Raw genomic sequence first — 57275 nt, 5'->3', positions numbered from 1 at the left:
TGCCTGTTTGGCCGACCGCTGCGGCAGCGATGGCGATAGATTGAGGAGAAACAAGTTTCGCCATGACACCGCCCGCCGTATTTGCGGCTAACAGCAAGTCTGAACCCGCACCGATCTGCGCTCCGGTGACAACCTGCAAATGGCCAAACAAAGCGTTATTGCTGACAACAGAACCTGTGATAAACACGCCAATCCAGCCGAGAACAGGACTGACAAACGGGAACAGGTCTCCTGTTTTCGCCAATGCTAACCCAATTGAAGAGCTGAGCCCTGCGAAGTTGGCCAGATTGGCAAAACCCATCACGAAGCAGATCGTCATAATCGGCACCCACAGCTCTTTTCCTGTCTCCTTCAGGGAAGCAAAGGCATCCCGGGAGGAGAACTTTTTGCTGAACAGCCCTGTCACGATGACCGCCGCTAAAATCGCTGTACCAGTCGCTGACAGCAGATCAACTTTAAAGACTGCATCTAACGGCATGGCAGATGGCGCGATCGGCGGCATTTTCATAATTTGCTGATGCAGAAAAGGCATTTTGAACAGGAGCGTTGATTGATATAACAGTCCGCCTTCTTGGAAAAGCGCTTTGAAGGCAGGAAGGCTCCAGATGGTGATCGCCGCAGTTAAAATGTAGAAAGGAGACCATGCTTTCGCAATATCAGCGGCACGGTATGCCTTTTTCTCACCAGCATCGCCGGCCCCTTCCTCGCGGTAAATCTCTTTCGGCTGCCATTTGCGGAGGAAGAGGGCAAGCCCGCCCATGCTGAATAAGGCCGCCAAAATGTTTGCTAATTCCGGCCCGAGCACCGCCATTGTCAGTGTCTGAACCGCTGTATACCCACCGCTCACAACCAGAAGAGCGGGCCATGTCTGTTTGATTCCTTTCATTCGGTCTAATAAGAATACAAGCAGGAATGGTATTAAAAATGAGATCATCGGCAGTGTCCACATTAATGTCCGTGACAGCTCAAGAGCAGACAAATCACCAATCTGCGCCCCTGTGATGACAGGAATCCCGATCGCCCCAAAGGCTCCGGAGGCGGCGTTTGCAATCAAGCAGAGCGCTGCCGCTTTTAACGGTTTAAAACCAAGTTCGACGAGCAGCGCCGCACTAATCGCAATCGGAACACCAAAACCGGCCGCGCCTTCTAAAAACGCGTTAAAACAAAAACCAATTAATAATAGCTGTAATCGTTGGTCAGGCGAAATGCCGGCAATGCTGGACCGAATAATGGTAAATTTCCCGGTTTTCACTGCGATTTTATACAGCCACACCGCCATCAGGACGATGTAGCCAATGGGCCACAGCCCGCTCCCGATTCCTAACAAAACAGAAGAAATCGCTTTTTCAACCGGCATATGAAATGCCAAAACGGAGACGAAGAAACTGACGGCTAGGGTAAGAAATGCCGCAAGAATTCCTTTCATTTTCAAAACAGTTAAAGCCAAAAGAAAAAAGAGAATCGGAGTGAGCGCCACAAGTGCGCTCACATACTCGTTTCCAAACGGATCATACAACTGCTCCCACATTGACAATCAGCCCTTTACTCTAAAGTTGCGGTTAGTTGACTTTTTGTTCTGCAAAATGAGGTTTTAAAATGTTTTTAAGGACACCGGCGCTGTGAAGGAACTGTTCTTTTTCTTTCTCATTTAAGTTCAGCTCAGTGATACCTGCGATCCCTCCGCGGTTCACGACAGCCGGCACACCGATGTACACGTCATCTGCACCGTATTGCCCGTCCAAATATGTGCTGACAGTTAATATGCTGTTTTCATTATGAAGAATGGCTTTTGTAATGCGAGCAAGACTCATCGCAACTCCATAATAAGTCGCGCCTTTTTTCTCAATGATATGGTAAGCTGCGTTTTTCACATCATCTACAATTTGGTCCAGCTCCTCTTGTTTGTACGCATCGTTTTTCTCAACGAGTTCACTGACCGGCACACCGCCGACATTCGCGCGGCTCCAAACAGGAAGCTCTGTGTCGCCGTGCTCTCCGATAATATGCGCGTGCACGTTTTGAGGCGCTGCGCCAAAGTATTCGCTCAGCATGAAACGGAATCTCGCAGAATCTAGTGTTGTGCCGCTTCCGATCACCCGCTCTTTTGGCAGGCCGCTGAATTTCCATGTTGCGTAAGTCAGGATATCAACCGGATTTGTCGCGATTAAGAAAATGCCGTCAAATCCGCTCGCCATGACCTCACTGACGATGCCTTTGAAAATCTTCAAGTTCTTTTCTACTAATTCAAGGCGTGTCTCACCAGGTTTTTGGTTTGCTCCGGCGCAAATGCAGACAATATCAGCATCCTTGCAGTCTTCATATGTTCCGTAAGATGTTTTGACCGGTTGTGGCGCAAACGCCTTTCCGTGGTTTAAATCCATCACATCGCCCATTGCTTTTTCTTTATTTACATCAATGACCACAAGCTCATCTGTGATCCCTTGGTTAATTAACGCAAATGCATAACTGCTTCCAACAAAACCCGCTCCGATTAAAGCTACTTTATTTACTTGTTTGTTCATCATTAATCATCCTTCCAGGGTATGTTTCTCTTTGATGTCTTTTATTTGTGAAGTATTTCACATTTATATTGTGCAACATTTCACAAACTTTTGCAAGAGAAAAGTTTTGTCTGATTTATGAACAAAAAAGAAACCATCATTGATGGTTTCTTTCGGTAAGTCCCGTCTAGCATTGCCCTCAATGAGGAAGAGAACCGCTTAAGCCCGAGTCATTATATAAACCATTTTGCACATAATCAAAGCCAGGCTGATTCTGACCGGGCACTTGGGCGCTGCCATTATTAAAAATCACTTTGGCGTTGGTTGTATCCGTGTCCGCGGGCAGCGTCAGCGTGTAAATTCCATCTGCATTTTTAGTCATTGGTTTTCCAGGCCAAGATCCGGTCAATTCAATTGCCCGGCCCCCATCATGTTTATAGATATAAGCATTTACTTGGCTCCAATGATTCGGATTTTGATAGCCGATGGTTTTGGCCGAAGCTGGATCTCTTTTAACAAAGCTGTATTCCTCGGTCTTCGTTACCCCATCACTGTTCGTTCCTTTTAACATGATGGTGTATGTTTTGCCAAATGGATCTCCTTTTCCGATTGTGAATTGATCTCCATCCTTAAACGCTGTCTCTGGTCCATTATTGATTTGATAAACGGCTTTTGTTGTATTTGCATCTGCACGCAAGGTAATCGTCAGTTGATCATTGAAAGAATGTGTTACACCTGTTTTGTAATTCTCAAGGAAAACATGAGGCGCTTTTGCAATATCATCAGGATAAAGCACAGCCACAGATCTGGCATTGATCGTGCCTGTCAGTTTACCATCGTTCACTTGAAATGAACCCGCCCCAGCTTTATTATCATATCTGCCATTAGGCAATTTTGTTGGTGTATTGATAGAAACAGAGGAAGAACCTGCATTTGCCAGCACAACGCCATGTGAGCCGCGCTGATTCATAAATATCTGGTTGTTTCCATTCGGGTTCGAGAGTTCCTCAGGCTGTCCAGCCATCACATTGTGAAATCTATTGACCGCAGTGATAGCCTGATCTTCAAATAAAGCACTCCCGCGATCGCCTATTTGGCTTTTCCCCGGGAATCTCACACCATTTCCGCCTCCCTCAGGTCTGGAAAAGAAAAGAGGCGTACTGCCTGAACGAGAAGCTATCACCGCCCAGCCTAAACGGATATCATCATCGCTCATCCATGTCGACTCTTCATCATCATTGGCATACGTATCATGCGATTCTACCCATGTCACTAGCTTGTCCGCAGACACATCAGATGCATAGTGGGAGATATTCGACACGCCCAGATTACGATTCTTTAAAGCGGACCTTATGGAATGCCCATAGTTAGACGCTGTCACATTCATATAATTCGCATAGGCAGCATCTCTTGAAGCACTATCCTGCAGGATTTCTCCGTATTGGAACTCTGCAGATGTATTTGTGATATTCGGCCAAAATTGACTGCCGTAACTCCCATCATCCGGAAGCTCTATATGTTTGGCAGCATCAAATCGAAAACCGTCTGCTCCATCATTCAATGCTCTTTCTAAGAACCGTTTCAGATAGGACTGTACTTGTGTATTTTGTGTATTCCAGTCATACAGCCCGAGCAATGAATTCTGCGTGACATCCCATCGATCAGACCAGTTTTTAATTTGTGTGTTTCCATGTGTCCAGTTTGGAATACTCTTAATCTCATTGGAAATCGCGGCATAGTCACTGGTGGTATGATTGATGACCGCGTCAACAATGACCTTTATGCCATATTCTTCAGCGGCTGCACACATTTCTTTAAATTCTTGTTCAGTTCCTAAGTAACGGTTGCCAATTTGGTACGATGTCGGCTGATAGAGCCAGTACCAGTTCGACATGCTTTTATTTCCTTGGTTCCCTTCCTTTACTTGGTTAATCGGAGACGTCTGAATGGCTGTATATCCTGCATCATGAATATCCTTCATATTGTGTTTTAACGTATTAAACGACCAATTCCAAGCATGAAGAATGGTTCCGCTTTTGATCGACGGCGCTGTAAGCTCATTTGATTTGTTAGCCGTTTCAGCATTCGCAGCCGTTGGTCCTGCCAGAACCAAATGAAACAGCAATAAAAATCCAGCGAATAACGGCAGTAAAGAGGTTTTGAATCGTTTTGCAAACATTCTTGACACTCCTTATTTGATTTTTGAAGACTTACTTCGGAGTCAAAAATCCCTCTTACTTCATTCTTCCGCTTCCTCCTTTCAAACTGATGTGAAGACTGGAGAATTTTGTTAACGCTTACATTTTAAATTATCACAATCACTCTATCAAAACAACTTGGCAGAGTGAATACAAATCAATGTTCCTATAAAAAAAGCAGCCCGAAACTGTGAACGCTTCCCTCGCTTTCCAAACAAAAAAAGAAACCATCTATTTTTCAAGATGGTTTCTTTTTTATTTCTTCTTTTACCGCTCTTCTGTAAGCCAGCTTCACAATCACATACCGAAGCAGAAACAGAACGCCTCCGCAGACGATAAAAAGAAGAATCATTTTCAGCCAAGCGAAGAATGTATGGGGAATCCCCCTGTCGTACATCGTAAGCACCACTACCGCAAAGGCGACCGCAATTGATTCTATTCGCTGCTGCTTCACCCGTTTTTGCAGTTCTTCTTTGGTGTCTATTCTCGGCATGAGCATTCCGGATGCCGCAGCCCTGATGCAGTAATATAAGATAATGATGAACAAAAACACAAGGCTTGCAGCCCATTCTTTAAACGGAAATTCAAACATAATGCCGCGGATGATCACATCAAGCAGCGCAAATGCTCCCGCTATCATCCCAATCTCCGACCAGATTTTTTGTTCTTTTTCTTTTACTCTCTTATTTTTCCCATTCACGCCTGAAAGTCTATTACGCAGATTATTCATGACCTTCCTCCCGCACTTTTACGAATGGCTTATGGCTTACATGTTACAATAACAGCCTGCGCTTCTGCAATGAATAACTCAAAAGCCCGCCGTACAAGCCGGCGGGCAGCAATCGTTAAAACGGCCCCCAATTGATCATGACGCCGATCACGATAAAGACAAGCCCGATCAAGAACCAAATCAGAGCAAGCGGCACCATAAACCGCAGCCACTTGACATACGGAATACCGCTGGCGGCAAGCACTGCCATGAGAACGCCGGATGTCGGGTTCACACAGTTGACGACCCCTTCTCCAAGCATAACTGCCTCCACTGCAACCTGTCTCGTGATTCCCATCAAATCAGCGAGCGGCGCCAGGATTGGAATAAATACAACGGCTTCGCCAGACCCTGAAGAGATGAGAAAATGAAGCAGCGCACTGGCGATATACATGCCGATTGCCCCGGCAATCGGGCTGAATCCGTCCAAAAGTGAAGCCAAAGCATTGACGACAGTATCGAGGAGCTTTCCATTTTCAAGGATAACGGAAATGCTTCGTGCCATCCCGACAATCAGCGCCCCGTATACAAGGCTTTGGCAGCCCGTAATGAAGGTTTTGGCAATATCGTTCGCCGCAAGCCCGCCTATTAAACCGGCAAGGACAGAAATAAAAATAAATGTCGCAGCCATTTGGGAATCTGACCAGCCAAGCTTCAAAGCGCCGTATAAAAATCCGACAAGTGAGAGTCCCGCCACAGCCAAAATCAGCTTATGGCGAACGGTAAACGGCACTGACTGATCTTCTTCTTTACCGGCTTCGCCCATTCCTGCCGCAGGGAACCAATCTGTTCCTAACACGCTGGCATCTTTTGATTTTTTTAATTTTCTCGTATACAAATAGATATAAATAATAGAAGACAGCAAAAAGCATATGTATATCACAACTCGCAGGCCGATTCCAGAAAAAAGAGGGAGCTCCGCGATTGATTGTGATAAACCGAGCGGTGACGGTGACAATATGGTGGAGTTAAATCCAGCGTAGCAGCCGATGTAAATAACAGCGGCTCCCGCGACTGCGTCCCATTTTAAGGATCGTGCCACAATGAGGCCGATGGGGATAAAACCGATAACTGAATTCACGACAATCCCGGTGGTTCCGAGAATGGAGAACAACGCGCCGACAATACAAATAAATAATAATTGCTTTGTGCGGAATTTGCTGATGACATTGTAAATCAGGCCATTGATGGCACCCGTTTTTTCTAGAATAGCAATGGTGCCGCCTGTGAATAAGATCAGAAAGATGATGGGTGCTGATCCAACCATTCCATCCTGTAGAGAAGTAAAAAAGCTGATCAAGCTGACCGGAGACTGTTCAATTGAATGATAGCTTCCTGGAACAGCGGTCGTGACATCCCCCTTTGTCACGCGGTCAAATTCACCTGCCGGCACAATATATGAAGCGATTGCGCAAATGAAAGCAATCATAAATAAGAGGACATAAGCGTCAGGCATTTTAAATGTCATACGTTTTTTCTTAGGCTGTGTTTCGGCTGCTGGCATACTCATATTTCGATCCATCCCCTCTGTTTGAAAATATTAATTATTCTGAAAAGTATCAATATGTGCTATATTATATACAGCCTATCTTCCTGTTTCAATATAAATAAAGTAAAGAAGGTAAAAATTCATTCTGATAGAAGGAGGTATTTCTTACCATGCAAAAGCTTTCAGAAGACATGAAACAAACCATTATGGATATCTTCGAGCATCTGCACGCGAACCCTGAAGTCAGCTGGAAGGAATATGAAACAACTTCATTTTTGAAACAAAAGCTGGAGGATTTAGGGTGCCGGACGCGCACGTTTTCAGACTGCACCGGGGTTGTCGGCGAAATCGGCTCAGGCTCACCTGTTGTAGCGGTACGCGCTGATATTGACGCGCTGTGGCAGGAGGTTAACGGCACATTTCGCGCCAACCATTCCTGCGGACACGATTCACATATGACAATGGCATTGGGCACGTTAATTCTGCTCAAAAAACAACCTGAGCTTTCGAAGGGCACAATCCGTTTTATCTTTCAGCCGGCAGAAGAAAAAGGCGGCGGCGCCTTGAAAATGATAGAAGAAGGCGTGCTTGATGATGTCGACTATTTGTACGGCGTTCACGTCCGTCCGATTCAGGAAACACAGAACGGCCGCTGCGCTCCGTCTATTCTGCACGGATCAAGCCAGCACATTGAGGGAACGATCATCGGGGAAGAGGCTCATGGCGCCCGTCCGCACCTCGGGAAAAACAGCATTGAAATTGCGGCATTTCTTGTACATAAGCTCGGACTCATTCATATTGACCCGCAAATCCCGCATACCGTCAAAATGACAAAACTTCAAGCCGGCGGTGAAAGCTCTAACATCATTCCAGGAAAAGCATCGTTCAGCCTTGATTTGCGCGCACAGACCAATGAAGCCATGGAGGCGTTAATCGCCGAAACAGAAAGAGCCTGTGAAGCGGCCGCCGCTGCATTCGGCGCAAAAATCGAGCTGCAAAAAGAACACAGCCTTCCTGCAGCAACACAAAACAAAGAAGCTGAAGCGATCATGGCAGAAGCCATTACAGATATCATCGGGGCTGAGCGGCTTGATGACCCGCTTGTCACCACCGGCGGCGAGGATTTTCATTTTTACGCCGTGAAGGTGCCGAATCTGAAAACAACGATGCTCGGACTAGGCTGCGGGCTCCAGCCGGGGCTCCATCATCCGCACATGACCTTTGACAGAAATGCGATGTTCAACGGCATTCACATTTTAGCGAATGCCGTATTAAAAACTTTTCAAAAGGCTGATTCACCCGCTGCCGCTTACGTAAAATAACGCAAAAAAAGCAGCCTGACACAGGCTGCTTTTTTGATTACTTCTTCAAATCTTCAATTGAGTTGACATTTTTCATATATTGAGGAACAACAAGCCCCATCTTCACACCAGTCATACTGGTGCCAATATCATCATATTTGCCTTTATATTTAGCGGCGTATGCTTTATGGGTATTCGGCAGCCATGCGGAAAGGGATGCATCCGCACTTCCCGTCGCAATTGCAGTCCACATCGGCCCAGCCTCTACCTGAGTAAGTGTTACCTCATAGCCCAAGTCTTCTAAGACTTTGCCTATGACGTTTGTACTTGCAATCTCACTGTCCCACGCAACATAGGCAAGGTTGATTTTGTCTCCCTTCACCTTTTGAACGCCTTTTGTCCATTCGGCAATCTGATCCTTGTGTTTATTGACGTACTCAGCAGCAACTTTGGAAGGTTTCTCGCCTTCTTCCACCTTGATCATGATTTCGCCCATTTCGTCTTGCGTCCATTTAAACTGGCTCAGAAGCTTTGCGGCATTCGGCTGTTCTTTGCTGAAGCCTTTGCGTGTGATCGTATGGATTTCCTCTGCGCTGCCATAAGATTGTTTCGGATCATCGAGATATTTCAGCTTATATCTGGAGAACATCCAGTGCGGTGTCCATCCTGTAATGATAATCGGTTTCTTACGGTCGTATGACTTTTTAAGTGTAGCGGTCATCGCAGCACTTGACGCTGAAATCAATGTCCAGTCATTCAGGTCATAATCCTTCATCGCTTTGTCAGTCAGGGACATAATCCCTGAACCGGGGTCAATCCCGATGATGGTCTTATTCACCTGTTCTGCTGCGGATGCATTTTCATCGTTTTCTGAACCGCAGGCCGCAAGTGAGAGCGCCAGCATGGCGGAAACGCCGATGCCGATGATTTTTTTAAGCATCAGGCATTCCCCCTGCTTTTCTTCTTCACTTTAATATTTTGAGTAATACGGTCCAGGGTAATGGCAACGATAACGATGGCGATACCGGCCTCTACTCCGACCCCGGTTTTCAGCTGTGTAACGGCACTGTATACTTCAGAACCAAGTCCCGGTGCACCGACCATTGCGGCGATAACAACCATTGATAACGCAAGCATGATGCTTTGGTTAATTCCGGCCAAAATGGTTTTTGTCGCAAGCGGCAGCTGAACTTTAAACAAACGCTGAGCTGTTGTAGAACCGAATGCCTCAGTCGCTTCAATCAGATCCGCCGGCACTTGTTTAATACCGAGAACAGTCATGCGGATTGTCGGCGGCATCGCGAAGATAACAGATGCAACAACACCCGGCACAACACCGATGTTAAAGAAGAAAATCGCCGGCAATAGATATACGAAAGCAGGCATTGTCTGCATTAAATCAAGAATTGGCGTTACAATACGGCGAACCGTTTCTTTCTGGGACGCCCAAATTCCGATCGGAACTCCGACCACAATCGAAATAATCACAGATGTCAAAACAAGCGCCAATGTTTGCAGCATTGGGTCCCAATATCCTAAATAATCGATCAGGAGGAATCCAATCAATGTAAATAACGCAATTCCCCTTGTACTGATCCACCACGCAAGTGCGGCGAAAATAATCGTTAACAAAATAGATGGAATAAATCCAAGACCAGTGACAATTCCATTTACAAAAGCGGCCAATCCGTTTGCAATTCCGTCGAAGAATCCGCCAAACGTCATCGTAATCCAGTCAACAAAACGGTCAATGATATCTGCTAAAGGTATTCTAGGCAGTCTATCCATCTTACTTCACCTCCTGTGCAGAAGGATCTTGAGTTTGTCCGTCAGTGCCTTCAGCATTGATATACTCGTTATTGCCGGCAAGTGCGCCAATCAGCGCGCCTCTTACGACAATCCCTTTCATTCTTTGCTTCTCATCTACAACCGCAATTGGAATATTCGCGTCAGACACAACGTCAAAAATCTCTGTCAGATACGTATTCTCTGGTACAGTCGTAAATTCTGTATTCAAGATGTCTTGAAGTGACAAATCAGACTCAGCCGCTTTTTTCGCATCAGACGCATAGATAACACCTAACAATTTCTTTTGTTTATCCACTGCGTAAATCGAAGAAATTCCAAGGTTTTTCATCAGCGTCAATGCTACGCGAGGCCCTTTATCAATCCGCACTGTTTCAGCGCGTTTCATAATGTGGCCTGCTGTGAGGACTTTAGACAAATCAACATCCTCGACGAATTTTGCAACATATTCGTTAGATGGATTCATCAAGATTTCTTCAGGCGTGCCAATCTGAACGATGTTACCGTCCTTCATTAGGACAATTCTGTCGCCGATCCGCAACGCTTCATCCAAGTCGTGCGTAATAAAGATAATTGTTTTTCCAACATTATCGTGAAGATCAAGGAGCTCATCCTGCATATCTTTACGAATCAATGGATCAAGCGCACTGAACGCTTCGTCCATCAGAAGGATGTCAGGATCATTCGTCAACGCGCGGGCAAGGCCGACACGCTGCTGCATCCCGCCGGAGAGCTGGTCTGGATATTGATGTTCAAATCCTTCGAGCCCGACGAGCTTAAGAGACTCAAGCGCTTTTTGCTCCCGCTCTTGTTTGTCTACGCCTTGAAGCTCCAGTCCGTATTCTGTGTTTTCAAGTATCGTTCTGTGCGGGAACAGAGCGAACTTTTGGAAGACCATGCTGATTTTTTTCCGGCGGACTTCCCGGAGCTGGTCTTTTGACATATTTGTTATCATGTCACCATCAATGTAAATACTTCCGGCAGTCGGTTCAATAAGCCGGTTTAACATCCGTACTAAAGTTGATTTACCGCTCCCTGATAGACCCATGATGACAAATATCTCACCATCATATACTTCAAAATCTGCCTGATTAACCCCAACGGTTGATCCGGTTGCTTTCAGGATCTCTTTTTTTGTCTTTCCGTTGGCAAGCATTTGAACTGCCTTCTTTGTTTGTTTTCCAAAAATCTTAGAGACTTTCTCGACTTTTATCTTAATTGGTTTCTCATCTACACTCATATTTTCCCTCCATATTAAGCAATCTTTATTACCGTAACATTTATGTAACTCCCCGCACAAACAGCATATTCTCTTTTATTCTGTACCATTTCTTTATAAACATCCATGTGACCACATAATCTTATTTATGCTTCTAAATGCTCTGTAATCCTCCTATATGATTGTATTTTACGGGTGATTTTTCGCCTATCTTTAGTTGAAAACGCTTTTATTGGAATTGAATTCCTCCTTCCTCTTATGACTTCCTGCTCCTTTACTGGAAAAATAAGTTGCTTTTTCAACACCCATTATGTATTATAGTTTCATGACTATGAAACAATCAGATGATCAAATCAGAGCGCAAATTTTCAAAGCACTGTCTGATGAATCAAGGCTTGCCATTATTCGTACGCTTTATGTCAGCGGAAAAGAACTCAGCTGCGGTGAAGTAGGTGAAAAGTGCAATATTGTCAAAACCACGGCATCTTATCATTTTAAAACGCTGCGTGAAGCGGGATTGACGGCAACTCGGAAAGATTCGCGGACAAAATACGTCAGTCTGCGTGAAGACACATTTCAAACTTACCTGCCTGGCTTTTTGGAAACCCTCTAACAAAGGGTTTTCTCTATACATATCTGTTTCATAGTTTCAAAGTTATAAAACAATAGGAGTGATAAAATTTGAATCGCATTTGGCTTTTCTTCAGTGTCATGTTTGTCATTGGCACGGATACCTTTTTGCTTTCGCCGCTTCTCCCCCTTTTACAGGATCAGTTTCATGTTTCTACTGATTTGTCAGGCTGGATGGTCAGTGCTTATGCACTCGGTTATGCGCTCTTCGCTTTCATTGCAGGCCCAATCTCAGACCGGCTGAACAGGAAAACAGTCATGCTGTGGGGACTTGCAGGCTTTATCGTATCCACGTTTTTATGCGGTATCGCTCATTCTTTTGCCGCCATGTGCCTGTTCCGTTTTGCCGCAGGCGTTAGCGCTGCGTTTGTGACGCCTCAAATTTGGGCGTCCATCCCAGTCATTGTCCACCCTTCTCAGATCATAAAAGGCATGGGGATTGCGACAGCAGGTTTGGCCGCTTCACAAATGCTCGGACTTCCTATTGGAGGGTTTCTCGCTTCCTTTACATGGCATACGCCATTTTTCGTTTTGTCAGCGTGCTCGCTCATTCTTCTATTGCTCCTGGCGGCGGTCATGCCTGATATCCGGCCTTCTGAACAATTGATACGCCCATCAATTGTAAACCCCTATCGGGAGCTTTTTTCATTGCCGAAAACATCGGTTATTCTGCTTGCCTATTTTCTGTTTCAAACCGGAAACTTCGCTTCGTTCAGCTTTCTGGGTACTTGGCTTTCCGCAGATTATCATTTAACCGTGTCACAAATTGGCGCAGCTATGCTTGTACTCGGACTGGGAAATATGCTCGGGAGCCTTATCGGCAGCCGGGTTTCAGAAAAGCTGGGCATGTTTAAAACACTGATCAGCGGGATGCTGCTAATGTGCGCTCTCTATTTCGCTCTTCCGTTCTTTCCAAACTTGTTTTTAGTAGAAGCCGGCTTTTTTCTCACGTTCTTTACAGCTGGCATCATCTTTCCGTTAATGATGGGTGTCTTTCAATCCATTGCACCAAATGCGCGAGGAACCATCGCTTCCCTTTCCAATGCCGCTATGTATGCCGGAACCACTGTCGGTACAAGTATTGCAGGTTTTTTATATCAAAGCACACAGCATTTCGGAGCTGTCACAGGATTTACTGCCATTCTGTTCATACTTTCTATGACGCTCTACCAGACAATCAGTAAAACCGGGAAACGCCAATCCGCAGCCCGGGCGCAATTGTAAAAAAAGCACCTCATTCAAGAGGTGCCTCAGATTGTTGACAAAATCCTAAAATGGTTTTCATTTTAGGATTTTGTCATCTTTTCAGCGTGATTGAAAACCCTTGAAGTCTAGGAAGGACGAGCATAGGAGCGGACATTCACAGGATGTGATGACGACGGCGTTTAGGCAGGACGCCTGAGAATTTAGCCGTTGATCCACTTCGCATTGAGCACCGAAGCGCAGTCCTGACACCGAATGCGAGGGTTTGTCGACACGCTGAAAGCACCTCTTTCAAGAGGTGCTTTTCCTATTCCAGCTCAGTTTGTTTCGTTTCTTTCCCCATAATCAAAATACAAGCAACCGCGAGTAAGATTGCAATGCAAAAGATTGAAAAGATGATCGAAAACGAAATATGACGGGCTGCCAGGGTTCCGACGAGCAAAGGCCCGAAGATGCCGCCGATTCTTCCAAACGCTGCTGTCGTTCCTGAACCTGTTGCTCGAATCGCAGTCGGGTATTGCTCCGGGGTATAAGCATACAGCACGCCCCACGCACCGAGATTAAAAAACGATAACAGCATTCCAGCCGTAAGCAGAAGACTTAAGGAATCCGCCGTTCCGAAGAAATAGGCGCTTCCTGCTGTACCAATCAAGTAAATGACGAGTATCCACTTCCGGCCTGCTTTTTCAATCAGCCAGGCGGCAGAGAAATAGCCCGGTAGCTGAGCAAGCGTCATCAGCAGGACATATTCAAAGCTTTGAATCATGCTGAAGCCTTTCAGCAGCATGACACTCGGCAGCCATAAGAACATGCCGTAATAAGAAAACACCACACAGAACCAAACGATCGACAGCATTACGGTCGGCCGTATATACTGTCTTGCCCAGACGCTTTTTACATTCTCCCACACCGACCTCTTTTTGGCAGAAAGCGATTCATATTTCGGCGAATCAGGCAGACTCGTCCGCAGGTACAGCGCATAAAAAGCAGTCAGCGCAGTTAACAGCAGGGCAGCCTGCCAGCCGAAACTTGGTATCACAAAGTAAGAAATCAAGGCCGCTGCGAGCCAGCCCACGGCCCAAAAGCTTTCCAAAAGCACAATCACTCTGCCCCGCTTTTCAGGCACAACCGCTTCCGAAACGAGTGTTGAAGCGACTGGAAGCTCGCCGCCAAGTCCCATACCAATCACGAAACGAAGGATTAGAAATGCCGATAAGCTCGTCACAAAAGCAGAAATGCCGCTTCCGATGGAAAAGCATAAAAGGGTAATGATAAACACTTTTTTGCGGCCAATTCGATCAGCAAGCAAACCAAACAAAAACGCACCCGCAGCCATGCCGATGGAATTGACGCTTCCAATCCATTTCATTTCCTCGGGCGACAGATTCCACTCTACATGGAGCGCGGCGATAATAAACGATAATATTCCGACATCCATTGCATCAAACAGCCACCCCAAACCGGCGACGCCCAGCAGTTTACGCTGGGATATAGGCTGTTGTTTTCCCATTGCCAACACCTCTGATATGCAAAATGATTACCGTTTAAGTTTACACCTGTCTTTACACATTGTCATTAACTAAATGATGTAATTGAAAAACCCCGCTTATGTTCCACAAGCGGGGTTTTTATTATTGCTGCAATGCTGCTTTTTTAATATTATCCTGAAGCTGTGCAATTCGTCTCGCGCCGTCTTCGCGGAGGCGTTTGTTTTCTTCCTCGATTTGTTTTGTTTCCTGCATGCCGCTGACAATCGTGTTCCAAGACGATTCGATCGTTTCAATATCTATGCTCGGTCTGCCGGCCATTCTGGCAATTTCAACACTTTGGCTCGAGATGTTTTCAGCATTTCGTTTCAGCATCTCGTTTGTCCGGCGGTCAAGCTCGCTCATGGAATCAGCCACAAGCTTTTGCCGCTTTACCGTAACAGCCTGAATAATGCCGTTTTTGAAAATCGGAATGGTAATGATAAACGCGGAGTTGATTTTCCCGATCAGCTTTGCATTTCCTCGCTGCAGGAGACGGATTTGAGGTGCGGTTTGAAGCGCCACCATCCGTGCCATGTCCAGATCATACACCCGTTCCTCAAGCGCCTGAATGCCGTTGCGCAACGTATCGAGCTGCATTTGCGCCAGCTGGTTCCCGCTTGCCGCTTTTTCCTCATATGAAGGAAGGATCGACTGCATCTCTTCCAGTTTCATCTGCCCGGCAACGACGTATTTTTCAAGCTCCATATAGTATTTGATATTGTTTTCATACATTTCATCGAGCGTGTAGTTCGTCTTCGTCATCTCATCTTTGTATTTTGAAATCTCAACGTGGATTTTTTCAATCTCTCCGCCAAGTGTCTGATACTTTTTAAAGATTTTTTCAATCATGCTGCCGCCGCGTTTGAAAATTTTCGCCATTAATCCCTTTGGCTCATCAAAATCATTTTTGTCGAAGCGGTCCATGATTTTCCCAAGCTGAGTCAGCATTGTGCCGGAGTCTGTCACGCTTGTTGTTTTCATCATCCCCAAGATGCGGTCAGAGAACTTGGATATTTCAACGGCCGGCTCCTTGCCATACTCAAGCAGCTCCATTTGGTTTTTGACGTCAATTTGTTGAGCAAGCCGCTTTACTTCTGGTTCCTGACGGAGCTGAAGACGAATATCGTCAGCTTTTTGCTGGGAAATCTCTTCATTTTTATCGAGAACAAGCGGATTTTGATTTTCTGTTGTCATGCTTTTCTTCTCTCCTTATTTTTGGGTAATGGTTCTGAAGAGCCTTTTTACAAGCGAAGGCTCTTTGTAGTCCTGCTGAAACACCATGTCGTCCAGCCAGTGGATATCATACTGGTCCTCTTCAATAAACTGCTCAATATCTTGGTGTCCGGGCGGATTATAAGTGATGATATCGATTCCGATTTCATTCAGGAACAGCAGGGCGGCAGCATCCGATCGCGTGAGTCCGCCGCTCATTTCCGTATGATATAAAACGAGTTTCGGAACGGTTTGCGCATAGTCGAACATTTGAATCAATTTCAGCAGATTAGCAGGCAGGTTTGTTGTTTGTTTAAACAAATAGATTTGAACATCCTTGACTTGTTCCTGATGCAAAGCCTTAAGCCGCGGGTGCCTGCACATTCTCGAAATCGTTTTGGCAATGGCAGTCTGAACGCCCGCCGGCAGCTGTTTGTACTGCCACACATTGCTTGCCATCAGCTTGTCCGGATCAATGTTCCCTTCTTGATCAAGTGCGTGGCTGTAGTGAAATTGATAGTTCGACTTTATTTCTTCTGTAAATGGAAAGCTTCTTACCATTTCTGTTTCCTGATAATCCGCTAGAGTATGAAGCCTGTTCCAATATTCCTTATTGTCTTTCGACACGCCCATAATTTTGGCGAATACATTCGGAATCTCAATTGAATGTTTATCTGCTTTGAAATTCGGCCGAATAAAGGCGCGTTCTTTCGTGATTAAAAACAATTCATCATAGGTCGTTTTCAGCGTAACGGACACCGGTGTGTGATCTCTGAACTGCCACGGCTTATACAGCAAAGATTCCTCGTGATTCAGCACATGTTCAATTTCCTTTGTTGAGCGGTAAGCCACTGTTGATTTCCGGTCTGGTTTTTCTTTCGGAAACGGCTGAAGCTCCGAAACATCCGGGAGCTTTTCCGTAAAACCGAGCTCCTGCTTCGGGTCGACAAGCGCCAGCTGATCCGTTCCCGCCGGATGGAACAGTAGTACATCACAGCCGACTAGCATCAGATAATATAAGAAATAGAGCTGGCTTTTCGTCGCATCTCCATACCAAACAACCTTCGGCATCTCCCGCTCTATATCGGTTTTTTCCAGCCAAGGATTCAGGTGGTTTAAGGAAAACTTCGAGACATCAAGCAGCACTCTGCGAAAATCAGGATGATTCAACCCCTTTTCATGACTGTCCGCAAAGGTATGTAAAAGCGTCATCAGCGCTTTTCTTAAATGGCGGTGCATCAAGGGATTTGAGTGCTTCGCAATCAGCTTTTCCCCGTCCAGAAAGGCAACAAAGCGGCTGACTGACAGCCCTTTTTCTTTCTGATTGATGGAATGAATATGCTGAAGCTTTTGAAATGTTTCCGGTTCGATTGTTTTATCAAGCGTTTCACTCAAAATCGTTATGCGGTCGTTTACAGACAGCTCATACAGCTCGTTATAGTAGTCCGTCTCATCAATAGGCGTGCCCAATATCTGACCGGCAAGACGAGAAAAAGAAAGGCCTTGTGCAGTTTCATAGTGATCCCGCTCCGGCAATGGCTGAAACAGCAGGCTTTTCCAATCGCCATCAGCCGGAAGTGCTTTATGAATGGTTAGTTCTTCTTGTCTCATCATATCCTCCTTTCCGGTTTGTCATTGAACGATATTTCGGTAACAAAAAAGGAAGGACATTGAACCTCCCTCCTTGTTTTGTTTTATTCTTCTTTTGAAGCGGCTGTTTGTTCGCGCACCTGCTTTTGTTTATTGATGTAGTGAATAATCAATGTTACCGCAAATGCAGCGATAATGATGATGAAGAATACGGAGTGCGGCATTTCGTAATGGAAAGCGCTCCCCGCCATTTTCAGCGCGATAATGCCGATTAAGACGAATGCTGTGTTTTCCAGCTCAGGAATTTTATCAATCAGCACAAGGAACACTTTTGCCACTGTACGCATCATTAAAATACCAAGCATACCGCCGATCAGAAGCACCCATACTTTTTCAGATACTGCAAACGCGGCCAGGATGCTGTCCACAGAGAAGGCAAGATCCATTAATTCTACTGAAATGACAGTCGCCCAGAAGATCCCGAACGTGCGGACCATCCAAGAGTTTTTCTTCATGCCGTCCGCTTCCTCTTCTTTTTCGCCTATCCAGAAGTGCTTAATGACGAGCCAAGCCAGGTAAAGCGCGCCAAGCACCTTGATCCACCAGAATTTAATGAGAAGCATACCGAGCCCGATGAAAATAAACCTGAAAATATAAGCTCCAAACAAACCATATGTTAACGCTTTTTTCCGCTGTTTTTCCGGCAGGTGTTTAACCATGACCGCAAGAACAAGCGCGTTATCGGCCGATAAAAGGCCTTCCAGAACAACAAGGGAACCGATTAAACCCCAGGAAACAGGATCAGTCAGAACTTCCCCCCACATTTTCCAATCGAAAAATGAAGCATACGTAGACAAAATATGATGTAAAAAGTCCAAGTTTTTTCCTCCTATTAATTTGAAACGGTGACTTCTCTATTTGTCACTCGCTTACACTTGCAAACCGTAATTCCGGCACAATGCAGCCAGCCCGCCGGAAAATCCGCTGCCGATCGCATTGAATTTCCACTCGCCGCCGTGTCTGTAAAGCTCACAAACGACAACAGCTGTTTCAATGGAGAAGTCTTCTCCCAAATCGAAGCGAAGAAGCTCATTCTGCGTTTCTTCATCCACAACGCGGACAAATGCATTGGAAACTTGTCCAAAGTTTTGGCTGCGTGCTTCAGCGTCGTGAATGGTCACTGTGATGCCGATTTTCTCAATGTGAGCAGGGATTTTTGAGAAATCAACGATAATCTGCTCATCATCTCCGTCGCCCTCACCCGTGCGGTTGTCACCCGTATGGATGACACCGCCGCTCGGATGTTCAAGGTTATTATAGAAGACGAAATCGAGATCATTTACGCAGTTATCATGCGCATCAACTAAAAAGGCCGAAGCATCCAGGTCAAAATCGTGTCCGCCGGAGTACTTGTTTGTATCCCAGCCTAAGCCGATCACCGCTTTTGTCAGTCCCGGATTTGTTTTTGTTAAATCAATGCGCTGTCCTTTTGATAATTGAATGGCCATACTGCCTCTCTCCTTTCTGCTCTTCGTATTTGTCTTAACCGACTTGCAAACCGTAGTCTGTTGCAATGCGGGCAAGGCCGCCTTGGTAGCCTGAGCCGATTGCGGAGAATTTCCACTCGCCGTTATGTCTGTAAAGCTCCCCTGCAATGATTGCCGTTTCAATAGAGAAATCTTCTGCAAGATCGTAACGGATGAGCTCTTCATTTGTTTCTTCATTTACGATGCGGACAAACGCGTTTGATACTTGTCCAAAGTTTTGGCTGCGCGCTTCTGCATCGTGAATGGTAATAACAAATGAGATTTTATCAATGTTTGCCGGTACAGCGCTGAGATTTACTTTTACATTCTCATCGTCGCCTTCGCCAGCACCAGTCAGGTTGTCGCCTGAATGAACGACTGAACCGTTGCCGCCTTCAAGCTGGTTGTAGAAAATAAAGTCGTTTGGAGATGCGCATTTGCCTGCAGCGTCTAACAGAAACACACTTGAGTCAAGATCAAAGTCGTGCCCGCCGTCATACTTGTTCGTATCCCAGCCTAAACCGACAACAACCTTTGAAAGACCCGGATTTGTTTTTGTTAAATCTACTTTTTGTCCTTTTGCCAATGAAATTGTCATGTTTCATCCACTCCTTTTCTTTTATACGTATCTGCTGATAATATCTTCTAATCTCGTATCGTTTGTGCCCTCACCGATCGCCGCAAACTTCCACTCACTGCCGCTGCGGTAGATTTCTGCTGTAATCAGGCTTGTTCTGCCGGCATAATTGTCTCTCAAATTGTACTTGAGCATTTCTTCATGATGAGATTGATCAACTACGCGGATAAACGCATTTTGAATCATGCCGAAATCTTGTTTTCTTCTGACACAATCGTAAATGTTTACTACAAATACAAGCTTATCGATGTTTGCAGGCACTTTATCTAAATCTATCATAATTTGCTCGTCATCGCCCGCACCGTCACCCGTCAGGTTGTCGCCTGTATGCTGTACACCGCCGCAGCGGCTTTTCAGGTTGCCGAAATAAATCAGGTTTTTCTTATCGGTAAATTTTCCGTTTTCCAGCATCAGCACTGAAGCGTCACAGTCGATATTCGGACCGCCTCCGCCAAGCAGTTTGCTGAAGAATCCTCCGCCTGAGGACACTGGGTCCCAGCCGAGACCGACCATCAATTTTGACAGACCGGCTTTTCCTTTTGTTAAATCAATTCGTTGACCTTTTTCTAAAGAAATTGCCACACGATTCACTCCTACTCATCGAAATGTGAAGATAGTCACATTTATTTTTACGCTCACAAGGAAAATAAGCCGTAAATTACTAATATATACGTTTGTTATTATATCAAAGTTTCGTAAAAGTTAAGAATAATTGACGAAAAACCTCGAAAAAAAACTTCCATATTTGATATATGATTTGCAAATGCTATAAAGTGCGCTTCTTAAACAAACCATTTGACGCGGGCAAGTCATTTTGCCTATTCTGGTGTCACCATCTAAAAACAGACAGAAAGGAAGCGGCCTTTTGATTCATTTAAGCATACTTGATCAGGCACCTGTTTCTAAAGGAGAAAGCCCTGTGACAACTCTTCAGCATTCGGTTGAGCTTGCTCAATTAAGCGAAGAGTGGGGCTATAAGCGTTATTGGTTTGCCGAGCATCACAGCACGAAAGGACTGGCAAGCACAGCGCCTGAAATCATGATCGCCCGCATCGCAGCACAGACAAACACAATTCGTGTCGGATCAGGCGGCGTGCTTCTGCCCCAATACAGCCCATTTAAAGTGGCTGAAACCTTTCGCCAGCTTGAGGCCCTGTATCCAAACCGGATTGACCTCGGCGTCGGTCGTTCTCCCGGCGGCACGACAAAAACCAGGCTTGCATTAACGGACGGGGTGAAAAAAAGCTTAACCGAATTTAACAGACAGCTGCAGGATGTCTCTTATTTTCTAACAGATTCCCTTCCTCCCGACCATCCGTATGCCGGAATCAAAGCGGCGCCCCTTATTGGCACGGCACCCGAGCTATGGGTGCTCGGTCTTGGTGAAAACAGCGCAAGACGCGCGGCGCAACAGGGGATTGGATATGTATTTGGGCATTTCATTAATCCCGAGCGAGGAGAAAATGCATTCCGCATCTACCGGGAAAGCTTTCGGCCCTCAGCCCATTTTTCGAATCCATCCGCACTGTTTACGATTTTTGTCATTTGCGCAAAAACAGATGAAGAGGCAGAAGAACTCGCATTAAGCCAGGATTTGTGGCTTCTTCGCGTCGGAAAAGGCTTGGACAGCCGCGTGCCAAGCATCGAGGAAGCGAAAGCCCATCTCTACACAGCGTCCGATAAAAAACTCATAGAAGAAAACAGAAAGCGGATGGTGATCGGTTCTCCAACCACTGTCAAACAACAGCTGTTAGACCTCACAGACCGCTATGAAACAAATGAAATCATGGTTCTGTGCAATGTATTTGATTTTGAGGCGAAAAAAGAATCGTATGAGCGCCTTGCCGGATTGTTTCTATAAAAAAAGCAGTTTTCCCTGGGGAAAACTGTTTTTCATGTTATCGGCGCCTTTTTTTGCGCTGAGCTTCTTTTTTGATAAACGTCCAAACTCCCTGAACTGCAAATCCGATTAATAGCAAAACGATCAATAGCAGGGTAATAGACGGACCTGGCGGCGTCCCGAGCTGATAGGATGATGTCAGTCCCGTAAATACGCTGAATAACGAAATGAGTATGGCTGTAATGAAAACCATGTTAAAGCCTTTTGCAATTCTGATGGCGAATGCTGCCGGCAATACGAGCAGGGCCGAGACAAGAAGGACCCCGATGATCGGAATAATGACTGAAATCGCAAGGCCTGTGACAATACTGAATGACAATGAAAGAACGTTTGTATTGATTCCCGATGTTTTGGCTGTTGCTTCATCAAACGTCAGCAGGTAGAGCGGCCTTCTCAGTACGATAAAATAAAGCAGGATCAGCAGTGTGATAATACTGATAATATAGACCTGCTGCTGGTTTACTGTCACAAGCGATCCAAATAGGTATTGATCGATGCTCATATTGGCTGTGCCTTTGGAAAGGCTGATTAAAAACATCGCGAAGGACAAACCAGCTGCCATCAAGATCGCAATGGACACTTCTGAATAAGTCCGATACGCCCGCCGCATGTATTCAATTCCGATCGCGCCGATGGTCACGACGACTATGCTTGCTGCGGTTATATTGGTGCTGAGAAAAAAGCCGATGGCAACACCTGACAATGAGATATGTGAAAGTGTGTCAGCCATTAAGGCCTGTCTTCTGAGAACGAGATACACTCCTAGTATCGGAGCCATGACGGCGATCATGCCGCCTGCTAGAAAAGCTCGTCGCATGAATTCCAAGTCAAACATTTCCATCCGCCTTTTTCTCCTCTCTCTAATCGAATCACTTTATCTAAAAATTGCTGTACTTCGTTTTGTTCGTGAGTAACCATCACAACTGTGCGGTTGTGATTTTTCACTAGGTGATGCATAAATTCGTAAAATCCTTTTCTGCTGTCGTAATCAACAGCTGTCGTCGGTTCGTCCAGCATCAGCAGATCCGGGTTGCTGGCAAGCATTCTGGCGATACAGATTTTCTGTTTCTGTCCGCCTGATAAATCACCGATTTTACGATGGCGGAGCTCCCACATTTCCACCATTTTCAGTGCTTTTTCTACTTCAAGATGATCTTCTTCATTTAAACGTTTAAACCATTTCCCTTTTGTGTAGCGGCCTGATTGAACAAGCTCCAGCACCGTGCTCGGAAAGCCGGCATTAAATGAAGAAATTTGCTGCGGGACGTACCCTATGGTCAGGCGTTTCCCTTCTGTATTCCTTTTACTGATCGTCACTGTGCCTTCCCACGGTTTCAGCATGCCGAGCATTACCTTTATGAGCGTCGATTTAGAGGCGCCGTTTGGTCCAGTGATGCCGACGAACTCACCGCTTTCAATATCAAGTGATACTTTATCTAAAACAGGCGTATGGGAATAGCCGAAAACGATATCTTTCAATGAGACGAGATTCATGTTAATCTTCCTTTCTCACAAAGAAATAGTGTGCACCCTCCGGCGCACACTATCTTATGATTTAACCAATAGTGAATCTTTCAGGGCATCGAGGTTTTGTTTCATAATGTCGATATACCCTAAACCTTTATCCTGTTCTTCTTTGCTCAAGCCTTCCAGTGTATTCAGCACTTCTGTCTTCGCGCCGATTTCACTGGCGAGCGTATCTGCGACCTTTGAGGATGCAATTTCTTCAAAGTAAATGACTTTTACATTATGTTCTTTGGCATATGTTTTCAGCTTTGCCAAGCTGGCTGCGCTCGGTTCTTGGTCAGGTGAAAGCCCTGCAATCGGAACCTGCTTCAAGCCGTATTCTTTTGCCAGATAGCCAAAAGCTGTATGCTGCGTGATAAATTCTTTTTTCTCCGCTTTTTTTGCGGTTGTACGATATAGTTTATCAAGATCCTGCAGTTTTGCAATATATTCTTTACTATTTTTCTCATAGTATTCTTTGTTATCCGGGTCCTGCTTCACGATTTGCGCCGTAATATTTTTAACTTCCTTCTGTGCCAGAACAGGGCTGAGCCATACGTGAGGGTCCATTGCATGACTGTGCTCATGCTCCCCATGATCATGCTCTTCGTGTTCTTCTTCAGAGCCTTCCATTAAATCAATGCCTTTGCTTGCATTAACGAAAACGGCATGGCCTTGGCCCATGCTTTTTTCAGCTGACGGAACCCATGTCTCCATGTATTCACTATTATAAACGAACAAATCAGCATCCTGAATGTTGGCAATGTCTTTCGGCGTCGGTTCCCAATCATGCGGTTCAACGGAAGATGGGATTAACAGATCCACATCGCCTTTGTCTTTTACAATTTGTTTTGTGAATTCATACATCGGGTAGAACGTTGTGACAACGTGCAGTTTATCACCCTTTGGATCCGCCGACCCTTTTGTTGATGAGTTGCCGCATGCTGCAACTAATAAAAAGCACGCTGCAATCACAAACAAACCGCTCCATTTTTTAAACATATCGTATATCCCCTCTTTTTCAGTAACTTTAAATCAAAATGATAACGATTTTGTAATCCTATATCATAATAAACCGAAGTCATTACGTTTTGCAAGAATAAATTTCATTTTCATTTATTCTTCCCGCCTGCAGAGCGAATATATGTACTAAAAAAACCCGGCTAAGAATGCCGGGCTACTTCAATCATTAGTTTGTTTTGTCCAGAAGATAGACCCTGCTCTCATAAGGCCGGAACACCATTTCGTCAGCAAGATCATCGTTGTTATAATTGCTGAGAAGCAGAGAGGCCTGAGCTTTGCCGCAGTTCTTAGGCCACTGAAAAACAGCCTGCTCTTTTGAAAAATTATTGACCGACAAAAGCTGCTGTTTACTGTTTTCTCTCATGTATACAAACAACTGCGGATCGTCCGGAAGCAAAAGATCAAAGCTCCCTTTCATGAGGTCAGCGTACTGCTTTCTCAGGCTGATCAGCTTTTTGTAATAGATTAAGACCGAATTAGGATCTCCTTGCGCTTCCTCCACATTGATTGCGGTGAAGTTCGGATTGACCTTCAGCCAAGGCGTGCCGTCAGTAAATCCGGCATTTTTGCCGCTGTTCCACTGCATCGGGGTCCGGGCGTGATCCCGGCTTTTGGCTAAGATCGATCTCATCACATCATTTGGATCATAGCCTTTTTCAAACACCCGTTTATGATACATATTGATCGTTTGGATATCTTTGTAGTCTTCAATCCGGGTAAACGGCGCATTTGTCATCCCGATTTCTTCTCCCTGATAAATATACGGCGTGCCCTTCATAAAATAAAGTACGGTTGCCAGCATTTTCGCTGATGTTTTACGGTATTCCCCATCGTCTCCGAATCTGGACACAATCCGGGGCTGGTCGTGGTTGCACCAAAACAATGTATTCCAGCCTTGATGTTCAAGCTTCTTTTGCCATTTTGTCAAAACCGATTTTAAATCAGAAAGCTCAAGGGGCTTCAAATCCCAATGTTCTTTTCCGGGCTGCTGATCAAGCTCCATATGCTGAAAGTGAAAAATCATATTCAGCTCATGCTTATCTGTTCCCGTATATTTCAGGCCTTCTTCCGGTGTGACACTGCCGACCTCTCCGACAGACAAGACATCATATTGAGAAAACACTTCATCTGTCATTTCTTTTAAATAGTCATGGATTCTTTCGCCATTTGGCTGAAAGGGCCTCGGCTCTGCCTGCTGATTGATATAGTCCTCATACGAAGGAAGATATTCTTTCTTAGAAATGAGATGAAGCTGATCAATTCGCAAACCGTCGACCCCTTTATCGAGCCAAAATTTCATCATGTCATACACCGCCTGGCGAACTTCGGGATTTTCCCAGTTTAAATCAGCTTGTTTGACGGCATTCATATGGAGATAGTATTCTCCGGTGTGCTCCTCGTATTGCCAGACCGGGCATCCATAGTCTGAGAGCCAGTCCGTCGGCGGACCTTTCTTTGTGCCGGGACGCCAATAATAATAGCTGCGGTATTTACTGTTTTTGTCCAGCTCCGCTTCTTTAAACCACGGATGCTCGACCGAGGTGTGATTTAACACAAAGTCCATCACCAGCTTTAATCCCCGCTGATGAACCTGGTCCAGCAGCTCGTGAAAATCGTCCATTGTTCCGTAAGAATCCATAATCGCCTTATGGTTTGTCACATCATAGCCGTAATCAACATTCGGAGAAGGATAGATCGGGCAAATCCAAATCACATCTGCCCCGAGCTCCTTTATGTAGTCAAGACGGGAAATAATCCCCCGCAAATCCCCAATTCCGTCTCCATTGCTGTCCTGAAAGCTTCTCGGGTAAATTTGGTACACCACTGCATCCTTCCACCAGTCTGTTTTCATCCCGCAATCCCCCTGTTTTGTCTTCTATTCAAGCTGAGATGGATAAAGTGTCATTCCGCCGTCGACGAAAAGTGTTGTGCCGGTCACATAGCTTGCTTCCTCAGATACGAGCCAAGCTGCTGCTGCCGCCACTTCTTCAGGCTTTCCGAAGGCTTTCATCGGAATTTTTTTCAATTGTTTTTGCCTGCTCTCTTCCTTTTTCGTATCAACATTTGATTCTGTGGCAATGGTGCCGGGCGCTATCGCATTGACGCGGATTCCTTTATCCGCATAATTGAGCGCCAGCGTTTCCGTCATCATCTTGATGCCGCCTTTGGATGTGGAATACTGAACGTTGACTGGGCGCGGAATCTGCTGATGAACACTTGAGATATTCAGCACATTGCCCTTGATATTGTTTTTCATCATGTGGTTAAGTGCTGCTTTTGCTCCCAGAAAGGTTCCGGTAACATTGACATCAATCACTCTCTGCCAATCTTCAAGACTCATCTCATGCGGCATCGCCTCAACTCCGTTAAAACCGGAGTTGTTTACCATCACATCGAGCGTGCCGAAATGCTCTAAAGCTGTGTCCAAGAGCGCCTGAATCCCCTCTTCTTTTGACACGTCCGCCTCAACTGCGACGGCTTTCCCTCCGTTCTGCTTAATGATTTCCAGAGTTTCATCGGCTCCAGACGGGTCGCTGTGGTAGTTTACAACAACATTCATTTTCTCCTGTCCGAACCGTTCCGCAATGGCTTTCCCGATTCCTTTTGAAGACCCTGTCACAATCGCTGTTTTTCCGGTTAAATCTTTGTACATACTTGATATCCTCCTCTGATTTCTCACTATGCAGTGGAAAATACCCTGTTTTTCCGAGTTGAAAACAGCACAAAAAAAGCAGAGAACCTGTAGTTCTCTGCCATTTCCTATTGAAAACGCTGCTCGGCAAGCTTCTTTTTAATATTCATCAGCCTGCGGTAAAAGAAAGCGGCGGACTCGTAATGTTCCAGCTGATTGAAACGTTCCGCTGTATCATGCAGCAGATCTTCGGCGTCGGCAAGAAGCTGCCTGGATTCCAGCAGGTCAAAGCATTCTGTAAGCACGTTCAGGTCGCCGCTTCCAAGATACAGCTCATGAATGAGGCGGAATTTCGTCAAGTACATGTCATCCTCCCATTCATCCGCGCTCTTTATCCCGCGGTCATACGCCTCTACTGCCTTGTCGTATTTTCCCTCTTTACAGTAGATATGGGTCAGTGAAAATACAGCTTGAACAGCTTGCTGAAAGTTGTGCTCCTCAAAAATGGCGGCGGCTGTTTTGAAATAGCCCTCCGCTTCTTTGTAATCACCCAGACTGTACTTACAGTGTCCGACATTATAATAGGCAGCGGCGATCATGTATGCTTCTTCAAGCTGCCTGGCATGATCTAAAGCGCTGCACAAGTGGGTCAGTGCTTTTTCATGATGATACACATCGGTCAAATTTCCGGCGATGATAAATTCACACTGAACTCGGCGGCGACCGTACAGTTCATATTTCGTATAGATATCAAGCGCCTGGCTCGCATAATTCATGGAAAAATACGTTTGTTTGATGTGATAATACACTTCTGCGACTTTAAAAAGAAACTCAGCTTTTTCGATCTCATCCTCGACATACTCGAGCTTTTCCTCGGCATGTTTATAATGGTCGATCGCTAATATGAAATTTTTTTGCTTGAATTCGTACATTCCTCTGAAATAATAAAAGTAGTATTCCAATAAGCCCGTGAGTTTTTGCTGATTGCTTTCAATTTCGTTCAGCATATCAGAGAACGGAGGCTTGGTGTCGCTGTCTTTCACCGGCATCAGCTTATCAAGCATGATTCGATGGCGGAATTCCATCAAAGAAAAATATAAAAGCAAGTCCTGGTTCTCTTCCATATCTTCTAAATCGTATTCAATCTCCTGCTTTAACGCTTCTGCTTGATCTGCTTCAAATGCGCGAATGAGCTTGTACCATTCATTCAGCTTTACTGCTACTTCTTCTGATGGAATCTTTGCTCTCATCGGTCTGCCTCCTTCCTCCTGCTACTATTTATGTTATATTTTATCATAGCTGTTCGCTTTTAGAGAGAGTCAATCACTTAAAAGCGTTAACATTCAGCACATCTTGAGAAAGTGAGACCGATATGAAGTTACCCGCAAAAACATTTGTCATCTTATGTATTCTATTTCTTCTAGATCTTTGTTTTAGTTATATTCGGCATGAATGGCATTCTCAAAACGCCTTGCAGGACATGCCTGTCCCTTCGGATCTTCATCCGATTGTGAAGCAGAATGCCGATGCACTCAAAGCCGCTGCAGCGAATAAAGGCATTACCGTCGTCATTACTGAAGGATTCAGGTCCTTTAAGGAACAAGATGAATTATATAAACAGGGACGTACAAAAAAAGGGAATATTGTCACCTATGCAAGAGGAGGGGAATCGTATCATAACTATGGTTTAGCGATTGATTTCGCCCTTCAAAAAAAGGATGGAAGCATCATATGGGATATGGAATATGACGGCAATCAAAACGGAAAATCAGATTGGCTGGAGGTTGTCGAGATCGCTAAGACACTCGGTTTTGAATGGGGCGGGGATTGGAAACGATTCAAGGACTACCCCCACTTGGAGATGATTCCTAACTAGACACCCCTCACAGCCTTTTCTTTTTCCTTATGTGCGCATCAATATAGGAAGGGTAAACCGGCTTATAGACAAGTTTGTAGTGCTGGTCACTGCCTGCAGTAAAATCAGGCTGCCATTCCAGCTTCACATCAAAAGCGGCTAAAAACGCTTCTCTCGCTTCTTCAGCGGAAACATCCGGCCTGTGATTTATCGCTTCCAATTGTTCAGGTTCAATATCAGGCGCCATAAAAGCGTCAATCAACCCAGTTTCCGGATTGACAATGATGCGGGCAGCGCCGAACCGCAGCGGCACTCCTTTATACCAGACAGAAAAATGGTTGCGGACTCTCCCTCTCTCATCAATTCGGACGGGATTCACCCTGAAAAACTCAGCCGCTCTCGGATAGAGGGCATACAAAAATTGAAGCGCTATCTCTTGGCATTCTTCCGTGGAGCATTGGCGGTTGTTCGGCCGCTCCATAAAAGAAAGCGCTGCTTTTAATTTTCCAGTTCTTTTATCCGTCTTCATTTTGATTGTGTTTTTATTTCTCGTTTCAAAATAGCTTCCGATGCTTAAATCCTTACGCTCCGGCGCAGCGCCCCTGCGCCATGTGCTTCCAATTTGTTCTCCAAAGTCTCTTTCACTGACTTTCTGCATATCAGAGGTAAAACCCAGCAAGGCAAATATATCAACTTCTTCCTTGTTCTGAAGCGGCGGCAGTGGCGCCGTGTTTTCTATTCTTTCATCTGCGATATGCTGGTCGGGCACAATTTCGTCTATATCTGCGGGATAGCTGTATCCCGGGAGAATCGGTTCATAAACAAGCCTTGGTTCCTGTTCGCCATCAATGACATCATACATCAGCTCAAAAGACATTGTGTTTAAGTAATGGGACACAACCTTCTCTTTTGCTACAAATTCTGTCGGAACTTCGGCTTTATGCCCTTCCCCGTAATATAGAAAGTGGACAATCTGACCGCTGCGTGTCATATCAATTAAAAAACCTGAATTGGGAATCGGAAGCCCCAGCTCCATTTTGGTATAGACAAACCGGATGTGCTGCCCCCGTTCTTCCTTACCTTGAAAATGAAAATTCATAAATGTGCCGGGATGATTGGCAGCGGCAAACTGAAGAGCCATCAGCTTCAGCTCGGCATCTGGAAGTTGTTTGTCTGTCTCGGAGCGGACAGTTGTTGAAAAGGTGAGCAAAGCGCCGTCATTTCTAAGTTCAACTGTAATGTGCTTTTCCGGATCTTTAGGGTCCTTCCAGATAAAATATGCCTGCCCGTTCTTCTTTTGCTTTTGGTCGTAATCTTCTATCTCAAGCTCATAATGCGTCGGTACATTTCCGATCTCCTGCGCCTTCTTTTTCAGCTGTTTATTAACCAATGAAGTCATCCCTTTCAAAGAGTCTACGACAAAGAGAATCCTGTTTATTATATAAAAAGACCTTTCTTCATTTAAAGTGAAGAAAGGTCCTTTTCTATTATTGTCATTGTTTTTCGAGATTCTTTCTGTTACTTTCATCACATACTCTCTTCTATATCCGAGGCAATTGCGTGACTTTTGACTGTTTCACCATAAGCTGAAGACAGCCTCTCCTGTATGTGCATCGATAAAACGCGGATACACCGGCCTATAGACGAGCCGGTAGCTGTGTTCTTCATTATCGTGATATTCTCTTTCCCAGCCAAGCTCAACTTTAAAATGCTGCCAAAAGATAGACTTGGCTTGTTCAACTGAAATGGCCGGCACAGGATTAATGGTTGCCAGCTCATTTGGGTCAATATCCGGTCCCATATAAACGGTGATATACCCTGTCTGGCGGCTGACACAAATTTTGATCTGCCCAAATCGGATCGGAACTCCGTGACAATGCGCTTCAAATGTAAAAACAGCGACTGCGTTTTCTTCTTCATCCTTTTCGTCGTATCTGATCCTAAAATATTGATCGGCATTCGGAAATAAAGCAAACAGAAAGCGAAGCGCGATTTTTTCGCACTCTGCCAAAGTTACTGTCAGCGGCCCTTTTTCCTCCATAAATGACATGACGCCTTCGAGTTTTCCGGTTTCTTTATTATAGATGGTTTTCAGCACTTGATGAGTCCGTCCCTTAAACCAGCTGTCCATGCTTTTATCCGCCGGCTGATACACAGGGTCATCCGGATTCCGCCAAACGATTCCGATTCTCCCATCTCCCAAATCCGCTTCCCGCTCTTTGACAAACCCATTTTCAATACCAATCATGCTGTCAGGATCGGCCTTTTCGTGGATGCCCTCGAATAAAGGGAGAGGAAAGCTCTCAGGCTCCCTGTAATTATCGTCATCATCAACTTCTCCTTGTTCTTCTTGAACCAAATCCGCAGGTACGGTAATCGCCCTACATTCAGGCTCATACACCAAATGCGGCTGATCATCTCCATTTTCGTAAACAGAACGATGGAGAACCTGAAACAAAAGGTCGAACTCCACGTCCTTCTTGATAAAGGCAAGTGCCTCTTCAACATCCGCGACCCTCTTTGGCTTGATGATGCTGCCTGCTTCGCCGTAATAGCGGAAGTAAACGATCTCACCTGATAAGGAAACATCAGCCATAAATCCGCTCATGGGGAGAGGAAGCCCAGCCTCCATTTGAACATATGAAAATCTCACTTTATTGCCGTATGCACGGTCATTTTCTTCACGAACAAAGCCAGAGAGTGCCCCCGGATGATGAGTCTCGACAAATTGGCGCATGATATCCTCTAGTTTCTCCTCAGACAGCCTTTCTCCGCTTTCAGGTTCAATATCACGGGAAAGAGATTCCAGCTCTCCGTCCGGTCCAAGTTCCACGATAATGCCGATATTCTCATCCTGAGGATCTGCCCAACAAAAATGAGCTCTTTTGTCATCACCGCCATAATCTTCAATTTCCAGTTTTAAGTGTGTCGGCACCCGGCCGATTTCCAGTGCTTTTTGTTTCAGTCCCTCTTTCTTCACAAAGGCAGCCCCTTTCATCCTTCTTAAGTTCCCTCCAACTAATCAAAAAGTAATAGTCTAAAATACACAGTTTTCTGAGTTTACCAGTTTTACCAGAACATTTTTCACCAAAAATAGGATGATGAACCTATTCAATATAAAAGCTAATAATCTTAAAATTAATTCCGTTGTAACTTTTTATAGGTCCATTCATGACAAAGGAGGGCGGAGTTTCCAGAAAATCCGGTGAAAACCGTGAGAAAAGAACTGATTTTTTTGGTTATATGATGCTAATCCATTCAAAAAGATCCATTTCTCAAAGACAAAAGACTCCCCTTTCCTAAACCATTTGAGGAGGAAAAATGAATGTTTCAGAAAAAAACGTACGCTGTTTTCCTAATTCTTCTGCTGATGATGTTTACAGCTGCTTGTTCCGGCAGCAAAACAAGCGCGGAGAAGAAAGAATCAGAAACAGAAAAAAGCTCAGATATAGCTCAAGTCAAAATCAAGGATGTCTCTTACACGCTTCCGTCTAAATATGATAAGTCCACTTCAGATGACCAGCTTGTGTTAAAAGTCAATGTCGCGGTGAAAAACACAGGAAAAGACCCGCTGAATGTAGACAGTATGGATTTCACATTGTATCAAGGTGATACCAAAATGTCTGACACAGACCCTGAAGACTATAGCGAAAAGCTTCAAGGCAGCACGATTAACGCTGACAAATCCGTTGAAGGAAATCTTTTCTTCGTTGTAGATAAAGGCAAGCAATACGAGCTTAACTATACGCCGGAATCTTACGGTGATAAAAAGCCAAAATCAGTTACTTTTAAAATTGACGGAAAAGACAAAAAAATCCTGGCGACGGCAGATAAGCTCCAAGATTCTGCAAAAGCGTTATCAGCTTATGTTGATGTCCTTCTTTTCGGCAAAGATAACGCCGATTTCGAAAAAATCACCGGCGCTAACAAAAATGAAATTGTAAATGATTTTAATGAATCAGCCAAAGACGGTTATCTCTCAGCTTCTGGCCTTTCCAGCACATATGCAGACAGCAAAGCGCTTGATAATATCGTGAACGGCATTAAAGAGGGATTAAGCAAAAACTCTTCCATTCAGGCAAAAACGACTTCAATCTCTAAAGACGAAGCAATTGTTGAAGCCACAGTTAAACCTGTAGATGCATCTTCTCTTTCAGACCGTATCGAAGACAAAGTGAAAGACTACTACAGTAAAAACTCTAGTGCCAGCTATGAAGAGGCAGTGAAATACGCGCTTCAAGTCTATCCTGAGGAATTCAAAAAGCTTGGACCTGCTTCATCTGAAAAAACAGTTGAAGTGAAAATGAAGAAAAATGACATCGACCAATGGCAGCTTGATATGGATGATTACAGAGCAGCAGAATTAGTCGAAGCATTCATCAAAGAATAAAACACCAAAAGGAAATAGCCTTGACGGCTATTTCCTTTTTATTTAAAAATGTCGCTGATGAAATTCACTTCGTCTTCGGTCAGTTCAATGTTCAAGGTTTTCAGGTTATCCTGTAATTGCTCAGGTCGTTTAGCTCCTGGAATAATGGCATCAATCGCCGGTCTCGTTAACAGCCACGCCAAGGCGACATGTGCCGTATCCGCTTGTTTTTCCTCCGCTACTGCTTTCAGCTTATCTACTTTTTTGAGATTGTGGATAAACGTTTCACCCTGAAATTGAGGTTTATCCTTTCTGAAATCATCAAAGACGGTGTCTCGCGTGAATTTTCCTGTCAGCAGTCCGGACGCAAGCGGAAAGTAAGGAATATAGGAGATGCCTTGTTTTTCACAGTACGGAAGAAGCTCTTTCTCGGCATCACGCTGTATGAGAGAATATTCGGCCTGGAAGACCTCCAAATAGCCGTCAGCATTAAATTCCTGCAATTGCTGATAATCGAGGTTCGAAGCGCCGATTGCTTTGATTTTCCCCTCATCCTTCATCTCTTTCAAAGTGCCCGCCACTTCAGCGAGAGGTGTTTTTCCATCCGGAAAGTGAACATAATACAAATCAATGTAATCTGTTTTCAGCCGCTTCAGGCTCTTCTCGACCTCGCTGCGAAGAAACTCCCGGCTATTGTCTAATTCAATGCTGCCGTCCACTTCTTTATGAGCTCCTTTGGTGGCGATGATGAGCTCATTCCGCACGCCGCGTTCCTGTAAGACTTCGCCGATTAATTCTTCAGATCGCCCCAATCCATATATAAAGGCGGTATCGATAAAATTGACGCCGCCATCCAATGCCGTGCGCACTAAATCCTTCCCTGTTTCATCATTTAGATTTGGAAATAGATTATGCCCGCCGACCGCATTCGCGCCGAATCCGATCCGCTTCACCTTCAGCTTCGTTTTGCCGAGTGTACGTGTTTGATCCATTGTTCCTTCTCCTTTGAAACCAATTTTGATGAAAAATAGTGCAGGGTCACTTTTTGTATTAGATATCCTTTTTCTATTTTCCTTCTTTTTTCAGGATATACAAAAAGGAGAAAGTGTATTTCTCCTTTCGCAAGTTTATTTTGGAAGAACCCATTTGTCTTTCAGGAAGCAGGCTCTGGCTAGTAAAAAGAAGATGGCGATGAGCACGGCGATGGTTCCTGACGTAGACAAAATGGCAGCCGAGTCAACCATCCCGAATAAAAGCTGTTTAAATAACGCATGCAGGTTCAGAAACGGGATGAGAAAGTATGATAAGTCAAATTGGTTCGGTGCCTTGCTGAAGATGAAAAACATCGGGAACACAGGCAGAAAGACGACGAGAGACATATAACTTTGCGCTTCTTTTACCGAGCTGGACATGATGCTGATGAAAAGCTCCATCGCAGAGATCAGCAATGCAGAGAGCACAATGATTAAGGCTGAAGCGCCGATTACAATCCACATATGATCTCCCAGCTGGAAGGCCGTTTTTAAATTTTCGGTAAATAACACGGTGGACAAAATCAAAAACACCAAAGCCAATACACCTGAAGCCACGCCAAAAGTGGAAACCGCAAGCCACTTGCCGACCAGCATTTTGTTTCTGCTGACTGGCGTTAATAGCAGCGCCTCGATTGACTTCCGGTCCTTTTCACCGGCCATGATATCAAGAGCGATCGGCATTGCGCCGGAAACAATGGAAGTCAGAATCAGCATGGGCAGAATGGCGGAAAGCATAATAGCGGAAGTCCCTTTCTCCTCATCCGCTTCCTTTTGCTGAATCGTAAACGGCTGGATCACCGATTGATCAATATGCTTATTTGTTAAACGTTGCTGCACAATTTCATTTTTGTACTGATCTAAGGCAGACTGCACAAACTGCATGGCATTTGACGACCCTTGATCGATTGAATTGCCGTAAACATCAACCTTAAAAGGTGTCATGCTGTTGACATAAGAGTCGAACTCTTTCGGGACGTTCAGATAGGCATCTGCTTTTCCTTCATCAACTGCCTCTTCAGGCTTTGCAAATGTTTTTACGCTGATTTCGTCAATCTCATTAAGCTTGCTTTCCAGTGCGGGCGGAAGCGAATGGCCGACAGCCAGCGTGTACTGCTCCCCTTTGTCGGACAGCATGCTTTCATAAAAGAAGACAAGTCCAAGCATCATAATCATCGGCACTAAGATTGTGAGTAAAATCGTTTTTCTGTCGCGCAAAGCGTCGATCATTTCTTTTTTATAAATATGGCTCAGCATTTAAGAAATCCCCCTGACAAGCTTAGACATAAAGATGTAATTCAAATCCTCACTGCGCTCGCTCTCGTATAGGGATTCAAGCGCTCCTCGGTAAATCACCTCTCCGCTGTGAATCATGATGACACTGTCACAGAGCGCCTGCACTTCCTCCATAATGTGGCTGGAGAAAAGAATCGTTTTTTGTTCTCTTTTCAGCTGCTGAATAAATTCGCGTAAGATGTTGCTTGACGTAATATCAAGCCCAGTTGTCGGCTCATCAAATAAAATGATGTCCGGATCGTGAATCAGCGCTCTGGCAATGGCGACTTTCTGCCTCATGCCTTTCGAAAACCCGCCCACTCTCCGGTTCATATAATCGCGCATGCCGAACCGTTTCGATAAATCTTCTATTCTTGCTTTGATCTCGTGGCGGTTCAGCCCATACAGCCTGCCGAAGTATTGGAGATTTTCTTTAGCGGTCATCCTGTCGTAAAGCCCGGTTTCTCCTCCGAATAAGACACCGATTCTTTTTTTGACCTCAGCCGGCTGCTTGACCGTGTCAAAGCCGTCTACTGTGATTACACCCTGTGATGGTTCAAGCAAGGAAGCAATCATTCTCAGCATCGTGGTTTTGCCGGCACCGTTTTCTCCGAGAATGCCGACGACTTCTCCTTTTTCAATTGTTAAACTTACATCTCGCACCGCTTTGACTACTTTTTTCTTATCCTGAAACCTGCGGCTGCAATCGGTCAGTGTAATCATGTCACAATCTCCCTTATCTTTATTTCTAGTAATGACTATATACGAAAAGCTGGATTAGTTGGATAAAGTTGTCGCGAAGAGTTCTTTTTATGTCGCGAAATGGGATAGAATAAAGATGATTCTATGTAACTAGGGGAATGATAATGGTAAAAGTCGGACTTGTAGATGATTATCGAGTAGATTTAGAGAAGCTGGAAGCGATCGTGTCCAGAATGCAGGACGTCGAAATTGTCTTTTCCACCGATTCAGCGAAGGAAGCCTACAGGCGGGTAAAGAACGGAGACATTGATCTGCTGCTTGCCGATATCGAGATGCCCCATATGTCTGGCTACGAGCTTGCTGATTTGATCAAATCCCATTCACTTGATGTGGATGTGATTTTTGTTACCGGCCACGGCGGTTATGCGGTTCACGCCTTTGACCTGAACGTCCATGATTATATTATGAAGCCGTACTATGCCGACCGTCTGGCCGCTTCCTTCGACCGGTACTTGAAAAAGAAAACGGAAACGAGTTTAAATGGGCGTATATTGATAAAGCAAAAGTCTGAAATGCATGTCCTGCAAAAGAAGGATATTATTTTCGCAGAACGGACGGGACGTTCGACGACGATTGTGACAACCGCCGAAGAGGTGCAAACGTATCAAACATTAAATGATATTAAAGGCGACCTGCCCGAAAAAGATTTTCTTCGTTCGCATCGTTCCTTTATTATCAACATTCATTACATAAAGCATTTTTCCGCTTATACCAAGCATTCATTTACAGTTTCCTTTGAGGGAACGTCTAAAAAAGCGATGATCACCAAGCAGCAGCTTGATTATTTTCAAAACTACTATTTTTGAGGAGTTTAGTACGTGATTACCCTTTTTCAATGTCTTTATCTGATTTTATTTAGTTTCATATGTTATCAGGGAGCTGCTGCTCTTTCACACAGCACAGCCGTCTCTTGGCTCACCGCTGTTTTAGGCGCAGCTGCTGCAGGATTGTACATTTGGAAAACGAAGCGGGTGTGGAAACACTGTTCCTCAGGTCTTTGTGCATGGATTGCCGTGATTCAAGTGATGTCGGCGGGAGTGGTGCTGATCGGCACAAACATCATGCCGGCATTATGTGTAATCGCGATATTTGCAGGGTGTGAAGGGCTCCGTATCGGACAGTCTGCTTTGCAGGCAAGGCTTTCTGATCAAATTGATAAGCTGACTCAGGCTGAACAGCACGCCAATCAAATGCTGATTGATGTCAGAAGCCGGAATCATGACACAATGAAACATATCACTGCAATCAAATCAGCTCAGCCCAAGGCAGATACACAAGCATATATTCAAAACTGGGCGGATCAATACAGTCAATATGACCGTTTTTTGAAAGGAGAGAACGCGTACGTTGCAGGGGTGCTTTATGATTTTTTAGAAAAAGCCCGCGCCTCGAATGTGAGTGTTTCGCTGCATATGCATACACCGCTTTCTTCCCTTCCGTTTTCGCCTGCTGATCAGGTCAGCTTGGTCGGCAACATATTAGAAAATGCGCTCGACAGCGCGGCGGAGGCCCGAGAAAAAGCAGAGATTAAACTGGAGACTTCACTGCGCAGCGGACTTTATGTACTGACTTGTGAAAACAGCACTCCCGGGATGGACCCAAAAGTGCTCGATACAATCTATCAATCGTTTGGCCGCTCAACGAAAAACGGCGCTCATGAAGGCATGGGCACATATATCATTCAAAAACTGGTGAAGAGCGCTTTTGGCAGGCTGGATTTTACCTACCGCCACCCCGTCTTCCGGTTAGAAATCAAAATTCCGTTTCAGAAATAAAAAAACCTTGAAAAGCCTGGCTTTTCAAGGTTTTTTTCATTATGAGGATAACGCTTGGGCAAAACGATCCGCTTCATCCTGCAGCGTGCTTTCAATTTCTTTGTAACGGCTGGAAATCGTTGATGCACTAACGCCGTATTTTTTCGCCAGTTTAGCTTGAGAAACGGACGCGCCGTTAAGAGAAATCGCGTTTACATAATATTCAACTGCTGCCGCAAAAGCTTCCGGCTTTCTGATGACAGGTGATTTTTTCTCGCAGAATGTTTTCCAGATGTCAATAACAGCTGGGATCAATTCAGTCGGATACTCTTCACCGCTCATGCCTTCTTCAATAGCCGCAGCGGTTTCTTTCTCCAAGTCGTTTGCCCACTCAACAGTGCTTACTTCCGCTTTCTCTGCTTGTGGCTCTTCATCTTTCTCAGCTAACAACGCGAACAGAACGTTGTTGAATTCCTGCTTCATGAAGTCCTCCGGCGTTTTGCCGTCCTTCACAGCGGCATCCGCATATTTCTTCACCTTGCTGATCAGAGCTTCTGTTCTCTTCACCGGGAAGATCGTGAACTGCATGAAGAATTCTGCTTTTTCCGCTTCGTGGATTGGGTATCCAAGAATCAGGCTTCCCACTGGAGGAAGGTCTTGATTGCTGGCGTCCATTTCCACTTCGAATTGTTTTGCCGTAATGACATCTTCAAAGTGAATGATACCTTCCTTCAGGTCCTTCAGCAGCAATAAAGCAGGCGTCATGCTCTGCCATGATTCTACGATCTCACGCGTTTTCGGACGAGTGATCGAATCGCCTTTTTTCTGAAGGTACTCTTCGAAGATTGTCTTCTCACCAGCAAGCGGGTGGAAGAAAATTCCCCAGATTCCTAAGTTAAATACGCTGATGTCTTTCGTCTGTCTGTCCATAGCAGAAAGAAAATCATGCTGGTTGATAAAGCCTGAAATGCTTTCTCTATGTACTGTGAAGGCGTACTCCACTAAGTCTTCCTGAATTTGTTTCGCTTCTTTTGCCGCTAGTTCCGCCGGGAAGTCGACAACTTTACTTCCGCAGCATTTTTTATATTTCTTGCCGCTGCCGCACGGGCAAGGGGCATTTCGTTTCACTTTTCCCACAATAAACCCTCCGAATTCTGTTGTAACTTTTCTATTTTAACAAAAATAACTTCTGAGGGCTTGGTTTCGGGCTAAAAAAGAATTTGGTAATATGATTATCCGGCTGATTATGCCAATTTACCTATGACATTTTCATCATCTTTTGTGAATTAAGGCTTATCACCTATTCCCACTTTAGGCCCTTCTTTTTTACAATCATTAGGTATTTATCTAAAATTTTAAGGAGTGTTTAAGTTGGAACTAGCTGGTTTTATGCTGCGCGCCTGCGCTCTTGTACTTGATGTAATCATTGCCGCAGCAGTGATTTTGGCTGCCGGATTTACGTTTGGCGACGGCTCCGCAGGCGTCATTATTGTCGCCATACTCATGTTGCTTGTGTATCCTTTGCTGATGCCGCTGACAAATTGGAAGGGCACACTGGGCAAAAAAATCATCGGGCTGCAAATCGTGAGGGACGAAACATATAAAAAAATATCCTTCCCGCAAGCCATTGTCCGTTACCTGATAGCGTGGGTGCATGTATTCTCCCGCCTGATCTATTTGACAGCCGCATTTACGAAGAAAAAGCAAACCGTTCATGATATGGCGGCGAAAACCATTGTGCTAAAAGCAGAATAACCTTGAAGAATAGGACTCTTCAAGGTTATTTGATCTCATTAGTTTGTATTCTGGCCCCCGCCGTTCAGCCCTTCTTTAATCAGGCTGTTGACTTGGCTGCTGTACAGAAGGCCGATGTGTCCAACGCCATGGATTTGAACGTTTCTAGCACCATCTAATCTTGATAAGTAATTCATGACAATCATATCGGCACTGCTGTAAATGGATGTGTATAAAATCTTTTGATTTGGATCTGTTCCCGGAAGCGCCTTGCCTGTCGTCAAACGGTTGGCGCCGCCAAGCGTTACGACGTTTGCAATTTTATTTCCGCCGTCCAGATTTTTTATGTAGTAAAGTGTGTTCGCGCCCCCCATGCTGTGAGCGACAATATCCACTTTTTTCGCGCCCGTTTCATCTAAAACCTTTTGCACAAATCGTGATAATACCGGGCCATTGTTATAATTTGTCCCTGTCTTGTCCCAAAAATCAACTGCATACAGCTTGTCCCGCGACCAGCCCTGAGATACGAGATAGCTCTTAATTCCCGCAAAATTGAATGATGCCCCTCCAATACCGTGAACCATAACGACTGGATTGTGTTCGGCGGCTTTTGCTGACGGCTGCAACGCAAACAGCGATGTAACAGACAGCATCAAAATTGTTACAAGTGCAATGAACTTACTTTTTACAAATTTCATAATATCCTCCTTTTTTTGTAACAAATTCTCCAATTATATTACGTTACCAAATTAATTAAGTAAAGGGTAATTTTGGCTTATTTTTAAAGGAATTTTAAGATTCAGAGGTCATTATTAGTCCTAAAAAGCCAAAAAAAAAGGCTTATTCGCCTTCTTTTCTTCAATACTCATTGAAATAAGCTTGGATTTTTTGAGGATCATTTGTTTTGGTAAGCGCAAGCATCAGCAACATCCGTGCTTTTTGGGGGTTTAAAGAGTTCGATGCCAGCAGGTCCTTTTCCGCATAGTCTTGGTTTGGTGTGACGACACCATTTCCCGTGCGGGTAGAGCGCACCACTGTGACGCCTTTTTTGACTGCACTGTCCGCCCCTTTTTCGGCTGCATCAGATAAAGACCCGTTCCCAGACCCGGCAAATACAATCCCCTTTGCTCCGGCTTTTACAGCAGCGTCAAACAGGTAGCTTCCGTCATTTTGGTATCCATAGATAATGTCAACCTGCGGCAGCTCATCAAGATTAGAAACCGAGAAATCCGTGTCCTTCGTATGCTTACGGGTAATCTCATTATTAAAATAGATATCATCTGCAATTGTTCCGACGAAGCCCATTTCTTCTGATTTAAATGTATCTGTTGTGGTTGTGGTTGTTTTGGTGACATATCGGGCTGAGGCAATCCGGTCGTTAAGAACAACAAGCGTCCCTTTCCCTTTTGCCTCAGGTGCACCTGCCACTTTCACTGCATTGTACAGGTTAGAAGGCCCATCAGCGCTGATGGCGGTGGAAGGTCTCATCGAACCGACAATAACAACCGGTTTATCACTTTTCACGGTAAGATTCAAAAAATATGCGGTTTCCTCCAATGTATCTGTTCCATGAGTCACGACGATTCCGTCTACATCATCTGTAGCGAGCAAGTGGTTGATGCGTTTCGCCAGCTTCAGCAATATTTTATTATCAATATTTGTGCTGCCGACGTTAACAATCTGCTCGCCGCTGACGTTTGCAATGTCCTTCATTTCTGGAACTGCCTCGATCAGTGATTCAACGCCGACAACACCTGCTTTATATTCAGTTGTTGAGGTTTTCGATTGATCGGCACCAGCTATCGTGCCTCCTGTCGCTAAAATTCTAATATTCGGCAGATCCTTTTTTTCAGATGCAGAAGCCGAAGAGACTTTTTGTGTCTGCGTTTTTTCTTTCGGGGATTCTTTTGTTTCAGGAGAATGTGAACATCCGGTAAAAACAAACAATAGTGCGGTAAAAAGTACGAGCATTCGTTGTTTTTTCATCTATTTCTCTCCTTACATCCATATGATGATTAATCATTGAATATTTTATCTATTCAGTCAAAAGATCAGTCAGCTTTTCTCTCAGTATTTTTTGTTGTTATATCCTTCTTTTTTTGTCTTTTCATACAATGATTTTTTCTTGACAATTGATGATTGAATCAGGATAATAGACCAGTCACTATATTTTTGATTGCAATTCAGTAAGGTGGGAATGTTATGAGTTATGGAGATTCCCGTGAGAAAATCCTTTCGGCAGCTACCCGGCTTTTTCAGCTGCAGGGGTATTACGGCACGGGGCTGAACCAGATTATAAAGGAAAGCGGCGCGCCTAAAGGCTCTCTTTACTACCACTTTCCCGGGGGTAAAGAACAGCTTGCGATCGAAGCCGTGAATGAGATGAAGGAGTATATCCGTCAGAAGATCGCGGACTGCATGGAAGCCTACACCGATCCAGCGGAAGGCATTCAAGCCTTTTTGAAGGAGCTCTCCTGCCAGTTTTCATGTACGGAAGACATTGAAGGCTTGCCTGTGGGCTTGCTAGCGGCTGAGACGTCATTGAAAAGCGAACCGTTGCGCGAAGCCTGTCATGAAGCCTACAAAGAATGGGCTTCTGTGTATGAGGAAAAACTGCGGCAGACTGGCTGCAGCGAGAGCCGTGCAAAAGAAGCCAGCACTGTGGTTAATGCGATGATTGAAGGCGGCATCCTTTTATCTTTGACGGCAAAAAACAGTACGCCGCTCCTTCATATCTCCAGCTGCATTCCTGACCTGCTGAAGAGATAAAAAAACGACATACTACATGCAGTTGATAGAGAGGGGAAATAATTTTGGAAACAACAGCTAAAGCATCTCAGCAATACAAAGTGATGCCGATTATGATTTCCTTGCTGTTGGCCGGTTTTATCGGCATGTTCAGTGAAACAGCGCTGAATATTGCGTTAACCGACCTTATGAAGGAATTGAACATTACAGCGGCAACCGTCCAATGGTTAACGACGGGCTACCTGCTTGTACTCGGTATCCTTGTTCCTGTTTCAGGACTGCTGTTGCAGTGGTTCACAACAAGACAGCTTTTTACCGTGTCACTTATCTTTTCAATTTTAGGTACATTCATTGCGGCGCTTGCGCCGAGCTTCTCGTTTTTATTAGCGGCAAGGATCGTTCAGGCACTTGGAACCGGTCTTTTACTGCCCCTAATGTTTAACACAATCTTGGTGATTTTCCCGCCTCATAAACGGGGCGCCGCAATGGGAACGATCGGTCTTGTCATTATGTTCGCGCCCGCCATCGGCCCAACTTTCTCAGGATTGGTTCTGGAGCATCTCAACTGGCACTGGATTTTCTGGATCTCTCTTCCATTCCTTGTGCTGGCGCTTGTTTTCGGTATCGCATATATGCAGAATGTATCTGAAACGACAAAGCCGAAAATCGATGTATTGTCTATCATCCTGTCGACGATTGGCTTCGGCGGCATTGTGTTCGGATTCAGCAACGCGGGTGAAGGCTCCGGGGGATGGTCCAGCCCGACTGTTATCGTGTCGCTGATTGTCGGCGTTGTCGGCCTTATCCTATTTTCAATCCGCCAGCTGACAATGAAGCAGCCGATGATGAACCTCCGTGCGTTCAAATACCCGATGTTTATTTTGGGTGTGATCATGGTGTTCATTTGTATGATGGTCATTCTGTCATCTATGCTGCTTCTGCCGATGTATCTGCAAGGCGGCTTAGTCCTGACTGCATTTGCATCTGGTCTTGTTCTCTTGCCGGGCGGTATTTTAAATGGATTTATGTCCCCTGTTACAGGCCGCTTGTTCGATAAATACGGGCCGAAATGGCTTGTCATTCCGGGATTTGTGATTGTCACCGTTGTACTATGGTTCTTCTCAAATGTCACGACCACTTCAACGGCTGTGCTGATTATCATCCTGCACACCTGCTTGATGATCGGGATTTCTATGATCATGATGCCTGCACAGACAAACGGTTTAAACCAACTGCCGCGCGAATTTTATCCAGACGGCACCGCCATTATGAACACGCTGCAGCAAATGGCCGGCGCTATCGGAACAGCGGTTGCGGTCAGCATTATGGCTGCAGGCCAGCATGATTATATGAGTACAGTTAAAAACCCTGCCGATCCGGCAGTTATCCCGCAAGCTTTGACAACGGGTGTACAGCACGCATTTGTGTTTGCAATGATTGTTGCCATTATCGGTTTAATTGGCGCTTTCTTTATGAAGCGCGTGAAGGTAGATCATTAATATGAAAAACCCCTGACCTAGTGTTCAGGGGTTTTTCTATGTTTACTTATAGACCATTTTCGCCGCGATTTCATCAATCGCGTGCCGCAATTCCTCCTTCGTATTATAAAAATGGGGAGCGAGACGGATAACATTGTCCCGCGGCGCGCAAATCACTTTTTTCTTCTTCAGCAACGCCGCCGTTTCCGATGCCCGCTCATCCCGGATCGCAACCATGCCCGGCTGAATCCCCTCTTGTCCCGCCGCCAGCTTCAGGCCTTTTTCAGCGGTATATTGAACTGCATCGGCACAGATCGTTTTCACATGATCCCGGATATGAGAAACCCCAATATGATTCAGCAGCGATAAAGCCGCTGCAGCTGCGTATACGCTGATAAAAGCTGGGGTGCCCGTTTGAAAACGACGCGCGTCTTTTGCATAAACCCCATCAAATTCGTTCTCTCTGCCGAACCAAGCTGATGCTTTCGGCTTCAGTGCGTCAGCCAGCTCCTTTCTCACATAAAGAAACGCCACACCCGGTATGCCGAGCAAATACTTCCGGGTGCCTGCTGCCAGCATATCTACGCCCCATTCCTTCACATCAATGGGAATATGCCCGGCTGATTGATAAGCATCTACAAACAATAAAGAGCCCTTTCTCTGAGAAATCTCGGCAATCACTTTTATATCCTGAACATAGCCGTCACGATAATGAACGTGAGGAACACACGTCAGTACTGTTTCATCCGAAATATGCGTTTCATACTGTTCAAGCGGCAGCACGCCGTCTATTGATGGAATGACGGATACGAGTGTGCCTGCCAAACATGAGGCACCGCCGGAAAATCCATATCTGTATATACAACGTGCTTCTTTCCAAATGCAGTTAAGGACGATGCTACAGAAACCAGCGCATCAGAAACTGACGGCACAATCGCCACTTCATCCGGTTCAGCCCCGATCAGCTTTGCAAACTCGTTTCTCGCAAACTCTGTTTTTTCGATCGCTTCTTTCCAGTTCGTCCCCATATACAGCAGGCTATCATGATAATCCTGGATCGCCCTTGATACTGGCTCTGCCAATGCGCTCTGAGAACAGCTGGCAAGCATCGTATGCGTCTGCAAGGTTGGGAATAAATGACGATACTGCTGCGGCAAATGCTCCATTATGATTCACTCCTTTACATTATTTTGATGAAAAACCCATAAATAAACAATAGAATGAAAGAAAAAGGAGATGAGAAAATGAGAAAAAAAGTGCTGATCACTGGCTTTGACCCTTTTGACAAAGAAACCGTCAATCCATCATGGGAAGCGGCGAAACGGCTTAATGGCTTCGAGACGGAAGAAGCCATTATTACAGCGGAACAAATTCCAACCGTCTTTAGATCCGCTCTGGACACTCTGCGCCAAGCCATTCAAAAACATCAGCCAGATATCGTGATTTGTGTCGGCCAAGCAGGAGGACGGATGCAGATTACACCGGAACGAGTGGCGATCAACCTTGCAGATGCGCGAATCCCCGATAACGAAGGACATCAGCCGATTGATGAAGAGATTTCTCCAGACGGACCCGCCGCTTACTGGACAGGGCTTCCCGTGAAACGAATGACTGCTAAGATGAAGGAACACGGCATTCCAGCTGCGGTTTCCTACACAGCGGGGACCTTTGTATGCAACTATTTGTTCTACGGGTTAATGGATCACATTAGCCGGACATCCCCGCACATTCGCGGCGGTTTTATTCATATTCCTTACATTCCGGAGCAAACAATCGACAAAACAGCGCCGAGCCTCAGCCTGGACACGATTGTCCGGGCATTGAGAATCGCCGCTGTTACGGCCGCACAATATGATGAGGATGTGAAGTCACCGGGCGGTACGCTGCACTAAGCGGCCGCCGCTGTTTCTTCCCTCAGCCTCTTTTTATAGACAAACGCCGATAGGGTGACACTCACTTCAAACAGGACAAGAAGCGGGATCATCACGAGAAAATCAGAAATAAAATCAGGCGGTGTAATCAATATGGACACGACTATCAGCAGAAAATAGGAAAGCTTTCTCGCTTTGGCCAGTCTGTAAGGATTTAAGAGGCCCAGCCTTGTTAAAAACATCACCACCAAGGGCATCTCAAACAAGAAGCCGAACGGCAGGCTCAAATTCACCATAAACCTAAAGTAGCGGTCAGCCGTAAACATTGTTTCAAAGTGGCCGGAGGATAAATGAGTCAAAAAACTGAGCACGATCGGAAACAAGACAAAGTATCCGAAGGAGATGCCCGCCAAAAACAACGCAAATAAACCTGGTATGTACATGAGCGTTACCTTGCGTTCCGTTTTCGTCAGCGCCGGTGCAACGAAACGCCACAGCTGGTACGCGGCAACAGGGATAGAAGCCGCAATGGCACAAATGCCGGAAAGCATCATATACACCCAGAGGATTTCACTCGGCCCAAGCACAGCCAGCTTTCCATCCAAATCCCTGATCAGCCAGTCATAAATGTCCTGTACGAACAAAAAAGCCGTGATGAGAAATAGTAAAAATGCCGCAAGGGTGACGATAATCCGGCGGCGAAGCTCTTCTAAATGCCCGATCAGATGGGTTTCTTTTTTATCCATTCAAAAAAGCCCTCCCTTTCATAAAAAAAGAGGCAGACCCGGTGTCTGCCTCATCAGCATTCAGCCCGCGTTTTTGTCCTGCTTTACCGCTGTCAGCTCAGCTGATTTCTCTTCTTTTTCATCACCAGACACAAGTGATTTTGTGGCGCTTTTAAATTCCAGCAGTGTCCGTCCGGCCGCACGCCCGATTTCCGGCAGCTTGGAAGGGCCAAAAATAATGAGGGCGATGACGAAGATCAGAATCAAGCCCGGTATTCCAATGTTTGAAAACATAATTTCCACTCCTTATTTCGTGATTTTTGCCCGCTTCTTAATCATTTGTTTTTCGTGGGCTTTGTTGTGCGCAAAGAAACGATCCTCTTCGACCTCATCGGATTGCTTCACCCCGCCTTGGATTGTTGTGGATGATACCTTTCTCAACCCAGTTTGGTCTTTCTGGTAAACGAATGAAGCCCTCGTGGAAATGGCTGCGCCCGGCTCGGTCACAAATGGCATCACCCGATAATCGGCTTTCCACTGGTGAGGCGTCACTGTACAGCGGACATATCCGCGATAGTCGTTAAAGAATTTGATGTGCGGATTTTCTTTTAAAATTTGGTCCGTATCCGCCCGCTTATCCGCTCCGTTCCCTCCGGATGTGATCGAGGTTCCGACAAATTCGGCTCCGAATATTTTTGAACTTGTCTTCTCGAAATCGACATGCAAATTCGATGCCCAGCTTGCGTGTACATCACCTGTCAGTACGACAACATTATTCAGATTTTTACTTTTAATGAAATTGATAACCCGTTCGCGCTGAGCCGGGTAGCCGTCCCACGAATCCATGCTGTAGATCGGACTTGCGCTTGTCCCGAAATTCCACTTTGCAAAGAAAATCTGCTGCGCCAGCACATTCCAGTGGGCTGTCGAGCTGCCCAAATTGTCGAAGAGCCACTGCTCCTGTTCTTTTCCAAGCAGGGTCCGATTCGGATTGCGCGATTCATCAGAAGGCGGCTTATTGCCGTCGTTATTGGCTTGGTCGTCCCTGTACTGGCGGGTATCAAGCACATTGAAGGACGCCAGGTTTCCGTACGTAAAGTGCCGGTACAGCTGCATATCTGGGCCATTCGGCAAAGAGGAAATGCGGAGCGGCATATGTTCATAGTATGCCTGGTATGCTGCCGCGCGGCGGAGCACGAATGCTTCAACCGACTGTCCTTTTTCAGGTATTTTATTGGCATAGTTGTTTTCAACTTCATGGTCATCCCAAGTTACAACCCAAGGGAATGCCGCATGTGCAGCTTTAAGATTGGCGTCAGAACGGTATTGAGCGTGACGGTTCCGATAGTCTTGCAGCGTAATGATTTCCGCGCTGTTGTGCGTGCGGACATTGCCTGTTTTTGATACATATTCATTTGGGCCGTATTCATATATGTAATCACCGAGATGGAAGACAAGATCAAGCTTTTCCTTTGCCATATGCTTGTAGGCCGTATAATATCCGTGCTCATATTGCTGGCAGGAAGCAAATGCAAAGGTCATTTGCGGCACATTGGCGCCAGGGGCAGGCAGTGTTTTTGTTTTTCCGACAGGGCTTAGTTCATGGCCGGTTTTGAAACGGTAATAGTACACTTTGTTTGGCTCAAGCCCGTCCGCTTCCACATGAACGGAATGGGCAAGACTCGGTTTAGCCATTTCAGTGCCTTTTCTTACGATTTTACGGAAATGCTCATCCTTTGCGACCTCCCATTTGACAGGCACTGCTTGCTTCGGCATTCCCCCGCCATTCAGCGGATCTGGTGCCAGGCGTGTCCAAAGCACGACGCTGTCAGAAAGCGGATCACCTGACGCTACCCCTAATGTAAACGGATAGCTTGAGAATTTAGGCGCAGCATTTACTTCAAAGGCCCCAACCGACTGGGCAATCGTTAATCCAAGAGAAAGTCCTGCAATCTTCCCCGCTCCTTGAATAAATTTACGGCGGTCAAACGTATTGTTTTGTAAGCTTTCCTCTTTCAGTTTCTGTACCCATTCATCAAAACGACTGTCGTATGCCATTCAAGATCCCCTCTCTCCTCATTGATCGTCTCCATTATAGGAAATCATTGTTAAACGACTGTGAAGAAGTGTGAACCGATTGTAAGCGCTGAACATCAAAAACAGGTCTTCCCTCACAAGCCTGCCGCTGAAACATGCCGAAAGCTGGCTGAATGACGCGTTTTCTGCATATCCTGTCGTTTGCAAGCCGCCCATTCGGACTATTTTTCTTCACATGATCTTAAAAAAACAAAAACACCGAGCCATTTCGCAGAATGACTCAGTGCCTTATCAGTTATTTCGAAAACAATCTGCTGAAAAAGCCCTTCTTTTTCGGCTTTTCAGCAGGAGGCTCTTGTTCTCTTACAATCCCTTTTTCCTTCGCTTCTTTCAGCCAAAATGGAAATTCAGCAAGCAGAGCATCATAAAGCTCATCATCAGAAATGCGGTCAATCTCTTCGATATGCAGGAAGTTCGTGTTATCAATGACACGCCCTTCTAACGTATTTAGTTTATTGAGAAAATCAAAGTTTCCGTTTCCGATGCCGACAAACTGCCAGAACACCGGTTTATCAGAAGAAGCTTCAATTATCGGTTTGATTGACTTTTTACAGCCCCCGTCATTGATAAAAACAATGAAAGCAGGATACGAGCTCGGTTCCTCCGCAACATATTTGCGCAGCACGTCCTTCATGACTGGCGGCTCATCATTTCTGCCGAATTTATGCAAGCTGTCATTATTTAAAATTTCACGATCGACATAGCCCGAAAAATCCTTTTCTGAAACTGGCTTTAATCGGGAAAATTCATTATCATACACCCATACATCCAGCAAACCGTTATCATCAAACTGATCAGCCACTGCCAAAATCCGCTCCACCACATTTTGAACCGTCCCGTTTTTGTAGAGCGGTCTCATCGATCCCGTCATATCAAGAACCAGTCCGACACGAGCCGTCACCTTCGTTAACTGCTTTTTCTCCAGTACGATCTTTACACTTTTCTTTTGCAGGTCAATTGTTGCCATTCTGTCATCTCCGTCAACTCTTTTTTTTTCGATTATCTCACAGGCATATTTTCCATTGCATCTTTTCAAAGAAAAACACCGTTCAATTTGAACGGTGTCCTGTCTCTAAAATGTGTTATATACATTTTCACACGTCTCCGCCGTCGGCTGATAAAAGCAGTGTGACTTAAATCTGGCCACAAACGGCTGGTTATACCACTGGGCTGGACAGTCCCCCTCCGGCCTGAAGTACCACAAACTAAATTTTGCCGGCCAGCGTCTTTCACCGTTAATCGACCGCCGTGCAAGGGCACGCTCGCTATCTCGCGCCCTTTGATAAAAATATCCATGAGTCACAGCCTCAAACGCGTGTGGCTGATAAATCATCTGCCTGATGGTGCGGAGGCCTTTAAAATCTGAGCAATTCGCCCGCAGCCGATTAATTCCAACGTTGCCGACAAGCAGCATCCCCTGCTTGCCTTCACCTTCCGCTTCCGCTCTGAGCAGCCTTGCCATCAAATCAACATCCGCACTCGTTGCTCTCACGACCGCCATCACGTCACCTCCCCTTCATCTCTTTTCATCATATTTCATTACTTCAAAAGTGATGACGGAGGGACAGAGAAGTTTTTAAATTCATTCATCTAACGTCAAAGCAGCGTCCGGTGCGGTACAAGCTTCATGTTTCCGCTGTCGAAGCGCCGCAGCCTCAATTCCTGGATTCACATCATTGACCCCTCCCCAGCAGATTTGCACCCGCCTCCGAAAAGAAATAAGGTTTAACTTTTTACATTTGAGGAATTATACATAACAAATCAAATGACAAAAGGAGGAATTGCAATGACACATGTGAAAGCGCTCGCTATTAAAGGTATTATGACGATTATTGTGTTGTATCTGGTGCTTGGTCTGGGCTTTGGTTTCACGTTTGGTGATACGCTGCTAATGACGATTGTGTTAGGGGTTATTTCTTATTTGCTGGGCGATCTTTATGTATTGCCGAAATGGAATAATATGATTGCAACTTTGGCTGATTTTGGCTTGGCCTTTCTCGTGATTTGGCTGATGGGCATGCCGCTTTCTATGGGGATGACTGGCGGTGAAGTTGCATTGGCGGCTTTATTCGGCGCGATCGTCATGGCAATCGGTGAATATTGCTTCCATTTCTATATGATGAGCAAAGAGATTGGCAAGAAGCATTATCTTGAAACAAGAACAGACTCATAATGGAAAGGCCGGTGCTGACAGCATCGGCCTTTTATACATATTGGGCGCCTTTGTTTACGCATCCTGCTTGTCCGCATTCCTGATCGCCATGTAGGAAAAGAACAATCCGAATGCCGCTAACGATAACGGGATATACACAACAGATGAAATCGAGAAGCCCGGACTTGTTGAACTGATGAGCATCACAATTACTACAGATGAAATGATGGTCGCCGGAACTGAGTGTCTACGCATCCCAAAAAAGATGGGAACTAAACTGGTTCCAGCGGCGCCAAAAGCGAAAACCGCCATTTTGACCGCCTGTTGAGAAATGATCTCGGAAGTAAGCTCTCCCGGTATGAAATGGTAGATCGAGTTCAGCCAAAAGAAACCAGCGGCTATGAGTATATTTGAAAGTAAAATCGTGATAAACGTCAGTCCGCTCGCGATCATGAGCTTAGCGGTGAGCAGCTTTTTACGGCTGATCGGGTACGTGAACATCACAAGAATGGTTTTGTTTTTATATTCCGAAATCACCAATTTTACGATCAGCACAGCGCCAAATACGATAAATACCGCTCTGACGAAGGTGCCGATGATGAGGAATGCTTCATCCGTACTTTGGAACGAAACCCCGCCATCGGCTTTTTCGGAATAACTGATCAGCCACATAAAGCCCATAATGATCACGTTGGCAATGAGGGCACCTCTGATATACCAGCCCATTTTCATTTTTCTTAATTCGATTCTGATCAAATTCATCAACGTGTCTCTCCTCCTTTACGCACTGATGCTATTGCCGTTGATCAATTTGATAAAATAATCCTCCAGCGACGTATACTTTTTGTTCATTGATTCAATGTCTACATCATTTAAAATCAGCGCTTTGGATATAGAAGCCTGTGAGGCTTCGGCTTCGTAAATTCGGATTGTTTTCTCATTTAAAATTTTAAAGTTGGTTAATTGCAGCTCTTTCTCAAGAACGAAGCAGGCCTTTGTCTGATTCGATGTAACAAGCTCGATGTATTCAGTGTTCTGGCCCCTGACATCCTCCATTGATACCTCTTCAAGCAGTCTGCCGTCCCGAATGACGCCGATCGTGTCCGCAATTTGTTCGATTTCACCCAGCAGGTGGCTTGAGATCAGCAGTGTCATCCCGTACTCTTTGCTCAGCACTTGAAACAATTGCCTGATCTTTTTAATGCCGATAGGGTCAAGACCATTCACCGGCTCATCCAGAATGAGCAGATCCGGCTTCGTGAGGATGGCACGCGCAATTCCAAGGCGCTGCTTCATCCCGAGGGAAAAGGTTTTGACGGGTTTTTTGTCGATTTGTTTTAAATTCACCATATCCAGCACTTCTTGTATGGCTTTTTTATTGTGGTATCCCATATATTCACAATGCAGATCTAAATTTTCTTCAGCTGTCAGGTTTTCATAAAAAATCGGATATTCAATCATGCTGCCGATGTTCCCCAGCACCTCATATGACGTGTGGGTGAACTTGTTCCCAAGAATGATGATTTCACCGCTTGTCGGTTTGACAAGACTCGTCAGCATTTTCATGATGGTTGTTTTCCCCGCGCCATTCGGGCCGAGAAAGCCATAGATTTCACCTTTTTTAATATGCATGCTGACATTGGATACGACCTCTTTGCCCTGATACGTTTTGGTCAGCCCGTTTGTTTGTACGATATAAGTCAACTTTGTTTCTCCTTCCCTCTCTTTTCCTGTTTTCTATTGTAGCGGCGAGCCCTGTCATTTTTATTTCTCAAACCTTAAGAAATTCTTACGATTAATATGTCATGCGTTTCAATGTGATCGTAAATGCAGTCTGTTCGTACGGCTTGCTTTGGACGGATATGGTGCCTCCCATTTTTTCTGTAAGCCGTTTTGTAATGGTTAAACCTAGTCCGCTTCCTTGAAATGCTTTATTTCTGGATTCTTCAAGTGTGTACAGCCTCTCAAACACCCGCTGCTGATCGGTTTCACTAATCCCTTTTCCGCGATCCCATACGGTGATGGCGATGTTCCTCTCATCATAAGACAGCGTCAGCCCGATTAACTTGCCGGCCGCGCCATATTGAATCGCATTGGACAATAGGTTTTGCAGGATTCTGTCCAGAGCCTCTTCATTCGCCTGCGCATACACCGGCGTATCCGGTATATCGATGGCTGCTTGAAAGCCTTTTGACTGAACAGCGTCATAATAGTGCAGGATATTTCGTTTGCATATGTCGTTCATATGTACTTTGGTGATCGGGATCTCTTTATCTTCAGATTCTAATTTCGCTAAATCAAAAAAGGAATTGATCATCTGAATAAGTTCATTCGTTTTCTGGCGTAGCTTCTCCAGCAATCTTTCCCGCTCTTCGTCCGGCATGTTCGGGTCACTTTGAATGGCTTCGATATAACCGAGAATGACCGTTAACGGCGTTTTCAGGTCGTGCGACATATTGGTCAGCATCCGCTTCATGGATTGCTCTGTTTTGGCAAATTGGGCGCTGATCTGCTGACGATTCTCAACGATAAGATTGATGTTAACAAGCAAGCCTTTGAGCGCATGATCGTCTGTAGGAAGCAAAATTTGTCCTGCCGAATCCCGGCTGAGCATGTAGCTAAGCTGGTCAGCCGTGTAAGCCAGATTCCCGTCCCGCTTCTTTTTCATTATGAATTGAATCACATTCAGACACGCCAGAGCGATGACAGCGGCCACCCATAGCACTGTCATTCTAAAACTCTCCTAATTTATAACCGATGCCCCATAGCGTTTTAATATATTGAGGGGAGGAGGGGTCATCCTCAATCTTTTCTCTGAGCCTCCGCATATGTACGTTAATGATGTTCTGATCATCAAAGTACTCTTCATTCCAAACGGAACGGTAGATTTGTTCTTTCGTAAACACTTTTTTAGGATTTGATGCGAATAAGCACAGCAGCTGCCATTCTGTTGACGTCAGCTGAAGCGGCTCTCCGTTTTTCAAAACGGAAACATTGTCTATATCTATCGCAAGCTGGTGAATCCGGATCACCTTATTCACAGCCGGCTCCTCTGCCGAATATTGCGTCGCCCGCCGTATCGCGGCTTTTACTCTGGCTGTCAGCTCAATCATCGAAAACGGTTTGGCGATATAATCATCCGCCCCAAAACCCAGTCCCAATGCCTTGTCTACATCTCCGTCTTTTGCCGAAATCATTAAGACCGGTATATTGCTTTTTTCCCGGATGATTTTCAGAAAATCCATGCCGTTCAGCTTCGGGAGCATGATATCAAGGAGGACCAAATCGTATGAATCCTGCTGAAACAGCCGGATGCCCTCTTCTCCGTCGAAAGCATGCACAATTCCAAAGCCTTCTTTTGTTAAATAATGATCCACCATTTCACTGATTGAGTGGTCGTCTTCTACAAGCAATATGCGCTGCATCTTCTCACCTAACCTTTACAAAATCAAAAAACACACACGTAATTACACTTATTGTAATTGAAAAACGTGTGTGTTTTATGAAAATTATTCTTTTTTTCCTATTTTCCTATTTTCAGCTTCCTGTATTCTATGCCCGTAATGACAAAGAATACAGCAGCGCATCCAATGACTTGAATAAGCCCGAGCCGTTCACCGAGAAATAAAGCTCCATAGAAAATCGTCAGGATAGGCCCTGCCATTGAAATGGCGGCGGCTCGCTGTGCCCCGATTCGTTTTATGCCCTCAAGCATTAGCACAAATGGAATCACTGTGGTCACGACTGCAATTACCGCGAACAAACCATACATAGAAAGCGGATATGCTGCCATTGGCGTATTCATGCCAGCCGCCGATTTTATCCCTGTGTAAAGCATCATGGCAGCTCCAGCAGCTGTCATCCCGTATGCATTGAGACGGATCCCCCCGATTTGATGGACGAGATGCCCGGAAAGGACAAGATAAGCAGCATAGACCGCCGAAGATAACAAAATGAATACAGCTCCAATCATATTCGCCTGGAAAAGCTCAGCATTCCAGCCGCCCAGCGCCAAGAAAAGCCCAAACATGACCGCCAGAACTGCGAAAAGGTCCTGAATTGAGGACATTTTCCGGTCACGACACGCGGTGAATCCAAACACAAACAACGGATAGCTCATCAGCAATATACGTTCAACCATTGCGGATACATGGTTCAGCCCGATAAAATCAAGCAAGGGAGACAGAAAAAAACAAAACACTCCCGCGCCACAAGCCTTCCATAGGTCTCCTTTTTTCTTACCGTCTGGCATTGGAGGTCGGTATATTAAAAAAATCAGCCAAAACAGCGGAACAGCCAGCAGCTGCCTGTATAGCAGCACGGCATCTGGCTCAGCACCCATTTGGTATGCCCATTTTATCCAAATCGATTTAGACGCAAAACAAACTGTTCCGATCAGCAAAAAAATCGTACCTGCTGCGGCCTCACGAATCTTACTCTGCTCTTCTGCTCTCATCTCAGCTCAGCTTTTCTCCTTTACTTATTCAAATGCTTTTGGATAAAATCCAGAAGCGTATATCCTTGAGCAGTCAGAATAACACCTTTGCCGCTGCAGGCCGGGCAAGGTGTTCCTTTGATTTCTCCCGCTCTTTCACATTTAGGACATGCGACCTCAAGATCATCAGTTGCAATGACCATTTGATATCCTCCTTTCTAACTCATCTGCTATGCCACCACCAGCCATCGTCCATTGGCCGTCACCTCCTTTAAGAAACACAAAAACCCCCGTCCTATGCAAAGGACGAGGGTCTCGCGGTACCACCTTTATTAACAGCTATACAGCCATTCACTCTAAGTACAGAAAACCTATGATTCGATACTCCTCTCTTGGTAACGGGGAGAGAAACCCGGCATCGCCTACTATCCGTTCAGCAAAGCAATTCAGAAGCCCATTCGGCATCAGGGGAGGATCGGTTCACACCTGCCACCGACTCTCTGAACCTCCATTCTGATGCGTACTTGCTCTTCCTCACGATTGTTGATCCGTTCTATTATTTGTAGAGTTTATAATAATCGGTTCATGAAACGAAGTCAATTCTTAATCCGATGTTACACCGAGTGCTTCTAGCGCCATATTGACGTGCTCCTCCTGCTGTGTTTGCAGAGCGAATTTAGCTATTTCCAGCGGATATGCCGCTTGCATCTCTGAGATGTGTTCCTGCATTTTTGCCCATTTCCGGCCGCCTGCTTGATCATAGTATTCAAGCAAACGGGCAGTTTCTTTTTCTCCGAAAATGGTTTGATAAAGAACAAAATCCTTGGCTGGGTCAGCAACCTTCGCTTCTGTCCAATCCAGAAGTCCTGTGACACGTCCATTTTGATCGATAAGGATATGCGGCGGGTGGAGATCGCCGTGTATCAAAGAAGAGAAACCCGGCCAGTATGCATCATCATCTATCCACTTTTGCCATCTTTCCCAAAGCGTCGTAGATACGCCAAGCTTATTCTTCACATCAACCATAGAGTCTGCTGTCATTTGCCTGAAATCTTCTGGCCTTATCACTTCTATTCCGGATTGCCCAGCAGATATTTGATCCGTGCCATGTAATTCAGCCAGTATGTCGGCAAGTGTGCGGACAAAGTCGTCTGACGGCGGCTGATGATTCATATTCCAAACATATTGCTTTTGTTCCAAATCAATCCCGGCCGCCGGCGTTCCTTTTAACATGGGGTAAGCGATCAATTCCGGCGTGTGAATTCTCCAATCCGGCACATCAGCAGTCAGATTCGCGCGGAGAAAGGCAAGCGTTCTGCCTTCCGCGGATGCTCTTTCCACAACATCACTTCGCCGCGGTTTTCGCAGCACCCATGGCATACCTGTGTCGTCCTTGGCAAATACAACTTGAAAGTCCATTCCGGTTTCATTCAATTGCGCGTTCTCAGAATGAACCGTCAAACCTTGGCTGCGTGCAAGCCCGACAATCTCAGTGATAAGCTGTTTTTCGTTAAGGTTTGTCATCCCATTTCCCCTTTCTCATGCTCCGGCCTGCAGTAGAGAGAAGGGATGCTTGAAGGCACAAAAAAGGGCAGGCACGCCACCCTCTTTTTTGATAATCATGTAAGGGCTCATACATAGGCGGATTCATCCCGATTCTCTCGCATTCAGGCGAGAGTTGTTCACTATTGAATTCGTGTCACTCGGAATCTCATGAATGCCATGCTGGAACCCCTCCGTTCTTTGTTTGTTGATTATCATTTTACATCATATTCCAATTTCAATCTACTAGAACAATAAATCAAGTCACTGGAGCAGGATTAAACAAGCACAAATCATTATGAAGACCCCAACGGTCTGCCCACGTTTGTTTGCGGCCGCTTGCCACATCCAAAATCGTCCTGAAGATTTCCCAGCCTACATCTTCGATACTGGCCTCTCCTGTCGCGATTCGGCCGGCATTGATATCGATTAAATCTGCCCAATGCTCTGATAAGGAATGCCGCGTCGATACTTTCAGCACCGGCGCAGCAGCCAGGCCATATGGTGTTCCTCTCCCTGTCGTAAACACCTGCAGATTCATGCCCGCAGCCAGCTGCAGGGTGCCGCACACAAAATCGCTTGCCGGTGTCGCCGCGAACAGCAGGCCTTTTTGCTCTGCTCTTTCACCAGGGCCAAGCACGCCGGAGATGGGGCTTGTGCCTGATTTCGCTACCGAGCCTAACGCTTTTTCCACCACATTGGATAATCCGCCTTTTTTATTGCCTGGTGACGGGTTTGCGCTTCGGTCTGCGTCTCCCCGCCGGAGATAGCTGTCA

General features: G+C 45.4%; 57 protein-coding genes, 2 pseudogenes and 1 other annotated feature (2 of these 60 only partly in view). Of the genes and pseudogenes, 15 read left to right on the top strand and 44 right to left on the bottom strand.

Annotated features, from left to right (window positions below):
• The 5 genes and pseudogenes from AC0OMU_RS12750 to AC0OMU_RS12730 all read right to left on the bottom strand — a co-directional run.
• A protein-coding gene (locus tag AC0OMU_RS12750; protein ID WP_038427334.1) for an L-lactate permease crosses the window boundary here: on the bottom strand, positions 1-1528 show its 5' portion. Its footprint begins 98 nt before the window's first position; the window shows 1528 of its 1626 coding nt (coding positions 1-1528); it begins with the start codon at positions 1526-1528; the stop codon falls past the left edge of the window.
• Positions 1529-1559: 31 nt separating this feature from the next.
• Positions 1560-2525, bottom strand: coding sequence for an L-lactate dehydrogenase (locus tag AC0OMU_RS12745; RefSeq protein ID WP_327844646.1), 966 nt, complete (start codon positions 2523-2525; stop codon positions 1560-1562).
• 175 nt (positions 2526-2700) lie between these two features.
• Entirely contained in the window at positions 2701-4680 is a 1980-nt protein-coding gene (gene amyE, locus AC0OMU_RS12740; protein ID WP_063336017.1) for an alpha-amylase, read from the bottom strand.
• A 147-nt stretch (positions 4681-4827) separates the two neighbouring features.
• Positions 4828-5429, bottom strand: a pseudogene (locus AC0OMU_RS12735) (DUF6773 family protein).
• A gap of 115 nt (positions 5430-5544) precedes the next feature.
• On the bottom strand, positions 5545-6978 hold the full coding sequence (locus tag AC0OMU_RS12730; RefSeq protein ID WP_003246402.1) for a YfcC family protein: 1434 nt from the start codon (positions 6976-6978) through the stop codon (positions 5545-5547).
• Positions 6979-7127: 149 nt separating this feature from the next.
• Here AC0OMU_RS12730 and AC0OMU_RS12725 point away from each other — a divergent pair, with 149 nt between their 5' ends.
• Positions 7128-8279 carry a M20 peptidase aminoacylase family protein gene (locus AC0OMU_RS12725; protein WP_474241221.1) on the top strand — a complete coding sequence of 384 codons (1152 nt, stop codon included), beginning with the start codon at positions 7128-7130 and terminating at the stop codon, positions 8277-8279.
• A 37-nt stretch (positions 8280-8316) separates the two neighbouring features.
• Here AC0OMU_RS12725 and opuAC read toward each other — a convergent pair whose 3' ends face one another.
• Genes opuAC through opuAA form a run of 3 tightly spaced genes read right to left on the bottom strand, consistent with a single transcriptional unit; the run spans position 8317 to position 11304 of the window.
• The gene (gene opuAC, locus AC0OMU_RS12720) at positions 8317-9198 is read right to left on the bottom strand and encodes a glycine/proline betaine ABC transporter substrate-binding protein OpuAC (RefSeq protein WP_015382696.1); all 882 of its coding nucleotides are present in this window, start codon (positions 9196-9198) and stop codon (positions 8317-8319) included.
• Positions 9198-10046 carry a glycine/proline betaine ABC transporter permease subunit OpuAB gene (gene opuAB, locus AC0OMU_RS12715; RefSeq protein WP_003234703.1) on the bottom strand — a complete coding sequence of 283 codons (849 nt, stop codon included), beginning with the start codon at positions 10044-10046 and terminating at the stop codon, positions 9198-9200. The genes opuAC and opuAB overlap by 1 nt, the downstream gene beginning before the upstream one ends.
• A gap of 1 nt (position 10047) precedes the next feature.
• On the bottom strand, positions 10048-11304 hold the full coding sequence (opuAA, locus tag AC0OMU_RS12710) for a glycine/proline betaine ABC transporter ATP-binding protein OpuAA (RefSeq protein WP_015382695.1): 1257 nt from the start codon (positions 11302-11304) through the stop codon (positions 10048-10050).
• Positions 11305-11593: 289 nt separating this feature from the next.
• Here opuAA and AC0OMU_RS12705 point away from each other — a divergent pair, with 289 nt between their 5' ends.
• Positions 11594-11896: an ArsR/SmtB family transcription factor gene (locus AC0OMU_RS12705; RefSeq protein WP_010886398.1), complete on the top strand. Its 303-nt coding sequence runs from the start codon at positions 11594-11596 to the stop codon at positions 11894-11896.
• Positions 11897-11964: 68 nt separating this feature from the next.
• Complete coding sequence (locus AC0OMU_RS12700) at positions 11965-13137, top strand: MFS transporter (protein WP_474221844.1); 1173 nt, start codon at positions 11965-11967, stop codon at positions 13135-13137.
• Positions 13138-13423: 286 nt separating this feature from the next.
• Here the strand turns inward: AC0OMU_RS12700 and niaP are convergent, their stop codons facing one another.
• The 7 genes from niaP to AC0OMU_RS12665 form a co-directional block, all read right to left on the bottom strand.
• The gene (gene niaP / locus AC0OMU_RS12695; protein WP_474221843.1) at positions 13424-14626 is read right to left on the bottom strand and encodes a niacin permease NiaP; all 1203 of its coding nucleotides are present in this window, start codon (positions 14624-14626) and stop codon (positions 13424-13426) included.
• A gap of 121 nt (positions 14627-14747) precedes the next feature.
• The gene (locus tag AC0OMU_RS12690; RefSeq protein ID WP_003234715.1) at positions 14748-15839 is read right to left on the bottom strand and encodes a toxic anion resistance protein; all 1092 of its coding nucleotides are present in this window, start codon (positions 15837-15839) and stop codon (positions 14748-14750) included.
• A 15-nt stretch (positions 15840-15854) separates the two neighbouring features.
• Positions 15855-17468: a YceG family protein gene (locus AC0OMU_RS12685; protein WP_474241574.1), complete on the bottom strand. Its 1614-nt coding sequence runs from the start codon at positions 17466-17468 to the stop codon at positions 15855-15857.
• A gap of 83 nt (positions 17469-17551) precedes the next feature.
• Entirely contained in the window at positions 17552-18325 is a 774-nt protein-coding gene (locus tag AC0OMU_RS12680; RefSeq protein ID WP_003246458.1) for a TerC family protein, read from the bottom strand.
• A gap of 51 nt (positions 18326-18376) precedes the next feature.
• Positions 18377-18955: a TerD family protein gene (locus AC0OMU_RS12675; RefSeq protein ID WP_003241242.1), complete on the bottom strand. Its 579-nt coding sequence runs from the start codon at positions 18953-18955 to the stop codon at positions 18377-18379.
• 34 nt (positions 18956-18989) lie between these two features.
• Complete coding sequence (locus AC0OMU_RS12670; protein ID WP_003234723.1) at positions 18990-19571, bottom strand: TerD family protein; 582 nt, start codon at positions 19569-19571, stop codon at positions 18990-18992.
• 21 nt (positions 19572-19592) lie between these two features.
• Positions 19593-20192 (bottom strand): TerD family protein, encoded by a 600-nt coding sequence (locus AC0OMU_RS12665; RefSeq protein ID WP_015482760.1) that lies wholly within the window; start codon positions 20190-20192, stop codon positions 19593-19595.
• A 283-nt stretch (positions 20193-20475) separates the two neighbouring features.
• Here AC0OMU_RS12665 and AC0OMU_RS12660 point away from each other — a divergent pair, with 283 nt between their 5' ends.
• Positions 20476-21471 carry an LLM class flavin-dependent oxidoreductase gene (locus tag AC0OMU_RS12660; protein ID WP_327844641.1) on the top strand — a complete coding sequence of 332 codons (996 nt, stop codon included), beginning with the start codon at positions 20476-20478 and terminating at the stop codon, positions 21469-21471.
• A 37-nt stretch (positions 21472-21508) separates the two neighbouring features.
• Here AC0OMU_RS12660 and znuB read toward each other — a convergent pair whose 3' ends face one another.
• The 6 genes from znuB to rapJ all read right to left on the bottom strand — a co-directional run bounded on the left by znuB (position 21509) and on the right by rapJ (position 27921).
• Positions 21509-22351 carry a zinc ABC transporter permease ZnuB gene (gene znuB / locus AC0OMU_RS12655; RefSeq protein WP_041053073.1) on the bottom strand — a complete coding sequence of 281 codons (843 nt, stop codon included), beginning with the start codon at positions 22349-22351 and terminating at the stop codon, positions 21509-21511.
• On the bottom strand, positions 22309-23004 hold the full coding sequence (gene znuC, locus AC0OMU_RS12650) for a zinc ABC transporter ATP-binding protein ZnuC (RefSeq protein ID WP_014475714.1): 696 nt from the start codon (positions 23002-23004) through the stop codon (positions 22309-22311). Before znuC ends, znuB begins: the two co-directional genes overlap by 43 nt.
• Positions 23005-23058: 54 nt before the next feature.
• On the bottom strand, positions 23059-24018 hold the full coding sequence (locus AC0OMU_RS12645) for a metal ABC transporter substrate-binding protein (protein WP_474241220.1): 960 nt from the start codon (positions 24016-24018) through the stop codon (positions 23059-23061).
• Between the two features lie 187 nt (positions 24019-24205).
• The gene (locus AC0OMU_RS12640) at positions 24206-25891 is read right to left on the bottom strand and encodes a glycoside hydrolase family 13 protein (RefSeq protein WP_474241219.1); all 1686 of its coding nucleotides are present in this window, start codon (positions 25889-25891) and stop codon (positions 24206-24208) included.
• A 24-nt stretch (positions 25892-25915) separates the two neighbouring features.
• On the bottom strand, positions 25916-26692 hold the full coding sequence (locus tag AC0OMU_RS12635; protein WP_015382686.1) for an SDR family oxidoreductase: 777 nt from the start codon (positions 26690-26692) through the stop codon (positions 25916-25918).
• Positions 26693-26799: 107 nt separating this feature from the next.
• Positions 26800-27921 (bottom strand): response regulator aspartate phosphatase RapJ, encoded by a 1122-nt coding sequence (rapJ, locus tag AC0OMU_RS12630; protein ID WP_015382685.1) that lies wholly within the window; start codon positions 27919-27921, stop codon positions 26800-26802.
• A 122-nt stretch (positions 27922-28043) separates the two neighbouring features.
• On the opposite strand from rapJ, the gene cwlK reads away from it, so the two are divergent.
• Positions 28044-28547: a peptidoglycan L-alanyl-D-glutamate endopeptidase CwlK gene (gene cwlK, locus AC0OMU_RS12625; protein WP_017695036.1), complete on the top strand. Its 504-nt coding sequence runs from the start codon at positions 28044-28046 to the stop codon at positions 28545-28547.
• Between the two features lie 7 nt (positions 28548-28554).
• Here the strand turns inward: cwlK and AC0OMU_RS12620 are convergent, their stop codons facing one another.
• Together AC0OMU_RS12620 and AC0OMU_RS12615 are read right to left on the bottom strand one after the other, a co-directional pair.
• Positions 28555-29916, bottom strand: coding sequence for a YcdB/YcdC domain-containing protein (locus AC0OMU_RS12620; RefSeq protein WP_327830466.1), 1362 nt, complete (start codon positions 29914-29916; stop codon positions 28555-28557).
• Positions 29917-30102: 186 nt separating this feature from the next.
• A complete protein-coding gene (locus tag AC0OMU_RS12615) occupies positions 30103-31524 on the bottom strand; it encodes a YcdB/YcdC domain-containing protein (RefSeq protein WP_474241218.1) in 1422 nt (473 codons plus the stop codon).
• A 173-nt stretch (positions 31525-31697) separates the two neighbouring features.
• Here AC0OMU_RS12615 and AC0OMU_RS12610 point away from each other — a divergent pair, with 173 nt between their 5' ends.
• Both AC0OMU_RS12610 and AC0OMU_RS12605 read left to right on the top strand, forming a co-directional pair.
• Complete coding sequence (locus AC0OMU_RS12610; RefSeq protein WP_003246334.1) at positions 31698-31829, top strand: hypothetical protein; 132 nt, start codon at positions 31698-31700, stop codon at positions 31827-31829.
• Between the two features lie 22 nt (positions 31830-31851).
• Entirely contained in the window at positions 31852-32916 is a 1065-nt protein-coding gene (locus AC0OMU_RS12605) for a DUF4352 domain-containing protein (protein WP_003234750.1), read from the top strand.
• Positions 32917-32954: 38 nt separating this feature from the next.
• Here AC0OMU_RS12605 and AC0OMU_RS12600 read toward each other — a convergent pair whose 3' ends face one another.
• From AC0OMU_RS12600 to natA, 3 genes are all read right to left on the bottom strand, one after another.
• Positions 32955-33887 carry an aldo/keto reductase gene (locus AC0OMU_RS12600; protein ID WP_474241217.1) on the bottom strand — a complete coding sequence of 311 codons (933 nt, stop codon included), beginning with the start codon at positions 33885-33887 and terminating at the stop codon, positions 32955-32957.
• 135 nt (positions 33888-34022) lie between these two features.
• Positions 34023-35183 carry a sodium ABC transporter permease NatB gene (gene natB, locus AC0OMU_RS12595; protein WP_047182033.1) on the bottom strand — a complete coding sequence of 387 codons (1161 nt, stop codon included), beginning with the start codon at positions 35181-35183 and terminating at the stop codon, positions 34023-34025.
• Positions 35184-35924, bottom strand: a complete 741-nt coding sequence (gene natA / locus AC0OMU_RS12590) for a sodium ABC transporter ATP-binding protein NatA (protein WP_474241216.1) — start codon at positions 35922-35924, stop codon at positions 35184-35186. It lies immediately after the preceding gene.
• A gap of 143 nt (positions 35925-36067) precedes the next feature.
• Between natA and natR the strand changes: the two genes are divergently transcribed.
• Both natR and natK read left to right on the top strand, forming a co-directional pair.
• Complete coding sequence (gene natR / locus AC0OMU_RS12585; protein WP_003234759.1) at positions 36068-36769, top strand: two-component system response regulator NatR; 702 nt, start codon at positions 36068-36070, stop codon at positions 36767-36769.
• A 12-nt stretch (positions 36770-36781) separates the two neighbouring features.
• Positions 36782-37738 carry a two-component system sensor histidine kinase NatK gene (gene natK, locus AC0OMU_RS12580; protein WP_047182032.1) on the top strand — a complete coding sequence of 319 codons (957 nt, stop codon included), beginning with the start codon at positions 36782-36784 and terminating at the stop codon, positions 37736-37738.
• Positions 37739-37777: 39 nt separating this feature from the next.
• On the opposite strand, the gene AC0OMU_RS12575 is transcribed toward natK, so the two are convergent.
• On the bottom strand, positions 37778-38854 hold the full coding sequence (locus tag AC0OMU_RS12575) for a helix-turn-helix domain-containing protein (protein ID WP_003246276.1): 1077 nt from the start codon (positions 38852-38854) through the stop codon (positions 37778-37780).
• Between the two features lie 234 nt (positions 38855-39088).
• On the opposite strand from AC0OMU_RS12575, the gene AC0OMU_RS12570 reads away from it, so the two are divergent.
• Complete coding sequence (locus AC0OMU_RS12570) at positions 39089-39472, top strand: RDD family protein (protein WP_327844636.1); 384 nt, start codon at positions 39089-39091, stop codon at positions 39470-39472.
• Between the two features lie 38 nt (positions 39473-39510).
• On the opposite strand, the gene lipA is transcribed toward AC0OMU_RS12570, so the two are convergent.
• Together lipA and ansZ are read right to left on the bottom strand one after the other, a co-directional pair.
• Positions 39511-40149: a lipase LipA gene (lipA, locus tag AC0OMU_RS12565; protein WP_063336004.1), complete on the bottom strand. Its 639-nt coding sequence runs from the start codon at positions 40147-40149 to the stop codon at positions 39511-39513.
• Between the two features lie 160 nt (positions 40150-40309).
• Positions 40310-41437 carry an asparaginase AnsZ gene (ansZ, locus tag AC0OMU_RS12560; protein ID WP_474241215.1) on the bottom strand — a complete coding sequence of 376 codons (1128 nt, stop codon included), beginning with the start codon at positions 41435-41437 and terminating at the stop codon, positions 40310-40312.
• 216 nt (positions 41438-41653) lie between these two features.
• Between ansZ and lmrA the strand changes: the two genes are divergently transcribed.
• On the top strand, positions 41654-42220 hold the full coding sequence (gene lmrA, locus AC0OMU_RS12555; protein ID WP_003234771.1) for a transcriptional regulator LmrA: 567 nt from the start codon (positions 41654-41656) through the stop codon (positions 42218-42220).
• Positions 42221-42258: 38 nt separating this feature from the next.
• Positions 42259-43698, top strand: a complete 1440-nt coding sequence (lmr(B), locus tag AC0OMU_RS12550; protein WP_474241573.1) for a lincomycin efflux MFS transporter Lmr(B) — start codon at positions 42259-42261, stop codon at positions 43696-43698.
• Between the two features lie 42 nt (positions 43699-43740).
• On the opposite strand, the pseudogene AC0OMU_RS12545 reads toward lmr(B), so the two are convergent.
• Positions 43741-44843 (bottom strand): annotated as a pseudogene (locus AC0OMU_RS12545) (aminotransferase class V-fold PLP-dependent enzyme).
• A gap of 78 nt (positions 44844-44921) precedes the next feature.
• Here AC0OMU_RS12545 and pcp point away from each other — a divergent pair.
• Positions 44922-45569 (top strand): pyroglutamyl-peptidase I, encoded by a 648-nt coding sequence (pcp, locus tag AC0OMU_RS12540; RefSeq protein ID WP_063335999.1) that lies wholly within the window; start codon positions 44922-44924, stop codon positions 45567-45569.
• On the opposite strand, the gene tatC is transcribed toward pcp, so the two are convergent.
• From tatC to cwlJ, 6 genes are all read right to left on the bottom strand, one after another.
• A complete protein-coding gene (gene tatC / locus AC0OMU_RS12535; protein WP_015382674.1) occupies positions 45566-46294 on the bottom strand; it encodes a twin-arginine translocase subunit TatC in 729 nt (242 codons plus the stop codon). The genes pcp and tatC overlap by 4 nt on opposite strands.
• Positions 46295-46354: 60 nt before the next feature.
• On the bottom strand, positions 46355-46567 hold the full coding sequence (gene tatAD, locus AC0OMU_RS12530; RefSeq protein WP_003223835.1) for a sec-independent protein translocase protein TatAD: 213 nt from the start codon (positions 46565-46567) through the stop codon (positions 46355-46357).
• Positions 46568-46579: 12 nt separating this feature from the next.
• Entirely contained in the window at positions 46580-48331 is a 1752-nt protein-coding gene (phoD, locus tag AC0OMU_RS12525) for an alkaline phosphatase PhoD (protein ID WP_474241214.1), read from the bottom strand.
• Positions 48332-48349: 18 nt separating this feature from the next.
• Positions 48350-48526 carry a hypothetical protein gene (locus AC0OMU_RS12520; RefSeq protein WP_003234785.1) on the bottom strand — a complete coding sequence of 59 codons (177 nt, stop codon included), beginning with the start codon at positions 48524-48526 and terminating at the stop codon, positions 48350-48352.
• Positions 48527-48605: 79 nt separating this feature from the next.
• Positions 48606-49337: a vWA domain-containing protein gene (locus AC0OMU_RS12515; protein ID WP_474221834.1), complete on the bottom strand. Its 732-nt coding sequence runs from the start codon at positions 49335-49337 to the stop codon at positions 48606-48608.
• Between the two features lie 105 nt (positions 49338-49442).
• Positions 49443-49871, bottom strand: a complete 429-nt coding sequence (gene cwlJ / locus AC0OMU_RS12510) for a cell wall hydrolase CwlJ (protein WP_015715185.1) — start codon at positions 49869-49871, stop codon at positions 49443-49445.
• Positions 49872-50156: 285 nt separating this feature from the next.
• Between cwlJ and AC0OMU_RS12505 the strand changes: the two genes are divergently transcribed.
• A complete protein-coding gene (locus AC0OMU_RS12505) occupies positions 50157-50543 on the top strand; it encodes a YndM family protein (RefSeq protein WP_003246313.1) in 387 nt (128 codons plus the stop codon).
• Positions 50503-50637: a hypothetical protein gene (locus AC0OMU_RS12500; protein WP_119122840.1), complete on the top strand. Its 135-nt coding sequence runs from the start codon at positions 50503-50505 to the stop codon at positions 50635-50637. Before AC0OMU_RS12505 ends, AC0OMU_RS12500 begins: the two co-directional genes overlap by 41 nt.
• Here the strand turns inward: AC0OMU_RS12500 and AC0OMU_RS12495 are convergent.
• The 8 genes from AC0OMU_RS12495 to garD all read right to left on the bottom strand — a co-directional run.
• On the bottom strand, positions 50598-51284 hold the full coding sequence (locus AC0OMU_RS12495; RefSeq protein WP_080467383.1) for an ABC transporter permease: 687 nt from the start codon (positions 51282-51284) through the stop codon (positions 50598-50600). The two genes, AC0OMU_RS12500 and AC0OMU_RS12495, sit on opposite strands and share 40 nt — an antisense overlap.
• 18 nt (positions 51285-51302) lie before the next feature.
• Entirely contained in the window at positions 51303-52226 is a 924-nt protein-coding gene (locus tag AC0OMU_RS12490; RefSeq protein ID WP_474241213.1) for an ABC transporter ATP-binding protein, read from the bottom strand.
• Positions 52227-52317: 91 nt separating this feature from the next.
• Entirely contained in the window at positions 52318-53253 is a 936-nt protein-coding gene (ycbM, locus tag AC0OMU_RS12485; RefSeq protein ID WP_474241212.1) for a two-component system sensor histidine kinase YcbM, read from the bottom strand.
• Position 53254: 1 nt separating this feature from the next.
• A complete protein-coding gene (gene ycbL, locus AC0OMU_RS12480) occupies positions 53255-53935 on the bottom strand; it encodes a two-component system response regulator YcbL (RefSeq protein WP_080010608.1) in 681 nt (226 codons plus the stop codon).
• Positions 53936-54045: 110 nt separating this feature from the next.
• Positions 54046-54978 carry a DMT family transporter gene (locus AC0OMU_RS12475; RefSeq protein ID WP_015482747.1) on the bottom strand — a complete coding sequence of 311 codons (933 nt, stop codon included), beginning with the start codon at positions 54976-54978 and terminating at the stop codon, positions 54046-54048.
• A gap of 20 nt (positions 54979-54998) precedes the next feature.
• On the bottom strand, positions 54999-55160 hold the full coding sequence (rtpA, locus tag AC0OMU_RS12470) for an anti-TRAP regulator (protein WP_015382665.1): 162 nt from the start codon (positions 55158-55160) through the stop codon (positions 54999-55001).
• A 96-nt stretch (positions 55161-55256) separates the two neighbouring features.
• Positions 55257-55504 (bottom strand) — a binding site (T-box leader).
• Between the two features lie 56 nt (positions 55505-55560).
• Entirely contained in the window at positions 55561-56481 is a 921-nt protein-coding gene (mphK, locus tag AC0OMU_RS12465) for a macrolide 2'-phosphotransferase MphK (protein WP_047182023.1), read from the bottom strand.
• 277 nt (positions 56482-56758) lie between these two features.
• Positions 56759-57275, bottom strand: partial view of a galactarate dehydratase gene (gene garD / locus AC0OMU_RS12460; RefSeq protein WP_474241211.1) — the end only. 1016 nt of this gene lie beyond the right edge of the window; 517 of the gene's 1533 nt are visible here — the last part of the coding sequence; its start codon lies beyond the right edge, outside the window; the stop codon is at positions 56759-56761.

The organism is Bacillus sp. FAU18, from assembly GCF_056033885.1.
Note: the sequence above shows the minus strand (reverse complement) of the source record. Positions and strands in the feature narration are given on the sequence as shown.

Bases quoted from the DNA above. Each gene is read 5' to 3' on its own strand.
- AC0OMU_RS12745 (WP_327844646.1), bottom strand. From the start codon at position 2,525: ATGATGAACAAACAAGTAAATAAAGTAGCTTTAATCGGAGCGGGTTTT.
- amyE (WP_063336017.1), bottom strand. From the start codon at position 4,680: ATGTTTGCAAAACGATTCAAAACCTCTTTACTGCCGTTATTCGCTGGA.
- AC0OMU_RS12730 (WP_003246402.1), bottom strand. From the start codon at position 6,978: ATGAGTATGCCAGCAGCCGAAACACAGCCTAAGAAAAAACGTATGACA.
- AC0OMU_RS12725 (WP_474241221.1), top strand. From the start codon at position 7,128: ATGCAAAAGCTTTCAGAAGACATGAAACAAACCATTATGGATATCTTC.
- opuAC (WP_015382696.1), bottom strand. From the start codon at position 9,198: ATGCTTAAAAAAATCATCGGCATCGGCGTTTCCGCCATGCTGGCGCTC.
- opuAB (WP_003234703.1), bottom strand. From the start codon at position 10,046: ATGGATAGACTGCCTAGAATACCTTTAGCAGATATCATTGACCGTTTT.
- opuAA (WP_015382695.1), bottom strand. From the start codon at position 11,304: ATGAGTGTAGATGAGAAACCAATTAAGATAAAAGTCGAGAAAGTCTCT.
- AC0OMU_RS12705 (WP_010886398.1), top strand. From the start codon at position 11,594: ATGTATTATAGTTTCATGACTATGAAACAATCAGATGATCAAATCAGA.
- niaP (WP_474221843.1), bottom strand. From the start codon at position 14,626: ATGGGAAAACAACAGCCTATATCCCAGCGTAAACTGCTGGGCGTCGCC.
- AC0OMU_RS12690 (WP_003234715.1), bottom strand. From the start codon at position 15,839: ATGACAACAGAAAATCAAAATCCGCTTGTTCTCGATAAAAATGAAGAG.
- AC0OMU_RS12685 (WP_474241574.1), bottom strand. From the start codon at position 17,468: ATGAGACAAGAAGAACTAACCATTCATAAAGCACTTCCGGCTGATGGC.
- AC0OMU_RS12675 (WP_003241242.1), bottom strand. From the start codon at position 18,955: ATGGCCATTCAATTATCAAAAGGACAGCGCATTGATTTAACAAAAACA.
- AC0OMU_RS12670 (WP_003234723.1), bottom strand. From the start codon at position 19,571: ATGACAATTTCATTGGCAAAAGGACAAAAAGTAGATTTAACAAAAACA.
- znuB (WP_041053073.1), bottom strand. From the start codon at position 22,351: ATGGAAATGTTTGACTTGGAATTCATGCGACGAGCTTTTCTAGCAGGC.
- znuC (WP_014475714.1), bottom strand. From the start codon at position 23,004: ATGAATCTCGTCTCATTGAAAGATATCGTTTTCGGCTATTCCCATACG.
- AC0OMU_RS12645 (WP_474241220.1), bottom strand. From the start codon at position 24,018: ATGTTTAAAAAATGGAGCGGTTTGTTTGTGATTGCAGCGTGCTTTTTA.
- AC0OMU_RS12640 (WP_474241219.1), bottom strand. From the start codon at position 25,891: ATGAAAACAGACTGGTGGAAGGATGCAGTGGTGTACCAAATTTACCCG.
- AC0OMU_RS12635 (WP_015382686.1), bottom strand. From the start codon at position 26,692: ATGTACAAAGATTTAACCGGAAAAACAGCGATTGTGACAGGGTCTTCA.
- rapJ (WP_015382685.1), bottom strand. From the start codon at position 27,921: ATGAGAGCAAAGATTCCATCAGAAGAAGTAGCAGTAAAGCTGAATGAA.
- cwlK (WP_017695036.1), top strand. From the start codon at position 28,044: ATGAAGTTACCCGCAAAAACATTTGTCATCTTATGTATTCTATTTCTT.
- AC0OMU_RS12615 (WP_474241218.1), bottom strand. From the start codon at position 31,524: ATGAAAGGGGCTGCCTTTGTGAAGAAAGAGGGACTGAAACAAAAAGCA.
- AC0OMU_RS12610 (WP_003246334.1), top strand. From the start codon at position 31,698: ATGACAAAGGAGGGCGGAGTTTCCAGAAAATCCGGTGAAAACCGTGAG.
- AC0OMU_RS12605 (WP_003234750.1), top strand. From the start codon at position 31,852: ATGTTTCAGAAAAAAACGTACGCTGTTTTCCTAATTCTTCTGCTGATG.
- AC0OMU_RS12600 (WP_474241217.1), bottom strand. From the start codon at position 33,887: ATGGATCAAACACGTACACTCGGCAAAACGAAGCTGAAGGTGAAGCGG.
- natB (WP_047182033.1), bottom strand. From the start codon at position 35,183: ATGCTGAGCCATATTTATAAAAAAGAAATGATCGACGCTTTGCGCGAC.
- natA (WP_474241216.1), bottom strand. From the start codon at position 35,924: ATGATTACACTGACCGATTGCAGCCGCAGGTTTCAGGATAAGAAAAAA.
- natR (WP_003234759.1), top strand. From the start codon at position 36,068: ATGGTAAAAGTCGGACTTGTAGATGATTATCGAGTAGATTTAGAGAAG.
- lipA (WP_063336004.1), bottom strand. From the start codon at position 40,149: ATGAAATTTGTAAAAAGTAAGTTCATTGCACTTGTAACAATTTTGATG.
- ansZ (WP_474241215.1), bottom strand. From the start codon at position 41,437: ATGAAAAAACAACGAATGCTCGTACTTTTTACCGCACTATTGTTTGTT.
- lmrA (WP_003234771.1), top strand. From the start codon at position 41,654: ATGAGTTATGGAGATTCCCGTGAGAAAATCCTTTCGGCAGCTACCCGG.
- pcp (WP_063335999.1), top strand. From the start codon at position 44,922: ATGAGAAAAAAAGTGCTGATCACTGGCTTTGACCCTTTTGACAAAGAA.
- tatC (WP_015382674.1), bottom strand. From the start codon at position 46,294: ATGGATAAAAAAGAAACCCATCTGATCGGGCATTTAGAAGAGCTTCGC.
- tatAD (WP_003223835.1), bottom strand. From the start codon at position 46,567: ATGTTTTCAAACATTGGAATACCGGGCTTGATTCTGATCTTCGTCATC.
- phoD (WP_474241214.1), bottom strand. From the start codon at position 48,331: ATGGCATACGACAGTCGTTTTGATGAATGGGTACAGAAACTGAAAGAG.
- AC0OMU_RS12520 (WP_003234785.1), bottom strand. From the start codon at position 48,526: ATGGGCGGCTTGCAAACGACAGGATATGCAGAAAACGCGTCATTCAGC.
- AC0OMU_RS12515 (WP_474221834.1), bottom strand. From the start codon at position 49,337: ATGGCAACAATTGACCTGCAAAAGAAAAGTGTAAAGATCGTACTGGAG.
- cwlJ (WP_015715185.1), bottom strand. From the start codon at position 49,871: ATGGCGGTCGTGAGAGCAACGAGTGCGGATGTTGATTTGATGGCAAGG.
- AC0OMU_RS12505 (WP_003246313.1), top strand. From the start codon at position 50,157: ATGACACATGTGAAAGCGCTCGCTATTAAAGGTATTATGACGATTATT.
- AC0OMU_RS12495 (WP_080467383.1), bottom strand. From the start codon at position 51,284: ATGAATTTGATCAGAATCGAATTAAGAAAAATGAAAATGGGCTGGTAT.
- ycbM (WP_474241212.1), bottom strand. From the start codon at position 53,253: ATGACAGTGCTATGGGTGGCCGCTGTCATCGCTCTGGCGTGTCTGAAT.
- AC0OMU_RS12475 (WP_015482747.1), bottom strand. From the start codon at position 54,978: ATGAGAGCAGAAGAGCAGAGTAAGATTCGTGAGGCCGCAGCAGGTACG.
- rtpA (WP_015382665.1), bottom strand. From the start codon at position 55,160: ATGGTCATTGCAACTGATGATCTTGAGGTCGCATGTCCTAAATGTGAA.
- mphK (WP_047182023.1), bottom strand. From the start codon at position 56,481: ATGACAAACCTTAACGAAAAACAGCTTATCACTGAGATTGTCGGGCTT.